Raw genomic sequence first — 54,289 nt, forward strand, 5'->3', positions numbered from 1 at the left:
CCTCCAGCCAGCCCTGGCACTGGTGCTCCGAGAGCACCTCCATGACCCGCCCGGCGCGGGCCAGGTGGTCGTCGAGGGGGCTGAGCTCGGCGTCCCACTGCTTGTCGGTGGCGGCGTAGACGGACTGCAGCCGGTTGCTCGCGACCTCGTCCGGCCCGAAGAGGCGGAAGTTGGTCGGGTTGGCGCGGATGACGTCGGCGAGCCATTCGCCGAGCACCTTCGTCGCCTCCGCGACGGTGCCACCCGGCTGCTCGACGACGACCTCGTAGCGGCGGAAGTCGGGCAGGTCGAGGGTCTGCCGCAGCAGCCCGCCGTTCGCGTGCGGGGTCGCGCTCATCCGCAGCTCGCCCTCGGGGGCCAGCGAGCGGACTCGGTCGACCACGCCGCCCTCCTCGGTGAAGAGCTCCTCGGGCCGGTAGGAGCGGAGCCAGTCCTCGAGGAGCCGAGTGTGCGCCTCGGTGTCGCGGGCGTTGGGCAGCGGGACCTGGTGCGAGCGGTAGGTGCCCTCCACCTGGACGCCGTCGATCTCGGTCGGGCAGGTCCAGCCCTTCGGGGTCTTCAGCACGATCATCGGCCAGGCCGGGCGTGAGAGGTCGCCGGCTGCGGCGCGCTCCTTGATCGCCGCGATGCGGTCGAGCACCGTGTCCAGGACGTCGGCGAACCGCTCGTGCACGCGCATCGGGTCCTCGCCGTCGAAGCCGCCCTCGACGAGGAACGGCTCGTGGCCGTACCCGCGGAGGAGGCTGTCGAGCTCCTCCTGCGGGATGCGGGCGAGGACGGTCGGGTTCGCGATCTTCCAGCCGTTGAGGTGCAGGATCGGCAGGACGACGCCGTCGGTGAGCGGGTTCACGAACTTGTTGGAGTGCCAGCTGGTGGCGAGCGGGCCGGTCTCGGCCTCGCCGTCGCCGACGACCGCCGCGACCAGGAGGTCCGGGTTGTCGAAGGCCGCTCCGTACGCGTGGCTCAGCGCGTACCCGAGCTCTCCGCCCTCGTGGATGCTGCCCGGGGTCTCGGGGGCGGCGTGGCTGGGGATGCCCCCGGGGAAGCTGAACTGGCGGAAGAGGCGGCGCAGCCCCTCCTCCGACTCGTCGATGTGCGAGTAGATCTCGCTGTAGGTGCCGTCGAGGTAGGCGTTGGCGACCATGCCCGGTCCGCCGTGGCCGGGGCCGGTGATGTAGAGGGTCGGCTGGCGGCGCTCGCGGATCGCGCGGTTCAGGTGCGCGTAGATCAGGTTGAGGCCGGGGGTGGTGCCCCAGTGGCCGAGCAGGCGGGGCTTGATGTCCTCGCGGCTCAGCGGGGTCTTCAGGAGCGGGTTCGCGAGCAGGTAGATCTGCCCGACCGCGAGGTAGTTCGCGGCGCGCCACCAGGCGTCGACGGTGTCGAGAGTGTCCTGGGTCAGCTCGGCGTCGGCGGGTCGGGCGATCCAGCTGTGCTCGGGGACGGGCAGGAGGGACGGAGCGGGGGAGTCGGCCATGTGCCCACGCTGGCATCCGGACGCCCGGGGCGGAAGGGCCTTGCAGGCCCGGCTCCGGAGGGGGTCAGGCGCGCGGCGTCGCCCGGCGGAGGACCAGCGACCCGACCGCCGTCAGGAGCGCGGCGGGGACGAGGAGCAGAGCGGCGGCTCCGGCGGTGCCCGCGCTCTCGAGGACGTCCGCCACGACCGGCCGGCCCCCGGCGAGAGCGACGACGACGACCACCGCGAGTGCCACCGCTCCGAGGGCGAGGAGGAAGGCCGTCACTCCGCGCTCCCGCCAGCGGAGGAAGACCGCTCCCGCTGCTCCCCCGAGGGCGAAGGCGGCGAGGAGCGAGCAGAGCAGGACGACGAAGCGCTCGTGCCACGGACCGTCGAGGGGGGAGGCGAGGAAGAGAGCGCCGCCCAGCCACCAGCCCCCGGTGGCCTCCTCGATCGCCCCGAGGACCACGACGATCGCCGACCAGAGCACGGACAGTGCCGCGAAGGCGAGGGCGCTGCCGAGGACGTGGTCGCGTCGGGTCGCTCCGTAGCTCAGCGCCAGCCCGAAGGTGGCTGTCGTGGCCTGGATGGAGCCGATGAAGAGGAAGACGACGATCAGCATCCCCGGCCCCACGAGGAGGATGCCCGAGTCGCCGCCGCCCCGCTCGGCCCCGATCCCGCGGAGGACGAGCCACCAGATCACGAGGTTGCCGGCGAGGACGGCGAGCAGGACGAGCAGCGGCCAGCCGAGGACCGTCCCGGGGTGGGCGAGGTGGAGCCTCAGAACGGAGAGGATCCTCCGCGGGGAGGCAAAGCGGCGGGCGGCGGCGGTCATGGTCGGTCCTTCCGGATCGGGGGCGGTGGTGTCAGCTGCTGCGCGGGGTGGCGCGGCGGAGGATCGCCCAGCCCGCGACTCCGGCGATCGCGGTCGGGATGAGCGAGAGGGAGTAGCCGCCCGCGTATCCGACGCTGCCGAAGAAGGAGCCGACGGCGGGCCAGTTCTCGGTGAGCGTGAGGAGGGTGATCACGGCCAGCAGGAGGGCGCCGAGGATCCCGAAGAAGAGCAGCATCCCGCGCTGGCGCCAGCGCACGTAGACCGCCGCCGTCGCCGCTCCGATGAAGAAGAAGAAGAGCAGGGCGCAGAGCACCGCGACGGCCTGCTCGCCCACGGAGTCCCCGCCGAAGTAGATCGAGCGGAAGAAGCTGCCGCCGAAGCCCCAGCCGTCGGTCGCCCGCTCCACGATCCCCAGGACCACGAAGACGCCGGTGTAGAAGACCGAGAGGGCGACGAAGGTGAGGGCCGTGCCGAGGGAGAAGTCGCGGCGGGTGGCGCCGTAGCCGAGGGCGAGGCCGAAGGTGACGTTCACCGACTGGACGGCCACGACCATCATGTAGACGAAGAGGAAGAAGGACGCGCCGGAGTAGGTCATCCCCTCCTGCGCCTCGAGGCGCTCGCCGGAGTCGAGCCCGCGGAGGATCAGCCACCAGACGACCAGGTTGCCCGACAGGATGACGGCCGTGATGATCAGCGGCGTGTAGAGGATGGTGGCGGGGTTCGCGAAGTGCAGGCGGACGATGCTGCCGAGGCGGCCGGCGGCGGTGTCGTGGCGCGCGGGGGCGCCGGTGAGGGCGGTCATTCCGAGGCCTTCCCGGTGGTGAGCTGGACGACGAGCTGCTGGAGGGGGACGGACTCGAGTTCGAGCCCGTGGCGGGCGGCGGAGGCGCGGCCGGCGTCGTCGAGCCGGGGGAGCGTGGCCGAGGCGCGGCTGCCGAGAGCGGAGCGGGCGATGACCTCGCGGCCGGCGGTGAACGACTCGACGGCCTGCCGGGGTCCGATGACCGTCGCCGCGGCACCCCGCAGCTCCTCCGCGTCGCTGTCCACGACGAGGCGGCCCTGGTCGATGACGAGGACGTGCTCGAGCAGGCTGCTGACCTCGTCGATGAGGTGGGTGGAGAGGACGACCGTGCGCGGGTGCTCGGCGAAGTCCTGGAGGAGGCGGTCGTAGAACAGCTGCCGGGCGACGGCGTCCAGCCCCAGGTACGGCTCGTCGAAGAACGTGAGCGGGGCGCGGGAGGCGAGACCGACGATCACTCCGATCGCCGAGAGCTGTCCGCGGGAGAGCTTCTTGATCTTGCGGTCGACCGGGAGGCGGAAGTCCTCGACGAGCTCGCGGGCGAACGCCTCGTCCCAGCCGTCGAAGAACCAGGGAGCGCTGCGCAGGACGTGCTTCACCTTGAAGTCGTCGGGGTACTTCTGGCTCTCCTTGATGAAGCAGGTGCGGGAGAGGACGGCGGCGTTCTCCACCGGCGACTGCCCGAAGACGCGGATCTCGCCCGAGCTGGCGAACTCCTGGCCGGTGAGCAGCGACATCAGCGTCGTCTTGCCCGCGCCGTTGCGGCCGAGGAGGCCGTGGATGCGGTTCTCCTCCAGCGCGAAGCCGATGGCGTCGACGGCGCGCATGCGTCCGTAGTTCTTGGTGAGGTCGTGGACCTCGATGACCGCGCTCATCGCGATCCCCCTTCTGTGATCATGTCGGCGAGCTGCTCGGTGCTGAGGCCGAGCTTGGCGGCCTCGGCGAGCAGCGGAGCGACGAACTGGTCGCGGAACTGCGTGCGGCGCTTCTCGACCAGCCGGTCGCGCGCCCCCTCGGCGACGAACATGCCGATCCCCCTCTTCTTGTAGAGCACCCCGTCGTCGACGAGCAGGTTCACGCCCTTGCCGGCGGTGGCCGGGTTGATGCGGTGGAACGCGGCGAACTCGTTGGTCGACGGGACCTGCGACTCCTCCGGCAGTGCGCCGTCGATGATGTCGTTCTCGATCTGCTCGGCGATCTGCAGGAAGAGCGGGCGGGAGTCGTCCACGCGGGCTCCTTCGGTGCTGGGTTGGGTGGTTAGTTGGTGTTGTAACTAACCATGGAGCCTCGACGAGGCTGTGTCAAGAGGCGGGTGCCGCTCGGTCGGCGCGGGGAGGGCCGAGGCGCGCTTCGCGGGCGCTGTGATGGGGGCCGGTCGGCGCTTCGCGGGCGGCGGGGCCCGGCGGGTACACTGGCTCGGCCAGCCTCTGTAGCTCAATGGAAGAGCGACTCCGTCCTAAGGAGCAGGTTGGGGGTTCGAGTCCCTCCAGGGGCACCACGATCCGCAATCGGGATCAGTCCATCGGACGACCGCCGCTTTCGCTCCGTCTGACGCCACGGTCTGCCGCCCGCTCAGCACTCCGAGCTGTGCTGGTCGAGGCGCCGACGGTTCGAGTCCTCGATGGTCCTGCCCGGGTGGGGACTCCTCGGCGGCAGGGAGGCACGACCGAGGAGCTCCTTCGCGGGTTCGCGGCCGTCCTCGTCCTGAGTCTCTCCGTTCAGCGGAACGCGTTCGCGAAAAGCCGACTCGCGGGATTCAGCGCGCTGCTCGCGATAGCCGGTCGCATGGCGGCCGTCCGCAGGCGGTCGCTGTCGGAATTCGAGAACCCCTTCCTCGGCTGGATGTGGCGGGCCGTCCTCCGCCCGCGGTGCGTGCGCGAGCTCCTCGATCAGGCGAGGGCGGAGAGAACATCTTGGAGCGACGCCCACCGCCCGACCGCTCACGGCCTTCTGAGGGCGTCTCGCGGGCCTTCGCTCAGGCGGCGCCGCCATGATCGAGGCTGGTACTCGACGGAAGGTTCTCTGTGAGCATGTTCAAGCGCGTTCTCGGCATGGCGTCGAAGGCGCTCGATTCGAAGAGCGGCTCGGGGTCGTCCTCGAGCGGGACGACCGATTGGCGCGACATGGTGCGCTCCGCCGCCGACAAGGTGACGGGCGACTCGCGGAGCGGGCAGGCCCAGCCGCCCCAGCAGTACGGGTCGCCGCAGCGACCCTCCGCGCGACCCCAGGACGCCCGGCCCGGGCAGCAGCCGGTGGTCACGCAGGAGGACCGCGCAGCGATCGCGCGCTACGACTACCTCCTCCGCACCGCCGACCCGGAGCAGCTCGAGCAGGTGCACCGCGACGCGTTCGCGAAGCTGTCGCCGGCGCAGCGCGCCCAGGTCGAGGCGCGGCTCCGCGACGAGCTGCCCGCGAACGAGCAGCCTCGGTCCTCCGCACCGGACGACCTGGCGCGCGCGGCGACGCGCGGCGAGGCGAACGACCCGGGGTTCCTCAAGAAGATGTTCTCGAAGCCGGGGACCCGCGGCGCCCTCGCGGGTGCTGGCGTCGGAGCGGCGGCGGGCATCGGGCTCGGCGCGGCGGGCGGATTGCTCGCGGCGGTCGCGGGCGGTGCCGTGATCAGCAGCGTCGCCGGTCCGCTGCTCGCGCAGGCGTCCGGCCTCGGCGTGGACTTCGAGAACCTGGCCGGCGGGTTCGGCGATCTGGGCGACTTCGGCGACATCACGGGCGGCGCGGGAGAGTTCGTCTCCGGTGCGGGTGAGCACGTGTCCGGGCTGGGGGAGCAGGTGTCGGAGTTCGGCTCCGACTTCCAGCTGCCGGGGCTCGGCGACCTCGGGAACCTCTTCGACCGCTAGACGGACGGGACCGGAGCGCGCCTGCGGAGGAGCGGCGACGCGATCGCGAGTGCCGCGCCGACGACGAGCAGCACGGCCCCCACGATCGCGACGGCGGTCGTCGACCAGTCGGGGAGGTCGACCACCGTCGTGCCGTCGAGCAGCGTCCATTCGCAGGCCGCGCCCAGCGGCCACCACGACCAGAAGCCGCGGACCAGGTCGCCTGCCTCGGGCGGGACGCCACCCAGGCTGACGCTGCACACGTAGTCGAAGCCCTGACGGTCGATGTTCGCGTACTGCAGCGGCACGAGCGCGAGGGCCGCGAGTCCGGCGACGGCGAGGACGAGGCCGGCGAGCAGGGCGAGACGCGCGGCGGTCAGGCGCTTCCTCGCCGGCGTCGAGGCGGGGGCGGGCGGCGTCTCGGTCATCGTCCGATGGTGGCACGCGTTCGTGGGGAGCAGGCGTGTGCCCGGGATCGGCGCCGAACAGCGCGGAGGCACGGGGCGGATGCGTCGGAGCCGCTCCTCGACCGCAGGCGCCACGGACGTCGGCCGACACAGCGGCGACGGGGAGCCCTCGGCGTCGTACCCTCGACTGCATGGGGTTCGTCTTCTCGCTGGTGATCATCGTCCTGACCGTGCTCGCGCTGGTCGACGTCGTACGGCAGCCGGACAACGTCATCAAGAACCTGCCCAAGATCGTGTGGATCCTGCTGATCTTCTTCCTCCCGCTCATCGGCGTCTCGCTGTGGTTCCTGCTCGGGCACGACTGGAAGCGCGGCGACGGCGGATCCTTCGTGCCGGGCGGCCGAGTGCCCCGCCGCCGGAAGCAGGCGCCGCCGACGGTGGTGGTGCGGCCCGCTCCGAAGAGCACCGAGGAGCAGCTCGCCGACCTCGAGCGCGAGGAGGCGCACTACGCGCGGCTCGCGGAGGAGCAGCGTCGCCGCCGCGAGGGGGAGCGGCCGCTCGACGCGTGAGCGGCCGCTCCGGAGGCCGCTACTTCGAGAAGGTCGACGCCGTCCACTGGATCGAGGCGATCTTCGCCTGGCCCGCGACGCTCGGGTGGAAGTAGTCGGTGGTCCCGATCAGGCCCTTGGTGACGGGGGTCGCGGTGAGCGCTCCTCCGTCCCAGTCGCAGAGCTGACCGGCGGCGCTGCACGCCGTCTGCAGCGCGGTGTTGTACTGCGTCGTCCGCGTCTTCGCGGCAGCGGCGGAGGCCGCCGCGGCGGTGCTGCTGAGCCTGCGGCCGGTGGAGCTGACGCCGCGCGTGGTCCGGCAGAGGTCGCCGCCCGCCCAGACGAGCGCGCCGACTCCGGTCTTCACGACCGACCACTCGGAGGCCACGTTCGGCATCGACGAGAGGACGATGCGGGCGGAGGGCCACGTGGTGCGGATCTTCGTGATCGCGGCGGAGGCTCCGGTGCGGAACGTGCTCGCCGGGGTCATCGTGTAGCCGTCGGAGGCGACGCGGTTGTCGGGCGAGCAGAGGTCGTTGCCGCCGATGAGCAGGGTGACGACGTCCGGCCGCACGCCGGCGGCGACCGCGGCGTCGATCCGCGAGGGGACCTGCGCGACGACGTCGCCGGTGGTGGCGAAGTTCGCGGTCGTGACGGTGGTGCCGGGGAGCGCGGTCCGCAAGCGGGAGGCGAAGGAGTTCACCGAGGAGCTGGTGCCGGTGGACCAGTTGTTGCGGGGGCAGTCCGCGAAGGAGCCGCAGGTCCCGTAGGCCTGGGTGATGGAGTCGCCGAGGCTCAGCACCGAGAGGGTGGCGGGAGTGGCGGCGGCGGCGGCCTGCGCCGGGAGCAGCGCGGCGGCGAGGGCGAGCGCGGCTCCGACGGCGAGGGCGCGGACGCGGCGGCTCGGGGTCGGCGGGCGGGAGAGGGAGAGGCTCATGGGGGACCGTTCTCGAGGGGGAGGACGGTGGGGGAACCGTCGGTGCTGACGCTAGGGGAGCGGCGCCCCGGATGACCCCGAACGGGTGACCCCAGAACGGGCCGGATGTGCGCGACGGCAGCGGATCCGGTCGTCCGGCGGGCGGAACCGTCTGGAAGGCGAGCGTCCTCTCAGCCGCCTGCCACCGGCACGATCCGCAGCCGGCTCATCGCCCAGACCAGCGCCCCCGACGCGAGGAACGCGACCGCGATCACGACGACGAACACCGACACCTGCCCGTACCCGGTCGCGGGATCCAGGAACGGATAGGGCACCCAGCCGTCCGTCGCTCCGCGGATCAGCACCACGACGAGCCAGACGATCGGGTAGACCACGACCAGCCAGAGCCTGCGCCACGGCAGCGGAGGGCGATCCGCGAGCAGCAGCCAGTCGAGCAGTCCGTAGACGGGGAACAGCACATGCATGACGGTGTTGGCCCACGGCAGCGCCACTCCGCCCGCCACATCGGTGAGGAGGGTGTTGTAGACGAGGCCGACGACGATGATGTACCCGGTGAAGGCACCCCGCACCAGTAGGAGCCCGCCGGGCGCGGGACGGCGGCGGAGCGCGAGCACGGCGGTGGCTCCGAGCACGACGGCCAGCACGATGTTGCTCTGGATGGTGAAGAAGCCGAAGAAGTTGAACGGGTTCAGCGGCGTCCGAGAGGCGGTGTCGACGGCCGTCGCGATCACGGCCACCAGAACGGCGGCGGCCACGAGGAGGCGGAGGAGCGCGACCGGCACGCGGGCCGACTCCGCCCGGGAGGAGGGAGCGGGCGGCGTCATCGCTCGAGCGTAGCGCCGGAGCGCCTACCCTGTCCCCGTGCTCACGATCGGTGTCGACCTCGCTGCGGAGCCGGTGCGCACCGCTCTCGCCGCCCTCGAGTTCTCCGGCGGCCGGGCCGTCGTCCGCTCGCTCGTACTCGGCGCCGAGGACGCGACGATCGTCGAGGCGTCACGGGACGCGGCGGTCATCGGGATCGACTGCGCGTTCGGCTGGCCGGTGGAGTTCGCGGCGTTCGTCTCCGCGCACACGCGACGGGAGGTCTCGCCGCGGACGCTCGCGGGACGCGACTGGCGCCGCCGCCTCGCGTACCGCGAGACGGACCGGGTGGCGCGCGAGGTCACCGGCCGCTGGCCGCTCAGCGTCTCGACCGACCGGCTCGGGATGACCGCGATGCGCTGCGCGGAGCTGCTCGACGCCTTCGCCGCGAGCGGGGAGGACGTCGACCGCTCCGGGCGCGGACGGCTCGTCGAGGCGTACCCGGCGGCGGCGCTGCGGCTCTGGGGAGTGGACACCACGGGGTACAAGACGCGACCGGAGGCCGTGGCGCTCGCCGCGGAGTCGTTGCGACGGGCCGCACCCTGGCTCGATGTGCCGGCGCCCGCGCTCGCGCTGATGAGCCGCTCCGACGACGCGTTCGACGCCGTCGTCGCCGCTCTCAACGCCCGCGCCCACGCCCTGGGCGCGACCCTGCCGGTGCCTCCCGAACTGCAGGAAGCGGCGGAGGCCGAGGGGTGGATCGCGGTCCCGACCGGATCGCTCGCGGAGCTCGCGGGCTGATCCGAACCGTTCCGACGGGTGTTCGCTCAGGCCGGGATCTTGGCCCCCAGCAGGCCGGCGGCGACCTCGGCGGCCCGCTCGGCCTCCTCGACGGTCGAGAAGGGTCCGGTGGGGACGAGGGAGGGCGCGGTGGTCAGTCGGGCGTCGATCTCGAGTCGGAACCGGGGCAGCTCCGCCCCGGGAACGACGACGATCCTGACTCCGTTCCGGCTCCATCGCGCGGGTTGGATAGAAGAAATCTGTGTCATGGTGCTCTCCGCTTTCGCGATCATCCGCACGGGTGGCTGACGCCTCGACCGTGCACGCTTCACGCTACGTCCGGTGCCCGTCTCTCCGAACGGGCTTGACCTCTCAGGCTCGTCGGGCGTAGCGGGTCACTGCAGTCGGTCGAGGGTGTCGCTGATCCGTCGCAGGCACTCGATGAGGACCGACACCTGCGCGGAGTCCAGGTCGGCGAGCACCTCGCCCTCAGCGGCGACGAGATTCCGCATCGCCTCGTCGACCCGCTTCGTGCCCCGGGGGGTGAGCGAGACGATCTTGCTGCGCGAGTCGGCGGCGTTCTGCTCGCGGACCACGAGCCCGCGGGCCCCGAGGCGGTCGACGCGGCTGGCGAGGTTGCCGCTGGACAACGCGAGGTGCGTGGCCAGGGCAGAGGGCGTCATCCCGCCCTCCCCGCGCTGCCGCAGCAGCGAGAGGAGCTCGAACTCCCACGGGGCGAGATCGCTGACGGCGAAGGACTGCCGCCGCACCTCCTGCACGCGCGGGCTGAGCCGGCGGAGGCGGGAGACGACGTCCAGAGGCGCGAAATCGAGGTCGGGCAGTGCCCCGGCCCACGCGTCGATCACCAGATCGACATCGTCGTCTTCGCGCATGCCCCGATTATCCCCGCACGGCGCGGGCGCCGACGACGGGTGGTCCGGGGAGGCGGGCGGGCCTAGCCTGTGCGGACGACGGGCGAGCCGGTCAGGCGCGGGCGGCCCGGACGTAGGCGACGATCGCGTTGGCGTGGCCGTGGCCCAGGCCGTGCTCGGTCTTCAGCCAGGTGACGACCTGCATGTGCGGCTCGGAGCGCAGACGCTCGTCGGCGAGGTCGAGCCAGTCCTGGACGGGACGGCCGTAGGTCTTCTCGATGCTCGGGAAGTACGAGGCCGGTCCCTTCGGCTTCGCGCCGTCGGCGGGCGGTTCGGGAGCGAGCACGCGGTCGGTCATGCGGTCACGATAGCGAGCCGCGGTCAGGTCGTGTAGGCCGAGGGGTCGAACCGGCCGAGCTCCTCGCGGAAGGCGAAGGCGAAGTCGGGCCAGAGCAGCGTGAGTCGCCGGTTGTCGTCCAGGTACCAGCTCTCGCAGCCGCCGTTGGTCCAGACGGTGTCGGCGCTGAGGGCGTCGAGGCGGGCGACGGAGGCGGCCTCGGCCTCGGCGGTGACCTCGAGCCGGTCGGCGCCGGAGACCGCGAGGTGGTCGAGCGCGGCGAGCACGTAGGCGATCTGCGTCTCGATCATGTGCACCGCGGAGTTGTGGCCGAGGCTCGCGTTGGGGCCGTTGACGACGAAGAGGCTCGGGAAGCCGTGGACCGCGGTCGACTCGTACGCGACCATGCCGTCGGCCCAGCGGTCGGCGAGGAGGACGCCGCCGCGGCCGCGGATGCGCCGGGCGAAGGGCGGCCGCGTGGAGTGGAAGCCGGTCGCGAAGACGAGCACGTCGACCCTGTGCGGGACGCCGTCGTCGCCGAGCGCGGCGCCCTCCTCGAGGCGCCGGAGCGGACCGGGGACGACGCGGACGTGCGGCTGCGCGAGAGCGGGGTAGTAGTCGTCCGAGAGGAGCACGCGCTTGCAGCCGATCTCGTAGTCCGGAGTCAGCACGGCGCGGAGCGCGGGATCGATGATCTGCGCCTCGAGGTGGCCGAGCGCCTCCGCCCGCAGCCGGTCGATGGCCTCGGGCACGGCGACGCGGCCGGCGAAGCCGAGCTCGGCGCGCCAGAACAGCTCCTCGCGGAGCCTCGCTAGGGCCCCGGGCGCGCGGGAGAGGGCTCGGCGCTCCTCCGGCGGGTACGGGCGGTTCCGGCGGGGGACGACGTACGGGGCCGAGCGCTGGAAGAGCACCACCTCGGCGGCGCGCTCGGCGAGGTGCGGCACGATCTGCACGGCGGAGGCTCCCGAGCCGACGATGCCGATGCGCTTCCCGTCGAGATCGACGTCGTCCCGCCAGCGTGCGGAGTGGAAGGCGGGACCCGCGAACGAATCCAGGCCCGGGACGGCCGGGAGGCGGGGCTCGGAGAGGCGCCCCGCGCAGACGAGGAGGACCGCGGCGGAGTAGTCGCCCCGGGAGGTGCGCACCCGCCAGCGGTGCGCCTCCTCGTCGAAGACCGCCTCGAGCACCTCGGTCCCCAGCCGGAGCCGCGGCGCCAGGCCCTCCTTCTCGACGACGCGCTCGAGGTAGGCCTGGATCTCGGCCCCGGGGGCGTAGAACGCCGACCAGTCGGCCTCCGGGGCGAAGGAGTAGGAGTAGAGGTGCGAGGGGATGTCGCAGGAGACCCCGGGGTAGACGTTGTCCCGCCAGGTCCCGCCGATCCGCTCGGCGCGCTCCAGCACGACGAACGAGGTCCCGCCGCGGCGCTCCAGGCGGACCGCGGCTCCGAGGCCGGCGAACCCGGCGCCGATCACGACGACGTCGACGTCCATCAGACCGTCGTCCTCGCCAGGACGCTGCCCGCCGGGTCGCGGTGCGGATCGGCGAGGAAGTGCTCGAGGACGGCGAGGAGCTCGGCGGGCCGCTCGGCGAGCACCGCGTGACCGGAGTCGAGGACGGCGTAGCGGGCGTCGTCGATCGCGCCGAGCAGGGCCTCGGCGCCCTCGACTCCTGCGACGGCATCGGCGGAGCAGCCGACCACGAGGGCGGGAACCCGGCAGTCCATAGCGGCCGCAGCGACGTCGGCCCGTGCGGAGGCGGCGAGCATCCTGGCGGCGTCGGCGCCCCACGGGGAGGAGGCGGTGGCCGAGCGGACGGCGAGGAGCCGAGCGGCCTCCTCCTGCGCGTCGGGCGGCAGCATCGGCCAGAGGCGCGCCGTGCGGAGGAGGCGCTCCGTCGGGCGCAGCCATCCGGCCACGAGGGCGAGGGCGCGCACCCGCCGATCGCCCGCGGCGAGGGCCACGGCGGCTCCGAGCGAGTGGCCGATCAGGACGGCCTCCTCGGCGCCGAGCGCGTCCAGGGAGGCGCGGACCGCGGCGGGTCCGTCGCGCCAGGGGTCGCCGAGATCGGCGAGCTCGAGCGCGGCGACGCGGTGGCGCCGCGCCAGCATCGGCAGCAGCAGCCCGGTGTCGCTCCGCGCGCCCCGGCCGACGCCGGTCAGCAGCAGGACCGCGCGCGGGCTCTCGGCGCCCGCGGTCAGGAGCCGCACGGTGGCGCTGTCCGACTCGATCCGCTCCTCCCGGACCAGATCGGCCTGGCGCCGCAGGTACTCGGAGCGGGTCATGACGCCCGGCGGGTCCCGTGGACCGGGAGGCGCATCCGCTGCGGACCCGCCGCTGCGACGGGCTCCGCCCGCAGCGCCCTCTCCGGCGCGACCACGCCGTACGTCGTGGTGCGCTGGCGCCAGCCGCGGCCGATCTCGCCGCTCAGCCGGGCGACGGTCGCGATGTCGAGCGAGCGGTAGGCCTCCGCTCCGGCCTCGGGCCGCAGGGCGCCGTCGAGCAGCAGGCCGCCGAGGTCGTCCGCCCCGCCGCGGAGGAGGACCTGCGCCGCGTGCAGTCCGAGCTTGGTCCAGGCGGTCTGCACGTGGGCGATCCGGCCGTGGAGGACGAGCCGTGCGACGGCGTGCACGGCGCGGGTCTCGCGGAGGGTCGGCCCGCCCCGGCTCGCGCGCACCACGGCGGGAGGCGCCTCCGCCGGGACGAAGGGCATCGCGATGAACTCGGTGAAGCCGCCCGTCTCGTCCTGGATCGCCGCGAGCGTGCGCAGGTGCGCGAGCTGCTGCTCGGGGGTCTCGACGTGTCCGTAGACCATGGTCGAGGTGGAGCGGAGGCCGCTGCGGTGCGCGGCCGTGATCGCCTCCCGCCACTCGGCCACGGTCGGGTCCGTCCCCTCGCTCAGGACGGCGCGGACGTCGTCGTCGAGGATGCGGGCGGCGGTCCCCGGGACGGAGTCCACGCCGGCCTCGCGCAGAGCGTCGAGCATCTCGGGCAGGGTTCGGGCCGTGCGCCGGGCGACCTCGAGGATCTCGCCGGGCCGGTAGGCGTGCAGGTGCAGCGAGGGCTGCCGCTGCTTCAGCGTGCGGACGATCAGCAGCAGATCGTCGCCCGGGTGCTCCGGTCCGATCGCGCCCTGGAGGCAGAGCTCGGTGGCGCCGAGCGCGACCGCCTCGTCGGCGAGCTCCTCCAGCCGCTCGACGGTCAGCCCGCCGGCTCCCCAGAGGGAGGTGTCGATGTTGCGGTTGACGACAACCGAGACCTCGTCGCCGGCGGCGTCGTGCCGCAGGTCGTCCGCCAGAGCGGAGAGGGCGTCGAGGTCGTCGCCGTCGGCTGCGAGCAGGGCGAGGTAGTCGGCGTCCTCGAGACCGGCGGGGTCGGTCTCCGCCCGGGCGAGCACGGCGCCGAGGGCGGGCGCGACCGGTCGGGGCAGGGCGTCGAGCGAGTCGCGGTAGGGCCGGGGGAGGACCGCTGCCGCCTCGTCGGCGAGCCAGGTCCCGCGGTCGGCGAGCGCCTCGACGTAGGGAGCGACACGCGGATCGATCCAGGTGGCCGAGTCGCGGAGGTACTGCGGGTGGGCGGTCAGCCGCTCGTGCAGCCGGTAGCCGGCCGCCGCGGTGAGCCGCGCGAGGTCGTCGATGTTCGGCCAGGGGCGCTCCGGATTCACGTGATCCGCCGTGAGCGGGCTGACACCGCCCCAGTCGTCGACCCCGGCGCGCAGCAGCAGCCCGAGCTCCTGCTCGTCGGTGAGGTTCGGCGGCGCTTGGATCGTCGCCTCGGCGCCCAGCACGAGGCGCGCGACCGCGACGTTGGCCACGTACTCCTGCAGCTCGAGGTCGACCTCGTTCTGCATGGCCGTCCGCGGCTTCGCGCGGAAGTTCTGAACGATGCACTCCTGCACGTGGCCCCACCGCTCGTGGGACTCGCGGATCGCGAAGAGGGCGTCCGCCCGCTCCGCCGCGTTCTCGCCGATGCCCAGCAGCACGCCGGTGGTGAAGGGGATGCGGCTGCGTCCCGCGTCCTCGAGCACGCGCAGGCGCAGCGCCGGGTCCTTGTCCGGGGAGCCGTAGTGCACACCGCCCTTCTCGGACCAGAGGCGCTCGGCGGTCGTCTCGAGCATCATGCCCATCGAGGGCGCGACCGGGCGGAGCCGCTGCAGCTCGGCCCACGACATCACGCCGGGGTTCAGGTGCGTGACAATGCCCGTCTCGCTCATCACCAGGACGGCCATCGCGCGCACGTACTCGAGCGTCGAGGCGTAGCCGTGCTCGGCGAGCCAGGCGCGGGCGATCGGCCACCGGTCCTCCGGGCGGTCGCCGAGCGTGAACAGGGCCTCCTTGCAGCCGAGCGCGGCACCGGCGCGGGCGACCTCGAGGATCTCCTCCGGCTCCATGAAGGTCGACTCGCGCTTGGCCGCGAGCCCGCCCGGTGTCTCCACGAAGACGCAGTAGTGGCACCGGTCGCGGCAGAGCTTGGTCAGCGGGACGAAGACCTTCCGCGAGTAGGTGACGACGCCGGGCCGTCCGCGGCGGGCGAGTCCGTCGTCGCGCAGGCGGCCGGCGGCCTCCAGCAGCAGGTCGAGGTCGTCGCCGCGCGCGCCGAGGAGCTCCTCGGCTCTCTCGCGCGTCAGCGCCTCGCCGCGGTCGAGCCGGGCGAGCAGGGTGGCCGTGGTCATGCGGGAGCGGCCCTTCCGAAGGGGGTCGTGGCGGAGGCGGGAGGTCAGAGCGCGCGCAGCCGCGGCGCGAGGTCGCGCTCGAAGGCGTCGAAGAAGCGCTGCTGGTCGTCGCCCGGGGCGTGGAAGACCAGGTGGGTGAAGCCCGCGTCGACGTAGGGCTTGATCTGCGCGACCGTCTCCTCGGGGTCGGAGCCGACGATCCAGCGCTTCGCGACCTGCTCGATCGGCAGCTCGTCGGCGGCGCGCTCCATGTCGACCGGATCGGTCAGCGAGTGCTTCTGCTCCGGCGACAGCGAGAGCGGCGCCCAGAAGCGCGTGTTCTCGAGCGCGAGCGCCGGATCGGGATCGTAGGAGAGCTTGATCTCGATCATGCGGTCGATGGTCGAGGAGTCGCGATCGGCCGCCGCGGCGCCCTCCTCGACGGCGGGGAGCAGCTTCTCGGTGTAGAGCTCCATGCCCTTGCCCGACGTGCAGATGAAGCCGTCGCCCGCCCGGCCGGCGTACTTGGCGACGACGGGGCCGCCCGCCGCGATGTAGACCGGCACGCCGCTCTCGGGCTTGTCGTAGATCGACGCCTCGTGCGTGGAGTAGTACTCGCCGTCGAAGGTGACGCGGTCGCCCGCCCACAGCGCGCGCATCAGCCGCACGGCCTCGCGCAGGCGGGCGAAGCGCTCCTTGAAGTCGGGCCAGGTCTGCTCGCCCGCGCCCTGATAGCCGGTGGCGACCTCGTTCAGCGCCTCGCCGGTGCCGACGCCGAGCATGATCCGCTCGGGGTAGAGCACGCCGAGCGTGCCGAACGCCTGGGCGATGACGGCGGGGTTGTAGCGGTAGTGCGGGGTCATCACGGAGGTGCCGAGGGTGATGGTGGCGGTGCGCTCACCGGCCGCGGCGAGCCAGGCGAGGGAGAACGGCGCGTGCCCGCCCGTGTGCCGCCACGGCTGGAAGTGGTCCGAGACGACCGCGGTCTCGAAGCCGTGCCGCTCGGCGCCGACCGCGAGCTCGACGAGCTCCCGGGCGCCGAACTGCTCCGCCGATGCCTTGTACCCGAGCGTGATCGTCATCTGCAGCCTTCGTGAGAGGTGGGACGGCTCCCGGAGCGGGAGCGGCCCCTCCATTCTGCGCCTGCCGCGGCGCCCGGCGGGACGGGTGGACGCACCCGGGGGAGGCGTGCCCCGATCCCGCGCTGGGGAGGAGCGTCAGGCCGGCGGAGCGGCGATGTTCACCATCCAGCCGACGCCGTAGCGGTCGACCAGCATCCCGAAGCGGTCGCCCCAGGGCGAGGCGACCAGCGGCTCGACGACCGTGCCGCCCTCGGCCAGGCCGTCCCAGTAGCCGCTCAGCTCGGCGTCGTCGTCGCCGAAGAGCGCGATCGTGATGCGGGCGCCGCTCTCGGCCGGGCTCGAGGAGGGGGAGTCGGAGCCCATCAGGATCATCCCGCTCGGCGTGACGAGCTGGGCGTGCATGATCCGGTCCTGGTCGGCCGGATCCGCGCTCATCCCGAAGTCGCCGAAACGGCTGGAGCTGAGCTCGCCGCCGAGGACGTCCCGGTAGAACTCCATCGCCTCCTGCGCGGAGCCGTCGAAGCCGATGTAGGGGCTCAGTGAAGTGGGCACGGCACGCCTTTCCGTCGAGGTGCGCCCAGTATCTCCGCGTCCCGACGCGAGCACCAGGGGCGTCCTGCAGAAGGTCCGCCCCCGGTCCTCAGAGCTCGTCGCGGGTGGGCGGGTTCGCGCCGGAGCGGGAGGTCGTGATGCCGGCGACGTGCGCGGCGTGGCGGCCGATCGCGTGCAGGGCGGGGCCGTCGAGCAGCATCCCGTTCGCGGCGCCGAGGCCCTGGCGGAACGCCTCGTCGAGGATCGCGCCCATCGCGGAGTCGCCGGCGCCGATCGTGTCCGCCACCACGATCCGGGCGGCGGGCACGGTCACCCGCGTGACGGCCGAGGCCAGCAGCAGTCCCTCCGCGCCGCGGGTGACGACCGCGAGCTGCGACCCGAGGGAGAGCAGCCTGCTGAGGACCTCGTCGAGCTGCATCGTCGGGTAGAGCCACTCCGCGTCCTCGTCGCTGAGCTTCACGACCTCGCACGCGGCGGCGATCCGCTCGAAGCGCGCGAGCGCCTCGGCGTGCGCGCCGACCAGAGCCGGACGGATGTTCGCGTCGACGCTCGCCGTCACTCCGGCGGGCAGAGCCTCGAGGAGCCCGAGCACGGCGGATCCGCCCGGCTCGAGGAAGATCGCGATGGAGCCGGTGTGGACGTGGGAGGCGCCCTCCGGGTCCGCCGCCGGCGGGTTCCAGGAGAGGTCGAAGACGTAGCGGGCCGACCCGTCCGCGGCGAGGACCGCCCGAGCGGTGCTGGTGCGCTCCGAGTCGCCGTGCCGGACCTCCACTCCGGAGGCCTCGAGGTGGGCGCTGATGCGGCGGCCGCGCTCGTCGTCGGCGATGTCGGTGACGAGGGTCGCGGGTCGCCCGAGTCGGGCGAGCGTGAGGGCGACGTTGGCCGGGGAGCCGCCGACGTGCTCCGTGGCGCTGCCGTCGCGCTCGACGATGTCGATCAGCGCCTCGCCGATGACCAGGGTGCGGGAAGCCGGGCTGACGCGCTCGTCGGTGGAGGACATGCCGACATCATGCCGGGTGACGGGGTCTCCCCGCGACGCGCGGGGCCGACCGGCGGAAGCGGCTCGCGTCCCGCCCGCGGTCTCAGCCCCGGTCGCGCAGGTCCGCCAGCACCGCGTCCACGGTCGTGATCTCGATCAGCGGCGCGTACAGGGACATGGCGTCGAGCGCGCGCTGGTGGTCGGCCTCGGAGGCGCCCGCGCAGGCGTCCGCGGCGACCCTGACCCGCACTCCGGCGTCCGCGGCCGCCAGCGCCGTCGAGAGCACGCAGCAGTCGGTCGAGACGCCGGTGAGCACGAGCTCGCGGGAGTCGTCGAGCTCGGCCTCGAGCTCGGGCCCCCACTTGCCGAAGGTCGTGGCGGTGATCGTGCGATGGCCCTCGAACCCGGCCACGAGCTCGTAGAGCCGGTCGCTCTCGGGGACGAGCGCGAACGGCCATTCGCGGTAGTAGGGGATCCACGCGCCGGCGGGCCGCTCCGGGGCGACGAAGCGGGTGGTCACGACCCGCTCGCCGAACGCCGGGAGGAGCCGGCGGGTCCCCTCGGCCGCGCGCTCGAATCCGCCGGATCCCCACGGCGACTCGGCGTCGGCGAAGACGTGCTGCAGGTCGATCGCGACGAGCAGGCTCACGCCGAGGCCTCCTGGCGGCGGACGGCCCCGCGCGAGAGCGCGAGCGTCCCTGCGAAGCCGATCACGAGCGCCACGAGGACGCCGAGATTGGCGCCGGCCCAGTCGCCTCCTCGGCCGCCGAGCGGGCCGAGGAGGTAGCCCTCCCACTCGAACCCGGGGGAGTAGTTGACCACCAGGCCCCAGCCGACGACCGCGCCGATCAGCACGAGGGCCACGGGGACCGCCGAGACGCTGCCGTAGCGGCCGCGGGAGTCGTACAGAGCCTCCTGGTCGTAGTCGCGCCGACGGAGGAGGAGGTCCGCGAGGAAGACGCCGAGCCAGGCCGCGATCGGCACGCCGAGGGTGATCAGGAAGCCCTGGAACGGGCCGAGGAAGTCGCCCGCGACGAACACGACGTAGACCGCTCCGAGGACCATCAGCACGCCGTCGATCCCGGCGGCCACCGGCCGCGAGACCTTGAGCCCCGTGCTGAGCAGCGCCAGGCCCGAGGAGTAGATGTCCATCACGGCCCCGCCGATCAGGCCGAGCAGCGCGACGACGATGAAGGGGAGCAGGAACCAGGTCGGCAGGATCCCGGCGAGCGCTCCGATCGGGTCCGCGGCGATCGCGTCCGAGAGCTCCTGCGAGGAGCCGGCCAGCAGCAGGCCGACGACCACCAGCACGACGGGCGCGACCGCTCCGCCGATCGTCGTCCACGCGATCACTCCGCTCGTGCGGGCACCGCGGGGGAGGTAGCGGGAGTAGTCGGCCGCGGCGTTCACCCAGCCCAGCCCGAAGCCGGTCATCATGAACACGAGCCCGCCGATGACCGCGGCGGCCGAGCCCGCGGGCAGGGCGCCGACGGCGGCGAGGTCGATCCGGTCGAGGACGAGCACGACGTAGACCACGGTCAGCACGGCGGTCGCGACGGTGATCGCGAGCTGGAGCCGCATGATCAGGCGGAAGCCCGCGATCCCGGCGATCACGATGAGCGCGGCGACCACGATCAGCGCGACCACCTTGGTGAGCACGCCCCCGTCCCAGCCGAACTCCTCGAACACCGTCGCCGTCGCGAGCACCGCGAGGGAGGCCAGCACCGTCTCCCAGCCCACCGTGAGCAGCCAGGAGATCACCGAGACGAGGCGGTTGCCGTCGACCCCGAAGGCCGCCCGGCTGAGCACCATCGTCGGGGCGGAGCCGCGCTTGCCGGCGACGGCGACCAGACCGCAGAAGAGGAACGAGACGACGATCCCGATCACGCTGACGAGCGTCGCCTGCCCGAAGGAGAGGCCGAAGCCGAGGAGGAAGGAGCCGTAGCTCAGCCCGAGCACGGACACGTTCGCGGCGAACCACGGCCAGAACAGGTCGCGAGGGCGGCCGTGCCGCTCCGACTCCTGGATCGTGTCGAGGCCGTTGAGCTCGATGCCGCTTGCGGGGCGGGTGCTCGGACGATCGGGGGAGGTCATCGCGTCCTCGTTCTCACGGGTGCCGGCCCTGCGCCGGAGCTGTGACGAACCTACAGCGCCCCGCGCTCGAACAGCAGCCGGAGCGATTCGAGGTCGTCCGCGACCCGCGCGCAGTCCTCGTCCCAGTCGTCGAGGCTCATCCCGGGGCGCCGCCGCACGGTGAAGGCCACCTCGGCGCCGTTCCCGTTCACGAGCACCCGGAGCGGATTGTCCACCACCGTCCCGTCGGGGAGCGTGACCTCGTGGTCCGCGACGCCGAACGGGTTCTGCGGGGCGAAGCGCACCTCGACCCGGCCCATCGGCGAGTCGGCGAACCAGCGTCCGTCGACCTGCTCGAGCGCGGAGGAGGCGAGGCCCGCGGCCCACCGCGGGAGGTTCGCCGGGTCGGAGACGAAGGCGTACACCTCCGCGGCCGGAGCCTCGATCACGACGCCCACGGGGCGCGATTCGTACAGGGTCATCCGCTCGTCCTTCCTCTGCAGCCGGTCAGTGCTCGTCGCCGAAGCTGGCGACCAGCAGCGCGGCGAGCGCCGTCCGCTCCAGCATGCCCTCGATGCCGATCGCCTCGCTGCGCGCGTGCGCCCCCTCGCCCGGGGCGCCGAGCCCGTCGAGGACCGGCAGGCCCAGCGCGGCGACGAGGTTGCCGTCGCTCGCCCCGCCGACCGCGATCTCGCGGAGGGGGACGTCGATCCGCTTCGCGACCCGCTCGGCCCTGCGGTAGAGCGCGGCGACGGAGGCGGTCCGCTCGAAGACGGGCCGCTCCCAGGAGCCGCGCACCTCCAGCCGGATGCGCGGGTCGGCGGCGGCGAGCGCGTCGAGCTCGGCCTCGACGCGCGCGGCCTCGGCGGATCCGCGGATCCGCGCCTCCAGCTCCAGGCGCACGCGGGCCGTCGTCACGTTGACCCGCGAGCCGCCGGAGACCACTCCGATGTTGACCGAGGTGCCCTCCTCCTCCCGCGCGATCGCCAGCACCCGCGGGATCAGCGAGCCGAGCTCGTGGATCGCGCTCGCCCCCTTCTCCGGCTCGACCCCGGCGTGCGCCTCGACCCCGACCACGTCGATCACGAAGCGCCCGATGCCCTTGCGCGCCGTCTTGACCGCGTCGCCGATCGCGCCCTCGAACACCAGGACCGCGTCGGCGCCCGCGCACTGCCGCTCCAGGAACGGGCGGGAGGCGGCGCTGCCGATCTCCTCGTCCCCGCTCATCACCAGGCGGACGGCCGGATGCGGGACGCCGGCGTGGCGGAGCGCGGCCACCAGCCACACCATCTGCACCAGCCCGGCCTTCATGTCGTAGCTGCCCGGTCCGCTCAGGCGGTCGCCGTCGACGGCGAAGGGCCAGGAGCGGGTCGTGCCCAGGGGCCACACCGTGTCGTAGTGGCCGAGCAGCGCCACGAACGGACGCGTGCCGCGGTGCGGTCTCGCGCCGCCGCTCGCCGGGACGGTCCAGCTGGTCGCGGTCGGCGCGTCCTGCGCACGCTGGTGCTGCACGTCGGCGTCGTGCCCGAGCCGCTCTCCCACCCAGTGCACCAGGAAGGCGTGCAGCTCGCCGAGCGCCTCGAGGGAGTCGCTGGGGCTCTCGATCATCACGAGGTGCCGGACGTCGTCGAGCATCCGCGAGCGGTTGTCGCGGAGGAAGGAGCGCACGCGGGCGGCGTCGTCGGCATCGGGGAAGGTCATCGACTCCGGAGTACCAGAGTGCGGCCGCTCGCGCGAACCGGCTGAACCGTTCGGGCCCCCGTTACGTTGGTGCAGGAAGAGGTGGAGATGTCCGAGGATCAGGCCCAGATGCTGCGTGCGCTGCACGACGAGCACGCCAGCGCGCTCTGGCGGTTCGTGCTGCGCCTGACCGGCGACCGCCAGATGGCGGAGGACGTCGTGCAGGAGGCGCTGCTGCGCGCCTGGAAGCACCCCGAGATCCTCGCCCAGGGCGAGGCCGCCGCCCGCTCCTGGCTCTACACCGTGGCCCGGAACCTCGTCATCGACGACCGCCGCAGCGCCCGCTACGCCCGGGAGCTGGGCACGGACGAGGTCCCCGAGCGCCCGACCGCCGACCGCACCGACCAGGTGCTCGACGCCTGGCTGCTCTCGGACGCGCTCAGCGGACTGAGCCACGACCACCGCGCGGTCATCGTGCACGCCTACTACGGCGGCCGCACGGTCACCGAGATCGCCGCGCTGCTGGGGATCGCCCCGGGCACCGTCAAGTCGCGGATGCACTACGGGATGCGGGCCCTCAAGCTCGCACTGCAGGAGCGGGGGGTGACGGAGCTGTGAGCCGCGACCCCTCCTCCGACGACCGGCATGACGACCCCTTCCGCGACTGGGACGCCGCGTACCTCCTCGGATCCCTGACCGCTGCCGACCGCCGCGAGTACGAGCTGCACCTGCGCGCCTGCCCCGGCTGCCGCGAGTCCCTCGCCGAGTTCGTCCCGCTGCCGGGCCTGCTGGCCCACCTGCCCCAGGACGAGGCGATGCGCCTGGTCGAGGAGCCGGAGGCGGCCGGCGATCCGGCTCCGGCGGCACTGCTGACCCGCCTCGCCGCGGCCACCGACTCCGTCCGCCGCCGCACCCGGCTGCGCATCGCGGGCCTGGTGCTCGCCGCCGCGGGCGTCTCGGCCGCCGCCGCCGTCGCCCTGCCGCTCGCGATCGGTCCGTCCCTCGCCCCTGTCGAGACCGTCGGCTCGACCGTCTCGCTCGCCGCGGCTCCGGGCGTCCCCGTCGAGGCCTCCGTGCGATTCGTGCCGCAGCAGTGGGGCACGCGGATCGACATGGACTGCAGCTGGGCCGACACGGCCGAGCAGTACGCGGGCTCGGCCGGATACGTCCTCTACGTCACGGACACCTCGGGCGGCACCGAGGCCGTCGGATCGTGGACGAGCGCGCCGGGGACGACGATGGAGCCCAGCCTCGCCACCGGGCTCCCGCTCTCCGAGATCGCCTCGGTCGAGGTGCGGCTGCAGGGATCGGACACCGTCGTGCTCACCGGCCGCCCCTGAGCGGGCCGCCGGATTCCCAGGTGCGCGCTCCGCGGACTGAGTAGCTTCTCAGTCATGACGATCGCGACCCTCGCCCTCGCCCCCGCCTCCGTGGCGACCGCCTCCTCCTCCGACAGCATCGACGAGCTCTCCGGACTCGTCGGCGTCGCCGCGCGGGTGATCGCCGCGCTCGGAGAGGCGGGCGTCGGCCTGCTGACGCTGATCGAGACGGTGTTCCCGCCGATCCCGAGCGAGCTCGTGCTGCCGCTGGCCGGCTTCCTCGCCCAGCAGGGCCGGATGAACCTGGTGCTGGTCGTGATCACGGCGACCCTCGGCGCCTACCTCGGCGGCCTGATCCTCTACGCGCTCGGCCACCGCATCGGCACGGAGCGCTCGATCCGCCTGCTCTCCAAGCTCCCGCTGGTCGACCGCGAGGACTTCGAGAAGGCGGTCGGCTGGTTCCGCCGGCACGGCACCTGGGCGGTCCTCTTCGGTCGCCTCATCCCGGGCGTGCGCAGCCTCATCTCGCTCCCCGCGGGGGCCGAGCGGATGAACCTGCTGCTGTTCTCGGGACTGACGATCCTCGGCTCCGGCGTCTGGAACGGCCTGCTGATCGGCCTCGGCGCAGCCCTGGGTACGCAGTACGAGCTCGTCGACCAGTATGCGGGCGTGCTCGACGCGATCATCTACAGCGCGTTCGGCGTGCTGCTGCTCGCGCTCGTGGTGCGCCGCGTGCGGCGGCACCGTGCCGCGGCGCGCACCGGATCGCGCCACTGACCTGCGTCCACGGGCGGGCGGGCGCAAGGCCCCGCGCCACCCCGCCCCGGTGCCCTAACGTTCGAGGGGTCCGCACTCCCCGACGCGAAGGAACGCCATGTCCGAGACCGCCGCGCCCACGATGTCCCGCACCTCCGTCGAGCGCTGGTGGATCATCGCCGTCTCGCTGATCGCGATCGTGCTCGGCGTCATCGCCGTCCTGATCCCCGGTCCGACGCTGCTGACCGTCGCCATCGTCTTCGGCATCCACCTGATCGCCGCGGGCGTCTTCCGCCTTCTGCTGGCCTTCACCGCCTCGCGGCTCGATGCCCGGGTGCGCTGGCTCGCGGGCCTGCTCGGCGCCCTGATCCTGGTCGCAGGCATCCTGTGCCTGTCGAACCCGTTCGAGTCGCTGAGCGTCCTGGGCCTCGTGATCGGCGCGGGCTGGATCCTCGACGGCGTCTCGAGCATCACCAGCGGCCGCACCGTCGCCGGCCCCGCGTGGCTGCCGATCGCGGCAGGGATCGCCTCGGTCATCGCGGGCGTCCTGACGATCATCATGCCCGTGCTGGCGCTGGCCTCCTTCGTCACGGTCGCGGCCATCCTGCTGATCGTCGTGGGCGTCTCGGGCCTGCTCCTGCTCCCGGGCCGCACGAAGCGCCCCGAGGGCGCCGAGGCGTAGACCGCGCGGATGGCCGATCCCGATCTCGTCCCCGAGCTGCTCGTCGCCGACCTCGACCGGAGCCTGGGGTTCTGGTGCGGTCCCTGCGGGTTCCGGATCCACTACGCCCGGCCCGAGGAGGGCTTCGCGTACCCGGTCCTCGGCTCCGCGCACGTGATGCTCGAAGAGGCGGGGCGGGGCCGCAACTGGATCGCGGCACCGCTGGAGCGCCCGTTCGGCCGGGGGATGAACCTGCAGCTGCACGTCGACGACGCCGACCGGACGGCAGCGGCGCTCGCCGAGGCCGGGACGCCGCTGTTCTCGCCGCTCGAGACCCGCTGGTACCGGGTCGGAGCGGAGGAGGCGGGCGTCCGTCAGCTGGTGGTGGCCGATCCCGACGGGTACCTGCTGCGGTTCCAGTCGTCGCTCGGACGCCGACCGGCCCGAGCGGACGTCCCCGTCGCTCCCTGACCGGCCGACCGCGCCACCATCCGCTCGGCTCAGGACGTCATGCCAGCGAGTGACGACCGTGACACTGCGCGGCTGGTTGCCTCGGAGACATGACGCAGCACCCCGCCACCGCGACCCTCCCGCAGGTCCCGCCCGCCGCCCTCACCGAGCCCGCTATTGAGCAGGCCGCCTCGGCGGAGCACGAGCCCCTCGTCCGTCCGGCGGACCTGGTGTCGGCGCTCACGGGCGTCGCGCTCTGCTTCTTCTCCCTCTTCGTCTACGCCATCGCGCACTGGCAGTACTTCGGCGCGGACGTCGACGAGGTGAGCGTCCTCGGCTGGCTCGCGCCGCTGATCGCCGGCGTCGCCTGCCTGCTGTCGGCCGTCGTGTCCGTCGGGGTCCGCGCCTCCGGGCGCCGCGCCGAGCGGACCGCGGCATGATCCCCGTCCTCGCCGGGCCCGGCCTCGAGGCCGCGGAGCAGCTCCTCGTCCGCGCCGGATGCCTCCGCCCCGAGCACTCGTGGGCGGCCGGTGCCGCCACGGAGGCCGCGCCGCGGATCGACTTCGCCGTCCTCGCCGAGCAGGCGTGCCTCCTCGACCTCTCGGAGGAGGCGGTCGCGCGCATCGCCGTGTCGCTCGCCACCGGCCGCCCCGTCGATCTGCGGAGCGCCTTCGGGCATCTCACGCGCGACCACGCCCGGCTCGTCATGACCGCGGTCGCCGCGGCCGCCGGGCACGACCGCGTGAGCAGCCGGATCCGCGTGGTCGGTGACGAGCGCCGGGTCGAGACGGCGCCGCCCCTGGCCGTCTGGCCCTCCTGAGCCCCGCCCGCCCCGATCGGGCGGGCGCGCTCGCCGATCCGACCCGGCGCTCCGCGTGCCTCCGATGCTCCGGCCCGGTGAGCCGTTCGGAGGTGCCGTGCCGCCGACCCGCGTCGCTACGGCCTTTCGGAGGTGCCCGGTTTAGGGTGTCCGTGTGCAACGAGTCGACGATTTCCCAGGAGCCGGACCGGTGGCGACCTCACCCGAATCCGGTGACCAGGGGGAGGCGTCCGCGCATCGGCTCTCCCCGACGGCGACCTCTCCCGTGCAGGTGACGAGCGGCGAGGCCGGCTACCAGGGCGGCAACGTGGCCGATCCGGTGTGGCAGTCGTGGCGCGACGAGCTCGCCAAGGTCGGCGGTCCGTCGCCCCTGCTCCACTTCGTGGACTCGCCCCGGACGCGCATCGAGCTCTCGACCACGCACCCCGGCGGGCTGCCCCCGTTCATCTCGGGCAAGACGACGCTCCTCTCCTCGCTCATCCGCGACGAGCTCGCCCTGCGCACCGCGAAGAACGCCGCGGGCGCGATCACCGACAAGGGGATCGAGCTGCGCTCGGTCCGCGGCATCGAGGGCGTCCACCTCGCCATCGGCCTCGCCCAGTGGCGCGCCGGCGACACGGAGTTCACCGCTCCCGTGCTCCTGCGCCCGCTCGCCATCCGCCGCTACGGCCGCGACTTCGAGCTCAAGCTCAAGGGCCAGCCCTACTTCAACCCGCAGCTCGCGCGCGCCCTCAAGCAGCAGTTCGGCATCACGATCGACCCCGAGCAGTTCGTCGAGCTGGCCGTGCAGAACGGCGTCTTCAAGCCGCAGCCGGTCATCGACCAGCTGCGCGGCCTGACCTCGCACCTGCCGTGGTTCGCCGTGCACCCGCGCCTCGTGGTCTCGAGCTTCGCCGACGTGGCGGGCGACATGCTCCGCGACGCCCGGATGCTCGAGCACCCGGTCCTCGACGCCGTCGCCGGGAACCCGGCCGCCAAGCGGGCGCTGCAGCAGTCGCAGAAGGTGGCGTCGATCATCCCGCAGGACGAGCGTCCTCCGGCGACCGACAACCTCCTCCTCGACGCGGACGCCGAGCAGGAGCAGGTGATCGCGAACATCGCGGCCGGCAACTCGCTCGTCGTGAAGACCCTCCCCGGCACGGGCGGCACCCAGACCATCGTCAACGCGATCGGCGCCCTGGCCGCCCAGCACAAGCGCGTGCTGGTCGTCAGCGCTCGCCGGTCGAGCCTCGACAGCATCCACCAGCGCCTGCTCTCGGCGGGCCTGGGCGGCATCGCGGTCGGGCCCCGCACGCTCCGCCGCGACCTCATCCAGTCGATCGGCCGCAACGAGAAGGCCGCGCGCCCCTCCGTCAGCGAGATCGACGACGCCCTGCTCCGGCTGCGGAAGGTGCTGCTCGACTACCGCGGCGCGCTCTCCCGGCGCGACGAGAGCTTCGGCGTCTCGGCGCTGCAGGCGCTCGAGGAGCTCGCCCGCCTCTCGCAGCTGCGGACGCCCCCGTCGACCGCCGCCCGCCTCGACCGCCGCTCCGTCACCGCTCTCGCGCACAGCCGCCCCGAGGCGACCCGGATGCTGATCGAGTCGGCGCGCCTGGGCGAATTCCGCTACGGCCCGGGCGACTCGCCCTGGTACGGGGCCCAGTTCGACTCCACCGCCGACGCCGAGATCGCCCACGAGCTGGCCAAGCGCCTGCACCTGCGCGACCTGCCGCGCCTGCTCGACCGCGCCCAGGACGTCATCGGCCAGACGCGGATGCGCCCGTTCGAGTCGGTCGCCGAGCTCGGCATCTACCTGCGTCTGCTGCAGGACGTCCGCGAGACGCTGGACAAGTTCCAGCCGGCCGTCTTCGACCGCTCGATCCAGGACCTCATCGTCGCCACCTCGCCGCGCCGCGAGGCCGCCGAGATGTCGTCCACCAACCGCCGGCGCCTGAAGAAGCTCGCCCGCGAGTACCTGCGTCCCGGCGCGCACGTCACCGACTTGAACGCGGCGCTCCGCCGGGTGCAGCAGCAGCGGACGCTGTGGCAGCGCTACGCGGTCGCCGGCACGATCCCCGAGGTCCCGGTCGGCGTCGCCGACGTGCAGGTTGCCTACCAGCAGGTGACCGACCAGCTGAGCCGTCTCGACGAGCCGCTCGGCCGCCGCGGGACGAACCTGCAGCTCGCCTCGCTCCCTCTCGCGGAGCTGGCCTCGATGGTGTCCGGCCTCGCCGAGGACAGCGAGGTGCTCGCCAACCTCCAGGAGCGGACGACCCTCCTCGCCACCCTCCGCGACTGGGGCCTGGACCCGCTGCTCACCGATCTCTCGCGCCGCCACGTGCCGGCCGAGCTGGTCGCGGGCGAGCTGGACCTGGCCTGGTGGCGCTCGGCGCTCGAGATCATGCTGACCGACGAGCGTGCGCTGCTCGGCGGCAACACGAGCGTGCTCGACCGGCTCGAGGCCGACTTCAAGCTCGTCGACGAGGCGCACGCCGCCTCGAGCGCCGAGCTGCTGGCCTGGAAGCTCTCCGAGACCTGGAAGATCGGGCTCGTCGACTGGCCGCAGGAGCGCGACGCGCTGCGCGCGCTGCTGCGGACCGAGGCGGCGACGACCCCTCAGGAGCTGCAGAAGGCCGCTCCGCACCTCTCGCGCGTGCTCGCTCCGGCCTGGCTCGCCTCGCCGTACGAGGTGCACCGCATCGGCACCGAGACGACCTTCGACGCGGTGTTCCTCGTCGACGCCGGGGCGACCACGCTGGCCGAGAACGTCGGAGCGATCCGCCGGGCCAAGCAGGTCGTCGCGTTCGGCGACCCGGTCACGCAGACCCCCACTCCCTTCGGCCTGCGCGTCGACGAGACGCCGGAGTTCGGCTCCACCGCCTCGCGGACCGACGTCGAGGCGCTGCACGCCCAGTCGGCGCTCGCCCGACTCGGCGAGCTGCTCAACACCGTCACGCTCACCCGCAGCTACCGCGCGGGCGGCGAGGACCTGGCCGAGCTGGTCAACCGCCGCTTCTACGGCGGCCGCATCGACTCGCTGCCCTGGGCCGGCTCGTTCCTCGGACACGACTCGCTCCGCTTCCACTACATCGCGAGCGGGCACGGCATGCCCGAGAACGACTCCGGAGCCGTCGAGTCCGTCGACGCCGAGGTCGCGAAGGTGGTCGAGCTGGTGCTCGAGCACGCGGTTATCCGTCCGCGCGAGTCGCTGATGGTCATCACCGCGAGTCCTCGCCACGCCGTGCGGGTGCAGCAGGCGGTGCTGACGGCCTTCGCCAAGCGCACCGATCTGAGCGACTTCATCCTCGGCGACCGTCCCGAGCCCTTCGCCGTCGTGACGCTGGAGCAGTCGGTCGCGCAGAGCCGCGACCGCGTCATCTTCTCGATCGGCTACGGCCGGACGCCCCACGGCCGCCTGCTGTCGAACTTCGGCGCTCTCGCGGAGCCGGGCGGAGAGCGCCTGCTGGCGGTCGGGATGACCCGTGCCCGCCGCTCGATGGACATCGTCTCGTGCTTCCGCCCGGGCGACATCGACGAGTCGCGCATGCGCTACGGCATGGTCGCGCTCGCGCAGGTGCTGCAGGAGGCGGAGGACCGCGTCCAGCCGAGCGACCGCGACGACTACTCGGAGCCGATGCTGGTGGATCTCGCCGCGCGCCTCGAGCGCCGCGGACTCCGGGTCAACATCGGGCACAAGGGCAAGCTGGCCCTCGTCGCCGCGCACGGGACCCGTGCCGTGGTGGTCGAGACCGACCGCGACGTGAGCACGCAGAGCCTGCGCGTGTCGCTGCGCCTGCGTCCGGAGCTGCTGCGCCGGCTGGGCTGGCACTACCTGCGGGTGCACAACTTCGAGCTGTTCGCCGACCCCGAGGCCGTGGCCGCGCGGGTGGCCGGGCTGATCGGTGCGACCGCGGGGGAGGAGCAGACCGCTGCTCCCGCCGCCGGCGAGGCTCCTGCTGCTCCTGCCGCTCCTGCCGCCGCCGCCGCTCCGGCGTCGGGGGAGACGCAGCCCGTCGAGCCGCTGCCGCGCGACTGATCGTGGCGCCGGATCCCGACGCCCCCGCGGGTGCCGACCGCCCGTTGCGGCGCACCCGCGGCGGTCGGCGGGCGACGCTCCCCGCGAAGCCCGGCACCGATCCGTCCCCGCACGACGCTCCGATCGCCGACCCCTCCGCGCCGCCCGCGCGCCCCGACACCGGCCCGAACGACGCGCGCCTGCGCCAGGACGTCCCCCCGCACTACTGAGGTCAGCCGGACCGGTCGGTGATCCGCGAGTCGGCGCTCGACCCGTCGACGACCTCGGACCTCACCCCGCCGCGCCCCGCCTCGACGAGCGAACGCGTCACGCCGCTGTCCGGCGACCGCTCACGTCGGACCCGGCGACGGTGACCGGCTGCTTCCCGTCCGGTGCCTGCGGACGATCGCGTCCGTCCGGTGCCTAGCTGATCGACCGCTTTCCGCCTCATGCCCAGCGATGTCCGATGAAGGCGTGGACACAGGAACGATCAGTCCCCGCCGGAGACGCTGAAGGCCCCGATAGGCGACCTGCCGAGGGTGCAGGTGTCGTCCGAAACGCGTGCCAGCGTTTCGAACGCACTGTTCGCACACCGCTCCACGGAACGCTCTCCATCGGGAAGCCGACCGCGGTCTTCTTCCGCCTCCGGCGGAAGAAGACAGGACAACTCAGTCGACGTGCTTGCCGGAGTTCGCGGTGGTTGCGGTGCCGTTGTTGGCGAGCAGGTCGCGGATGTCGGCGAGGAGCTCGAGCTCGGTGGGGGCCTTGTCCTCCGCGGCGGGGGCGTCGGCGGCCTTCTTGGCGAAGGCAGCGTTCTTGAGGTGGTTGATCGGCAGGACGAACGCGAAGTAGAGGACGAAGGCGACGATCACGAACTGGATCAGGGCCGAGACGACCGAGCCGTAGGCGATGACGGTCGGGTCCTCGCCGTTCTCTCCCGGTCGGATGGGCCAGACCAGGGCCTCGAGGGAGGAGGCGTCGAAGATCACGCCGATGAGCGGGTTGAAGATCCCCGTCACGATCGCGTTGACGATGGTCGTGAAGGCGGCGCCGATGACCACGGCGACAGCCAGGTCGATGACGTTGCCGCGGAGGATGAACTCCTTGAAGCCGTTGATCATGATCGTTCCGTTTCTGCCGTGAGCGGTGGGTGGCGGGTCAGCTCCCGGAGGAGGAGCCCGAGGAGGAGGACCCGGAGGAGCCCGAGGACGACGAGGAGGAGGACGATCCGGAGCCCGAGGACCCCGAGCCGGACGAGGAGCCGCCCGAGCCCGATGAACCCGAGGATCCGGAGGAGGAGCCGCCCGATCCCGAGGAGCCCGACGACGAGTCGGATGAGCCGGAGCCGGATGCGCCCGAGCCGGACGAGCCGGCACCCGAGGAGGAGGAGCCGCCCTCGCTCGACTTCCCGCCCGAGCGGGAGTCGGTGCGGTAGAAGCCCGAGCCGTTGAAGGTCACGCCGACCGCGCTGAACACCTTGCGCAGCGCCCCCTGGCAGCTCGGGCACTCGGTGAGCGTGTCGTCGGTGAACTTCTGCTGGATGTCGAAGGCGTTGCCGCACTGCGTGCAGCGGTAGGAGTAGGTGGGCACAGGGGGCTCCTCGGAGGCGGGTGGGGGAGAAGGAGGACGGGGTCAGTGGCGCAGGTCGACGATGCCGGAGGGAGTGACGACTCCGTCGACGGCCTGGTCGTGGACCTCGCTGGGCACCCGGTCGACGAGCTCGCTGTCGAAGACGACGGCGTAGACCGGCGGGCACTTCTCCATCGAGCCGAGGGTCTTGTCGAAGTAGCCGCGCCCCCAGCCCATCCGCATCCCCTGCCGGTCGACGGTGGCGGCCGGGACGACGATGAGGTCGACGTCGTTGATCGCGATGGGGCCGAGCAGCTGCCCGACGGGCTCGGGCATGCCGAACAGGCCCTGGGTCTCGGTGTGGCCGTCGCCGACCGCCCAGTCGAGCAGGCCGTCCTGGCGCGAGACGGGGAAGAGGACGCGGATGCCGTGGCTCTCGGCCCAGCCCAGGAACGGCCGGGTGCTCGGCTCCTCCGGAGCGGAGAGGTAGCACGCGAGGGAGCGGGCCCCCACGCGGGTGGCGAGCTCGATCAGGTGGGCGGTGATCTGCTCCGCGGCCTGGTCGCGAGCGGTCGAGGTCTGCGTGCGGCGGCGCTCGCGCAGCTCGGCGCGCAGCGCCCGCTTCTCGTGCGTGATGTCGGCTGGCATGCGCTCAGTCTAGAACCGGGCCCCGCGCCGGCCTCCGCGCGGACGACCCTGAGGGACGCTCGTCCCGGACCGCCCCGGAACGGGGTCCGGCGCCTTCCGTCGCCGCTCCTGGCGCGAAACTCCCGCGACTTCCCCCGCCGCTAGGATGGCGCCCCATGGGCACTCGAATCCGCAAAGCAGTCATCCCCGCCGCAGGTCTCGGCACCCGCTTCCTGCCGGCGACGAAGGCCATCCCCAAGGAGATGCTGCCGGTCGTCGACAAGCCGGCGATCCAGTACGTGGTCGAGGAGGCGGCGGACGCCGGCCTCCAGGACGTGCTCGTGATCATCGGGCGCAACAAGAACGCGCTCGCCAACCACTTCGACTCGGTGCCCGAGCTCGAGCAGAACCTGTCCCAGAAGAAGGACGACAAGAAGCTCGAGCACGTCAAGTACGCCAGCGACCTCGCCGACGTGCACTTCGTCCGTCAGGGCGAGCCGAAGGGCCTCGGCCACGCGGTCTCCCGTGCGCAGCGCCACGTCGGCGACGAGCCCTTCGCCGTGCTCCTCGGCGACGACCTGATCGACGCCCGCGACCCGCTGCTCTCGCGCATGATCGACGTCGCCGAGCAGCGCGACACCACGGTGGTCGCCCTGCTCGAGGTCGACCCCGACCAGATCCACCTCTACGGCTGCGCGGCGGTCGAGGCGACCGACGAGGACGACGTGGTGCGGATCACCGGGCTGGTCGAGAAGCCCTCCAAGGAGGACGCCCCCTCGAACCTCGCGATCATCGGCCGCTACGTGCTGAAGCCCGACGTGTTCGGCGTGCTCGAGCACACCGCTCCGGGCAAGGGCGGCGAGATCCAGCTGACCGACGCACTGGAGCGCATGGCGCAGGACCCGGCCGAGTTCGGCGGCGTCTACGGCGTCGTGTTCCGCGGCCGCCGCTACGACACCGGCGACAAGCTCGACTACATCAAGGCCATCGTGCAGCTCGCCTCCGACCGCGACGACCTCGGCAAGGACCTCAAGCCCTGGCTGAAGGACTTCGTCGCCGGCCTCTGAGCCCCGGCGAGCGCTCCTCCGGAACGGACGGGACCCCCTGCTGCGGCACGGGATCCCGTCCGTTCGTCCGTTCCCCGAGAGCACGGAACGCCGCGGAGTCCAGTCCCCCTCCCGCAGTGCGGCGGAGCAGTAGGGTCGCATCATGCCGCTCCCGATCCCGACGCTCACCGAGGGTCGTGTCACCGTCCGCCCCATCCGCGTGCGCGACGCCCGCCCTCTCGAGCGGGAGCTGATCGCGAACCGGTCGTGGCTGCGCCAGTGGGAGGCGTCCGACCCCCGGGGAGGCGCCGCGTTCGACGTGCGCGCCAGCATCCGCTCGCTGCAGCAGAACGCGCGGGCCGGCGGGGGAGTGCCGTTCCTCATCGACTGGGACGGCGAGCTCGCCGGGCAGCTCAACATCTCGAACATCGGGTACGGCTCGCTCTCCTCCGGGTCGATCGGCTACTGGGTGTCCGAGCGCTACGCCGGGCGGGGGATCACTCCGATCGCCGTGGCACTAGCTGCCGACCACGCCTTCCTCGACCTGGGGCTGCACCGGATCGAGATCTGCATCCGCCCGGAGAACCGGCCGAGCCTGCGCGTGGTCGAGAAGCTCGGCTTCCGCTACGAGGGCCTGCGGCGGCGCTTCATCCACATCAACGGCGACTGGCGGGACCACTTCTGCTTCGCCCTCGTGGCGGAGGAGGTGCCCCGCGGCGTGCTCCGCCGCTACCTCGACGGGCAGGTCCCGTCGGAGGTCGGCGTGCCGACCGACGCGGACCTCCGCGCCTCGCGCCGCTCGGGTCTCTCCGGACCCTCCGACGGCGCCGGTGTCCCTCCGACGGGGCCCCGGCTGATCCGCGATCCGCACGGACACACCTACCCGTAATGACGGACGGGAGTGCCCGGTGCTCCTAGCGTTGTCCGCATGAGTAGCGACTGGCTGGGCGGGGGCGTCGTCTGGGCGCTCGCCGCCGTTCTGTGGGTCGCCTACCTGATCCCCACGTGGATGCGCAGGCGGTCGTACAACGCGACCGAGCGCAACGCGGTGAGGCTGCAGCAGACGCTGCGGATCCTCGCCGAGACCGCGGAAGTGCCCGAGCACGTGCGTGCGGAGGCGACGGCCCGCGAGGTGGCGCTGCAGCAGCGCCGGCTCCGGGTGACCGAGACACGACGACGAGCCGAAGAGAAGGCACAGGCGATGGAGCTGGCACAGGCGGAGAAGGCGGCGCGCGACGCGCTGCGACGGGCGACCGCGAGCGCACGGCGGAGCACGCGGTCAGGGCCCTCGGTCCTGCGCTGGCGCCAGGGCGCCGCGCTGGCCGTGCTGGTCGGCGCGGTCGCCGCGCTGGTCGGGCTCGTGATGCTGCCCTTCGGCGGCACGGGCGCGGTGCCGCTCGTCGGCCTGCTCCTCGCCGTCGCGGGGCTCGGCACGCTGATCCTGCTGGCGCCGGGTCGCCGCCGCGCCGCCGCTCCGGCCGCAACAGCGACGACGGCCGCCGCGATCGAGCGCCGGCGCGCCGAGGTCTTCGAGGCCGAGCTCGCCGAGGAGGCGGGGGACGACGCCTCCGAGGAGCTCGCCGAGGACCGTGCGAGCTGGACGCCGCAGCCGCTCCCCAAGCCGCTGTACCTCTCCCGGGGCACGGTCGCCGCCTCCGCGATGGCGTCGATCGACGCCGTGGAGCGCCTGCGCACCGCCGCGGCGGAGGCGGAGCTCGCCCAGCGCGCCGCCGCGACCGCTCCCGAGGTGGCGCCGCTGCGCGTCCCGCGTGCCGCCGCTCCCGCTCCCGAGGCTCCGCGTCCCTCCTCCCGCTTCGCCGCGATGGGCGTCGTGGACGGCGTCGACGCGATCGACCTCGACCAGGCGCTGCAGCGCCGCCGCGGGGCCTGACCCGAGTGCGAGGCGCCTGCTCGTCCGTGCTAGTGTGGACGAGTTGTTCGGGCCGGTGACGGCTCGGAAGGCACGGGTCCGTGGCGCAGTTGGTAGCGCGCTTCGTTCGCAATGAAGAGGTCAGGGGTTCGAATCCCCTCGGATCCACCACCACGGAAGGCCCGCTCGAGAGAGCGGGCCTTCTGGTTTGTGCCGGCGGCCGGATCGGGAACCTCGCCTGTTCGGCGGGTCGACCGCCTCGCGGCCTCGACGCGCTCGTCGGCGGAGGAGTGGTCCGTTCGATCGGCACTCGGTACTAGGCGTCTCCGCCGATCCTGGCTCGACCGCCGAGGACGGCGACTCCCGTCGAGACTCCGGCGACTGCGACCATCGCGACGATGCCCAGTGCCCGGAGCACGAACGCCTTGTGCTCCGAATCCTTCAGCGCTTCGTCGTCGATCGCTTCTTTGAACAGCCGAAGGACCGAGTAGCGGTCCGCCGCGCTCAGGGTGTCACGATCCAGTTCGCGGTTCAGGACGGCGCGGTACTCGGCGAAGGCCCTGTGAACCTTCTTCTGACTCTTCCAGTTGGCTCGAACGGCTGAACTCGCCTGATCTCCCACTTCACTGAACGAGTCGAGGACGAGATTCTTGAAATCCGGGAACTGCTCGACGACCTTCAGGGCGAGCTCCTCGCTCATGTTCGGCAGCTCGGATGCGAACGCGATGAACTTCTCTTTCGACAGATTCCTCCAGGAGTCGATACCGATCCTCTGCTTGAGATCGTCCTCGTTCGAGTAGTCCATGCTGATCCCTCTTCCCTCCACGGCGACGGCCGATCATCGCCTCAGAGTATCGAGGAGGAGCCGTCGGTCCACGTGCTCTCCGGGCGGGAGAGCGCGCGGGCCGGTCGTGCAGGTCCTGACGATCGGGCGCCCCAAGCTGTGGGCCGCCCGCGTCCGTGCGTCCTCCGTGTCCCCCATCCGGGCCGCGCCGGACGGGAGCCGCCCTCCTCCGGTCCGTCGGGGGATCCGCGGCGACGTACGCTCGCCCCTCGTGCTCTCGCAGCACGCGAGGCACTCGAACGATGGACGACCAGGGGACGGGACGACATGGGGACCACAGCACACAGGGCACGGCGGAGAGCAGCAGGGGTCGGCGCGGGGGCGATCGCGCTCCTGGCGGGGCTCCTGGCGGCACCGCCGGCGCAGGCGTCCGGGACGCAGACGCTGCTCGCGCTCGGCGACTCGATCACGCGCGCGGCGACGACCTGCGGGGTGAACCGCGACTGCGTCGAGAACTCCTGGGCGACGGGATCGGCGCCCGCGGTCGACTCGATCGCGAGCCGTTTGGCGGCGGCGGATCCGCGGACGGCGGTCCGCGCGGTGAACTACGCGAAGTCGGGCGCGGTCATCAGCGGAGTCGAGTCGCGGATCGACGCCGCGGTCGCGGCCGGGGAGGAGCCGGACGTGGTCACGCTGCTGATCGGCGGCAACGACCTCTGCTCGCTGAGCCTCTCGCCCGACTCCCGCGACGGCTACGCGATGACGCCCGCGGCCTCCTTCGCGGCGTCGGCGACCCGGATACTGCGCTCCATCGGCGAGGAGTGGCCGGAGGCGACGGTGCTCGTCGGCTCGGTCCCGGACATCGAGTCGGAGTGGGAGGCCGTGAAGTCGACGCCGGGCGCCGCGATCTGGGCCTGGGGCGGGGTCTGCCGGACCCAGCGCGGAGTCGACGCGACGACCGGAGCCCCGCTGACCGGCTCGGCCTACACCGCCTCGCTCGCGGCGGCGGAGGACCGGGAGGCCGCCTTCAACGAGGCACTGGAATCGGCCTGCGCGTCCGCCGCGAACGACTGCGTCTGGGACGGCGGTGCCCTCACGGCGGCTCCGATCTCGCTCGACCAGCTCTCGACGGACGTCGACTACTTCCACCCGAACGTCGCCGGCCAGGCGATGATCGCGGACGAGCTGTGGACGGCCTGGGGCCTCGGCGACGAACCGGCTCCGGCTCCGACCCCGACTCCCACGTCGGCGCCCACCGCGGCTCCTGCTCCGGCACCCACGGGCTCGCCCGCGCCGTCGCGCGACACGACGGCTCCGAAGACCGTCATCACCGCGCCGACGAGCGGATCGACGGTGCGTGGCTCTGTCACCCTGGTCGCCACCGCCAAGGACGACGTCGGCACGACGAAGCTGAGCTTCTGGAGCGGAGCCACGCGGCTGGGCGACGCGACGAGGGCGTCGGACGGCACGTGGCGCCTGACCGTCTCGGCCTCCTCCTACCCGGCCGGGCGGTACGCGATCGTCGCGCACGCCTACGACGCCGCAGGGAACCTCGGGCGGAGCTCTTCGATCACCCTCAAGCGCTGAGCGGCTGAGGGGGCCGTCCGTCACCGGCCCCCTCAGCCCCGCGCGACGAGCAGCACGTCGGGACGATCCCAGTTCTCGACGGTCTGCAGCACCCAGAAGATCCCGAAGAGGGCGAGCGCGACGGCCTCGCCGAGCAGGAGCCACTGCTCGCCGAGAAGTTCCGCTCCCCGCCCCGTGAGAAGCAGGAGCACCAGCGCCGCATCGACCGCGGCGATCAGCACCGCGAGAACGGCGTAGCAGCGGGAGTAGAAGCGCGGCGTCCCCGGCCCGCTCGCTCCCTCCTCGCGCACCGCGACGGCGTGCAGACCGGCGGTGACGGCGATGAGGAGGAAGAAGACGCCGGCGGCGGCGTAGTGGCCGAGCCGCAGGAACGACGGGAGCGTGCTCCAGGCCGCCAGAGCGATCAGGAGGGCGGCGGCGATCGCGGTGCGGACGAGCGCCCAGCGGTCGAGGACCCGGTCGAGGGCGAGCAGGATCACGGAGGCGACGAGGACGGCCGCGGCCGTGACCAGGTAGGCGGGCAGGGAGGCGGCGACCTCACCCGCGGCCGTCGCGGGAAGGCACGACGCCCCTCCCGCCGGGCACACCGCTCCCTGGAGGCGCTGCAGCTCCTCCGAGGCGAGGGGCACCGGCACGATCGCGATGACCGGCGCCGTCATGCCCGCCAGCAGCAGGAGGAAGCGCCGCACGCTCCTGCCGGCGAGGACGACCAGCGCGACGCCGACCGCGAAGAGCGCCCCGGTGAAGAGGGAGCGGACCGGGGTGTAGTACGAGGCGCTGATCGAGCGCAGCGGGCCTCCGCCGACGAGCTGGTGGACGAGGCCGGCCGTGAGGAGCGCCACGGCCGCCACCAGGGAGAGGCGGACGTAGCGGTAGGTGCGGAGGGAGGACACGGCGCCGCCCCCGCCCAGCGCGTCGCCGCGGGCCACCCGGCTACTCCGCGCGCAGGCCGGAGGAGGCGAGGGCGAAGTCGACGTCGATGCGGATCGCGACGCGGAGGGGGTTCGGGCGCGGGGTGCGGTAGCGCTGGGAGTAGAGCTCGACGGCGTGCTGCACGGCGTCCGGCTCCTCCTCGATCGTCGCCGGACCGCCCAGGCTCAGCCACCGGATGCCGTCGACCTGCCCGACCGTCGCGGTGCCGCCCCGCCGGACGTTGAGCACCTTCTGGCTCTCGCGGGAGGTGATGACGCGGACGACGCCGTCCTCGTAGGTGAAGCCCACGGCGACCACGTGCAGGCGGCCCTGGCGGCCGGGGGTGGAGAGGGTGGCCAGGTGGCGCTCGGTGACGAAGGCGAGGCCGTCGGCGCTCAGGATGCTCATCCCGCGAGCGTAGCCGGAGGCGCCGACGCGCTCCTGGGGGCGGACCGCCGGTCAGCCCTCGAGGATCAGCGCCTCGCCCTGGCCGCCTCCGCCGCAGAGCGCGGCGACGCCCAGACCGCCGCCCCGGCGCCGGAGGGCCAGCGCCAGGTGCAGGGCCAGCCGTGCTCCGGAGGCGCCCACAGGGTGGCCGAGCGCGATCGCCCCGCCGTCGGGGTTGACCGCCTCGGGCTCGACGCCGAGATCGTCCGCCGACTGGAGGACGACGGAGGCGAACGCCTCGTTGATCTCGATCAGGTCCAGGTCGGACACCGCTGCACCGCGGCGGCCGAGCGCCCGGAGGATCGCCGCCGACGGCTGTGAATGCAGGGAGTTGTCCGGTCCGGCGACCTGCCCGTGCTCGGCGACGGTCGCGAGCCAGGGCAGTCCGCGCTCGCGGGCCCAGCCGCGGGACACGACGACCAGCGCGGCGGCGCCGTCCGTGATCGGGGACGAGCTGCCCGCCGTGATCGTGCCCTCGGGCGAGAACGCGGGGGCCAGCCGGGCGAGCGTCTCGACCGTGCTGTCCTCCCGGATCCCGTCGTCGGCGGACACGACGAGGTCCGGTCCGCGCCGCTGCGGAACCGCGACCGGCACGATCTCCTCGGCGAGCACGCCGGTGGACCGTGCCGCGGCGGCCCGCTGGTGCGAGAGCGCGGCGAAGGCGTCCTGGCGCTCGCGGCGGATGCCCCGTGCGGCGTTGCCGTCGTCGGTCACCCTCCCCATCAGGCGGCGGTCGAACGGATCGAGCAGGCCGTCGTGGAGGAGTGCGTCCTCGAGCGGACGCGGACCGACACCCAGGCCCGAGCGGGATCCGAGCAGGAGGTGCGGCGCGTTGGTCATCGACTCCTGCCCTCCGGCGACGACCACCTGCGCCTCGCCGAGCCGGATCATCCGCGCCGCGTCGATCACCGCGGTGAGACCCGACAGGCAGAGCTTGTTGATCGTGACCGCCGGGACGTCCCAGCCCAGGCCCGCGAGGACCGCGGCCTGCCGGGCGGGGCCCTGACCGGCTCCGGCCTGGATCACCTGGCCGAGCACGACCGCGTCGACGTCGGCCGCGGAGGCGCCCGAGCGCTCGAGAGCCCCTCGGATGGCAGCGGCGCCGAGCTCGACGCCCGAGAGCGGCGCGAAGGCTCCGGAGAAGCGGGCGAACGGGGTGCGGGCGCCCCCCAGGATCACGGGGGTGGTGTCGTCAGTGGACACGGGGACTCCTTCTCGACGGTGAGAGCGGGGGAAGCGGTGGGGAGACGGATGCCGGGAGCCGGCCCGGCTCAGGGAACGAGAAGGATCTTCCCGCGGACGTGGCCGTCCTCGCTGAGCCGGTGCGCCTCTGCGGCCCGCTCGAGCGGGAGGCGCGGACCCGTCGCGACCGCGAAGCGCCCCTCGCTCGCCAGCCGGGCGGCCAGCGGCACCCCCTCGCGGCGGAGGCGCTGCTCCTCCTCGGTCAGCGGCACGGGACTGCCGCCGCTCCAGGCCCGGATGCCCAGCTCGGCCGCCCGAGGACCGGCGACCACCGTTCCGACGTGCTGCGGATCCTCCACCAGCGCGAGCGAGGCGGCGAGCGCCTCGTCCGTCCCGGCCGCGTCGAGCACGCGGTCGACGCCCTCGGGCGCCGCGGCACGCAGCCGCTCGAGCAGTCCGGGCCCGTAGGCGACCGGCACCGCTCCGAGCGCGCGCAGCGCCTCGTGATTCGCCGGGCTCGCCGTGGCGATCACCCGGGCTCCGCGGTCGACGGCGAACTGGATCGCCGCCCGTCCTACCGCGCCGGCGCCCGCGTGGACGACGAACGTCGATCCCTCCGCGACGCCGAGCGAGACCACCGCCTGGTAGGCGGTGGAGACCGGGATGCCGAGCGCGGCCGCCTCCTCGAAGCCGAGTCCGTCGGGGAGCGGATCGAGGGAGTCGGGGGAGACCGCGACGGCGGTCGCGTAGGTGCCGGTGGCGCCGCTGACGATGACCCGGTCGCCGACGCTCCAACCGGTCACTCCCGGACCGACGGCGGAGACCACGCCGGAGCCGTCCGACCCGAGCCTCCGCGGACCGTCGAACGGCGGGCTCGGGCGCAGGCCGGAGCGCACCTTCCACTCGATCGGGTTCACACCGGCCGCGCGGACGGCGACCACCACGATTCCGGGCCCCGCCTCGGGCTCCGGCGCCTCGACGGTCTCGAGCACCTCGGGCCCGCCGATCCGCTCGTACTGCACGATCCTCGCCATGTCGTCCTCCTCCTCGCGGGCCACCGCCCGCTCCGGTCGCCTCAGTCCAGCAGACTCTCGCGCACCTGGCGGCGCAGCACCTTGCCGATCAGCGAGGTCGGCAGCTCGTCCACCGGGACGATCCGCCTGGGCACCTTGTAGGGCGTCAGGTGCAGCCGGCAGAAGTCGCGCAACGCCTCCGGATCCACGGCCGTCCCGGCCCGCAGGACCACGGCCGCCGCGACGCTCTCGCCGCCGTCCTCGCGGGGGAGCCCGACGACGGCCGCGCGCGTCACGTCCGGGTGCGACTCCAGCACTCCCTCGACCTCGGAGGGGGAGACGTTGAAGCCGCCGGTGATGATGAGCTCCTTGGCCCGGTCGACGATCGTCACGAAGCCGTCGGCCGAGACGGTCGCGATGTCGCCCGTGCGCAGCCAGCCGCCGGGGAGGAGGGCCTCGGCCGTCTCCTCCGGCCGCTTCCAGTACCCCTGGAACACCTGCGGCCCCCGGAGCAGGAGCTCGCCGGACTCGCCCGGGCCGCGGTCGACCGACGGATCGGCGGGGTCGACGAGGCGGATCGTCGTGCTGGGGAACGGCACGCCCACCGTGCCGGGCCGGCGGGTCGGGCCGACCGGGTTGCCGAGGGCGACCGGCGAGCTCTCGGTCATTCCGTAGCCCTCGACCAGGAGTCCCCGGCTCGCGCGCTCCCAGCGGTCGACCGTCGCGACCGGCAGGCTCATCGCTCCCGAGATCGCGAAGCGGATGCCGCGCAAGTCGAGCTCGTGGCGCTCGGAGGCGCGGGCCAGCGCGTCGTACACGGGCGGCACCGCGGGGAGGAAGGTGGGCGGCGACGACTTCGCGGCCGCCTTCACGAGGCCGACGTCGAAGGTCGGGAACAGCACGACCTTCGCGCCGATGCTGATCGCGAAGGTCAGGCACAGCGTCAGCCCGTAGGCGTGGAACAGAGGGAGCACCGCGTAGAACGTCTCGTCGCCCTCGCGCAGGCCCGGCACCCAGGCGCGGCCCTGCAGGGCGTTCGCGCGGAGGTTCGCGTGCGAGAGGATCGCGCCCTTGGGCGTGCCGGTGGTGCCGCTCGTGTACTGCAGCAGGGCCGTGTCGCCGAGGACCGGGCGGGGGTGCGAGCGCGCGATGCGGCGGTTCTTCAGCAGCGACGCGAAGGGCACCAGGGAGCGGCTGCGGGGGGTCGCGGTCAGCTTCTCGCGCGACCGGCGCACCGACGGCAGGGGGAGCCGCAGCGCCAGGCGCTTGCCGAGCGGGAAGGAGCGGGTGAGGTCGACGGAGACGACGCGCTCGATGCCCAGGTCGGCGGGCATGGTCGCGACGACGTCGGCGATCTTGTCCCAGACGACCGCGAACCGGGCGCCGTGGTCCTCGAACTGCCGCCGCAGCTCGCGCGGCGTGTAGAGCGGGTTGTGCTCGACCACGATCGCTCCGAGGCGGAGAGCCGCGTAGAACGCGACGACGTGCTCGGGGCAGTTCGGGAGCACCAACGCGACGCGGTCGCCGGCGCGCACGCCCAGGCGCCGCAGGCCCTCCGCCGCGCGCGCGACCTGCTCGCCGAGCTCGGCGTAGCTGGTCTCGGCGCCGAAGAACTCGAGCGCGGTGCCGCGGCGGTACCGCGCGACCGAGTCCTCGAGCAGGTCGACGAGGGTCTGGGTGGGAGGGTCGATCTCGGCGGGCACGCCCTCCGCGTAGGAGGTCAGCCACGGCTTCGTCGCCAGGTTCGAGGATCCGGAGGTCACGGGCCGAGTATCGGGCACCCGCCTCCGCACTTCCTCCGAGGCGCGCGGAGGGGGTGCCGCACCGGGCGCGGGAGCGGCAGGCTGGCGGCATGAGCGCAGCCATCGACCTCCTCCGCGACGCCTTCGGCCGGGTGCACGAGAACGTGCACGCCGTCCTCGACGACAGCACCCCCGATCAGCTCGCGTTCCGCGCGGACGCCCGCTCGAACTCGCCCGCCTGGCTCGTCTGGCATCTCGTCCGGGTGCAGGACGACCACCTCGCCCCGCTCGCCGGCCACGAGCAGGTGTGGACGGCCGACGGCTTCCACGGCCGGTCCGGCCTGCCCTTCGAGCCCGACGAGACCGGCTACGGGCAGGAGCCGGCCGAGGTGGCGGCGCTCGCCGCGGTGCCGGCCGCGCTGCTCGCGGAATACGCCGACGCCGTGCACCGGCAGACGCTCGCCCTCCTCGACACGCTCGGCGACGAGGACCTCGAGCGCGTCGTCGACGAGCAGTGGGATCCGCCGGTGACCCTCGGGGTTCGGCTGGTCTCGGTGATCGACGACGACACGCAGCACGTCGGCCAGGCCGCGTACGCGAAGGGTCTCGCCGAGCGCTCGGCGCGCTGAGCCCGGCCTCTACGCTGGCGGGATGCGCGCGCTCCGGACCCTGCCCGCGAGCGCGGTCCTCGCCCTCGCCACCGCGCTGACCCTCGTCGGCTCCTGGATCCCCTCCTACTGGAACGACGAGGCCGCGACCCTCCGCCTGGCGCGGCTCCCGGTGGGGGAGCTCCTCGCCTTCGTGCAGGAGAAGGACGCGGTGCACCTGGTCTACGGCCTGCTGATGCACGGCTGGATCGCGATCGCCGGGGAGTCGGAGCTCGCGGTGCGGGCGCCGTCCGCTCTCGCCACGGGAGCGGCGGCGGCGGGCGTCGTCGTCCTGCTGCGATCGTTCGACCGGCCCCGGGCAGCACTCCTCGCCGCCGCGGTGCTCGTGCTGCTCCCGCGGTCCTCGTTCTCGGGGACCGAGGCGCGATCCTCCGCTCTGGCCACCGCGCTCGTGGTGGGAGCGGCGGTCCTCGTCGTGCGGGCGGCCCGCTCCGGAGGAGCCCTGCGCTGGATCGCGTTCGCGGCCGTCGCGGGTCTGGCGGACGCGGTGTTCCTCTACTCCGTGCTGGTGCTGCCGGCTCTCGTCGCGCTCGCCGCGGCCGCGGCGCCCCGGGGTGCCGTGCGGGCTCTCCCGGCGAGCGCCCTCTCTGCACTGGGCGCCGTGCCGGTGCTGCTCCTCGCCGCCGGGCAGAGCGGCCAGGTCGGCTGGCTCCGCTCGCAGCCGGTGACCGCGTTCACCGTCCTGGTCGAGCCGTTCTTCGGATCCGCGTGGTGGCTGGCCGGGATCGCCGTCGCGCTCCTCGCGGTCGCCGCGGTGCGGGGCGGCCTGCGCGGGCCGCTCCTGCCGGCCCTCGTCCTCTGGATCGTGCTGCCGACGGCGGTGCTGGTGCTCGGGACCCTCCTCGTCGAGCCGATGTTCACCCCCCGCTACCTCGCGTCGAGCACGCCCGCCCTCGCGGTCCTCCTCGGCCTCGCGCTCGACTCGTTCAGGGCCCGGACGGGCGTCGCCCTCCTCGCCCTGACCGCGGTGGCCGCCCTGCCGGTCCTGGTGCAGATGCGCACGGTCACCGGGAAGCCGGCCGGGCAGGACCTCCGCGGTCTGGCGGCCGCCGTCGAGGAGCGGGCCCGTCCGGGCGACGCCGTCCTCCTCGGCTCCTCCGGGACGGTCTCGCTCCGGCCCCGCCTGGCGCTCGCCGCCTACCCGGAGGCGTTCGCGGGCGTGGACGACGTCGCCCTCGCCGCTCCGTACGGGACGACGGGGACGTACTCCGACGTGCTCCTGGAGGGCGAGGACCTGCTCGCCGCGCTCGCCGGGGAGGACCGGGTCTGGCAGGCGCTGCCGGAGGGCGAGGCGGACACGGTGCTCGCTGAGGCGGGGTTCGTCGCGCGCGAGCGGATCCGGGTGCCGACGACGGTGCTGACGCTGTGGGAGCGCCCGGAGGGCCGCTGATCCGGAGCGCTCGGGGCGTCGCAGCCCCGGAGTGGAGAGACGCCGGAGTGCCCGGAGCCCCGCCGACGGGGAGCCGCTACCCTTGTCCCCGGCGCCGTCGCAGAGCGGTGGCGTCCGCGGAGCGAGGACCGCGCCACCGAGAGGACCCGAACGTGACGTTGCCCGAGACCACCACCACCGCCATCGCGAAGCGGAAGGGGCGCGACGTCGCCCCCGAGATCGCGCGCTCCTGGCTGCTGGTGAACGCCACCCGCACCGAGACGTTCGACGCCGCGCACGCGTCCCGCGCCGACCAGATCGTCCTCGACATCGAGGACGCGGTCGACCCCAAGGCGAAGCCCGACGCGCGGACCGACGTCGCGGAGTGGCTGACCGGCGAGAAGCGCGCCTGGGTCCGCATCAACGACCACTCCACCCCGTTCTGGTCCGACGACGTCGACGCGCTGAAGGGCCTGCCCGGCCTCGCCGGCGTCATGCTCGCCAAGACCGAGGCCGCTGAGCACGTCACCGAGACCTTCGACCGCCTCGGCGGCTCCACCCCGGTGCTCGCCCTGGTCGAGTCCGCCCTCGGCATCGAGGAGGCGGTCTCGATCGCCCGCGCCCGCGGCACCTTCCGCCTCGCGTTCGGCAGCGGCGACTACCGCCGCGACACGGGCACCAGCGCCGACGACCTCGCGATGGCCTACCCGCGCTCGCGCCTGGTCGTCGCCTCGCGCATCGGCGACCTGCCCGGCCCGATCGACGGACCGACCGTCTCGAACAGCCACCCCGTGCTGCGCGAGCAGTCCGCGCTCACGGTCTCGCTCGGCCTCACCGGGAAGCTCTGCCTCGACACCGAGCAGCTCGCCGTGATCAACGAGGTCATCAGCCCGACGCCGTCCGACGTCGCCTGGGCCCGCGACTTCCTCGACGACTTCGAGGCCCGCGGCCGCGTCATCCGCGACGGCAGCGACCTGCCCCGGCTGGGCCGCGCCAAGAAGATCGACAAGCTGGCCACGGCGTTCGGCGTCAACCCGCTGTGATCCGTCGCGGGGAGGGCGCCTCCGCGGCACACTGAGGGAGCCGCGGAGACCCTCCCGCGCAGGACGGAGACTCCGATGGGCGCGGTCAGCACCTTCCTCTGGTTCGACGACGGCGCGGGGGAGGCGGCGCGCTTCTACACGGAGCTGGTGCCGAACTCGCGGATCACCGGAAGCCAGGTGCTGCCGGAGGGCTCCCCGTCGCCCGGCGAGGTGCTGTCGGTGACGTTCGAGCTCGACGGGCAGCGGTTCCAGGCGATCAACGCCGGGCCGCGGTTCCCGTTCACCGAGGCCGTCTCGATCGTCGTGACCGTCGGCGGCCAGTCCGAGCTCGACCGGCTGTGGGACGCCCTGATCGCGGACGGCGGCGAGGAGAGCCGGTGCGGCTGGCTCCGCGACCGCTGGGGGCTGTCCTGGCAGATCGTGCCGGAGGTCCTCCCGCGTCTGCTCGGAGGCGCCGACCCCGAGGCGTCCGCGCGCGCTCTGCAGGCGATGCTCGCGATGAGCCGCCTCGACATCGCGGAGCTGGAGCGGGCCCATGCCGGCGCGTGACTCCGCCCGCCCACGCCGCTCGACCTCGCTGCGGCGCGCGTACCTCCGCGACTACCGCTACGCCTACGGCTCGCGCTTCGTGCACCTGCGGGAGGGCTGGGACGTGTCGCGGTACGCGTCCGGCGACGGCGCTCCGGTGCTGCTCATCCCCGGGATCTACGAGACGTGGCAGTTCCTCCGGCCCATCGCCGAGAGGCTGCACGCGGCGGGCCATCCGATCCACGTGCTGCCCGCGCTCGGCTACAACACGCGGCCGATCGTCGCGTCGGCCGGACTCGGCCAGGACTACCTGCGCGAGCACGATCTGCGCGGAGTCGTCGTCGTCGCGCACAGCAAGGGCGGCCTGATCGGCAAGCACATGATGGTCGTCGACGACCGCGAGGACGGGCGGATCGAGCGCATGATCGCCGTCTCGACCCCGTTCAACGGCTCGTCGCTCGCACGGATCGCCCCGGCGCGGGCGCTCCGGGAGTTCGCGCCCCACCGCCCGCTGATCCGCACCCTGCTGGCCGAGCGCGAGGCCGACGCGCGCATCACGTCGATCTACGGGATGCGCGACCAGTACATCCCCGGAGGGAGCCGCCTCGCCGGGGCGCGCGAGAACATCGCGGTCTCGGTGGTCGGCCACTTCGCGCTGCTCTCGAGCCCGAAGGTGCTCGACCTCATCGCGGCCCGGGTCTGAGGCCGGACCGGATCCGCTGGGCTCGCCGCCCGCGTGAGGCGCCTGCCGTGCGGCGCGTCCTCGACCGGAGGACGGCCGCCTCAGCGACGAGCCGAGCCGCCCGCCGCGCTCAGGACCAGGGAGTGAGCAGCACGAGCGGGATCTGCCGCTCGGTCTTCGTCTGGTACTCGGCGTAGTCCGGCCACGCGGCGACCGCGCGCTCCCACCAGGCCGCGCGCAGATCGCCCTCGAGCACGCTCGCGGCGTAGTCCTTCTTCACGGGCCCGTCCTGCAGCTCGACGTGCGGCTCCTTGAGCATGTTGCCGTACCAGACGGGGTGCTCGGGCGCGCCGCCCTTGGACGCGACGACCACGTACTCGCCCTCGTGCTCGACGCGCATCAGCGCGGTCTTCCGGAGCTTCCCGCTCTTCGAGCCGACGGTGGTCAGGACGATGATGGGGCGGCCGCGGAGGAGGTTGCCCTCGGCTCCGCCGGTCCGCTCGTAGAGCTCCGCCTGCTCGCGGGCCCACTCGGACGTGCTGGGTTCGTACTCTCCGGTCAGCGGCATGCCTCCGATCGTACGGCCGCGGCGGCCCCGGTGGCCGACCCGTGTGCAGGAGGATGGAGCGGTGTTCTCCGCAGACCCGTTCGACCGAGCCCGTATCGCCCTCCTGCGCGACGACCTGATCCGCGCCCGCTACGGCGTGGACGCCGTGCGGGGGCTCTGGGGCGACGAAGCGGCCGAGGCGCTGCACCGCGGCGACCGGGTCCCCGCCCGCCGCGCCCTCGAGCGCAGCGGCGACCACGACGCGCTGGCCACCCTCGCCCGCCTGTTCCTCCTGGCCGATCCCGTCTCGGCCGACGACGCGGACGAGGCGTTCGGCGCTCTCGCGCTGGAGGGGGCGGTGGAGCTCGGCCTGGTGCGCGTCGAGGCCGGAGCCGTCGTCACCGCGGCCCTCGACCTGCGCCCCTACGACGTGGTCGACCAGCGCGGCGCTGCCTCCTGGTGGATCGCCTCCGACCTCGGGGAGCTCGCCCTCGGCCGCGCGCTCGACGAGGACCACGTGCTCGGCGTCGGCGGCGCGAGCCTCACGCTGACCGGCCTGATGATCCAGCGACCCGTCGGCCGCGTGCTCGACCTGGGGACCGGCTGCGGGATCCAGGCGCTGCACGCCTCCCGCCACGCCGAGCAGGTGGTCGCCACCGACATCTCCGAGCGCGCGCTCGCGCTCGCCTCCTTCACCGCGGCGCTCAACGGGATCGAGAACATCGAGTTCCGCCTCGGCAGCCTCTACGAGCCGGTCGCGGGGGAGCGCTTCGACCACATCGTCACGAACCCGCCGTTCGTCATCACGCCGCGAGCCGAGGGCGTCCCCTCCTACGAGTACCGCGACGGCGGGCTGGAGGGCGACGAGATCGTGCGCCGCGTCATCCTCGGAGCAGCCGAGCACCTGGTGCCCGGCGGTGTCGCGCAGCTCCTGGGGAACTGGGAGTACCGGGAGGGCGCGGACGCCTTCGACCGGATCGCGGACTGGCTCGCCGACGCCCGCAGCCCGCTGGAGCAGGCGCTCGAGGCGGGGCCCGAGGGGCTCGACGCCTGGATGGGCGGGACCGCCTCTCCGCTGGACGTCTGGGTCGTGGAGCGCGAGCGTCAGGATCCGGCGGTCTACGCCGAGACCTGGATCCGGGACGGCGGCACGACTCGCGGCCCCGCGTTCGACGCGCTGGTCGACGCCTGGCTGACCGACTTCGAGCGGCGCGGGGTGACCGGCGTCGGCTTCGGCTACGTCACGCTCCGCCTGCCCGAGCATCCTCGCCCGCCGATCCGCCGCCTCGAGCGGATCACCACGCCGGTCGCGACCGCGGGCCTGGGCGGCCACCTCGCCGCCTGCCTCGACGCGGCCGAGGCCCTCGCGTCGATCGACGACCGCGCTCTGGCGGGTCTCGCCCTGGTCGTCGCCGGAGACGTCACGGAGGAGCGGCACTACTGGCCGGGCAACGACGATCCGACGGTGCTGCGGCTGCGCCAGGGCGGCGGCTTCGCCCGGGTCGAGGAGGTCGACACGGCGCTCGCCGCCGTGGTCGGCGCCTGCGACGGCGAGCTCTCGGTGGCGGCGATCGCGGCGGCGGTCGCCTCGCTCCTCCAGGTCGAGGAGGAGGCGGTGTCCGACTCGGTGCTGCCGCGGGTGCGCGAGCTGGTGGCGACGGGGCTGCTGCGGCTGCCCCAGGGGGAACGCGGCTAGAAGAGGGTGGCGGAGTCCTCGACGGGGGGCGCGGCGGCCGCGGCGGGCGCGGCGGCGGCCGTCGGCCATCCGGGTCCGGCGTCGACGGGCTGCCGGCGCTGGTAGGCGGTCGCGGCGCTCCGGGCACGGACATCGGCGGCCTCGTTCATCCGGTGGTTGGCGTGCCCCTTCACCCACTCGAAGGTGACCGCCCGGCCCTGCAGCTCCTCGTCGAGCGCCTTGATGATCTCGACGTTCATCACCGGCTTGCCGTCGGCCTTGCGCCAGCCCTTCCGCTTCCAGCCCGGCAGCCACTCGGTGCAGGCCTTGATGGCGTACTGGCTGTCGCAGAGGATGTGCAGCGGCTCCTCCTCCTGCGCGGTCGCGCGCAGCAGCTCGAGCACCGCGGTGAGCTCGCCGATGTTGTTCGTGCCGTGCGACCAGCCGCCCGCGGCCCAGCGCTCGTCGTCGACGTACCAGGCCCAGCCGGCGGGGCCGGGGTTGCCCAGTGCGGACCCGTCTGCGGCGGCGATGATGCTCACGTGCGTCTCTCCTCGTGCTCTCGGTGCTCGCGCCGGTGCGGCGCCCTCCGAGGGTAGTCGGCGGGCGGGGCGGTCCGCGGCGCGCGGCGCGGAGTCAGGCGGAGGAGGAGCGGCGCGCGATCGTCACGCGCGTCGAGTACGGCATCGCGACGGTCCCGCTCCCGCCCGACTCCTCGTCCACCACGGCGTCGACCGCCGCGAGGACCGCGGCGCGCTTCTCGTCGGGCATCGCGATGATGTAGCTGCGGGACGCGAACATGTCCCGCACCCCGGCTCGGTCCAGCTCGAAGGACCACTCGAAGGCCGCGAACGCCACCCGCTCGAGAGCGGAGCCGAGCGGCGGCCGGAGCGTCTCGAAGCGCTCGGCGGTGGAGGCTCCGGCGACCTCGCCGAGCCGGCGCACCCAGGGGACCGACTCGTCGCGGATGTTCCACACCAGCGCGAGCACGCCCTCCGGCACCAGGACGCGGGCGACTTCGGCTCCCGCGCGCTCGGCGTCGACCCAGTGCCACGACTGCGCGGCGGTGACGAGCTCCGCGGAGGCGTCCGCGGCGGGGATCGCCTCGGCCGTCCCCTCCTCGGGGCGGACCGCCGGCAGATTCGAGGCGAGCCGCGCGAGCATCTCCGCGTCGGGCTCGACCGCGGTCACGTCGAGGCCGCGGGACGCGAGCGACGCGGTGAACTTGCCCGTTCCCGCGCCGAGGTCCACGGCGCGCAGCCGATCGGAGGCGTCGGCTCCCGCCGCGCGGGCCCGCTCCGGGACGAAGGCGCCCGCCACCCGCGCGGGGGCGTGCCCCACGATCCAGTCGACGGCGTCGTCGGGGTAGCCGGGCCGCCCGCGGTCGTAGGCGTCGACCGCGCTGCCGAAGGAGCGTCCGAGCCCGCTCATCGCTTCTCCGCCGCTCGCGCGAGCACGTCCACCGCGTAGCCGTAGCCGGCGATGCCCGCGCCGACGATCACGGCGATCGCGACGTCCGAGAGGTAGGAGTGCTGCCGGAACGGCTCACGCCGGTGCACGTTGCTCACGTGCACCTCGACCATCGGCAGCTCGGTCGCGAGGACGGCGTCGCGGATCGCGATCGACGTGTGCGTGTACGCCCCGGCGTTGAGCACCACTCCCGAGACGGAGCCGCGAGCCGCGTGCAGCCGGTCGACGATCGCGCCCTCCGAGCTGCTCTGGAAGGTCTCGACCGTGAAGCCGTGCCGCTCGGCAGCCTCCGCCGCCAGCGCCTCGGCGTCGGCGAGGGTGTCCGAGCCGTAGAGCTCGGGCTCGCGGGTGCCGAGCAGGTTCAGGTTCGGGCCGTTGAGGACGAGGATCGGCAGCTTCACGCTCCGACCCTAGCGCCGGCCGTCCCCGCGAGCGGGAGCGGCGGCAGCGCCGCGCGCAGGAGGATCAGCTCGCGCGCATGGGCGTCCAGACGCCGGTCCTCCTCGGTCCGCGGCTCGAGAGGCGGGACCGGCTCGGCCGCCCCGTCGGCGCCCCGCACCACGAAGACGCTCCGGCACTGCGTGGTCAGCTCCAGCTCGCCGGTCCGCGGGTCCCCGGAGCGCACATGCACCGCCAGGTGCATGCTCCGGGCGCTCGTGTGGATGAGGCGCGCCTCCACCTCGACGAGATGCCCGATGCGCACCGGACGGTAGAAGTGGATCCCCCCGGAGTAGACGGCCACAGAGTCGCGGCCGGTCCAGCGCTGCGCGACCGCGTCGGCCGCCTCGTCGATCCAGCGCATCACGATCCCGCCGTGGGCGTTGCCGCCCCAGTTGACGTCTCCCGGTGCCGCGAGGAAGCGGAACACGATCCGCGGACCGGTGCCCTCCTCGGTGTACTCCTGGGCGCGCATCACGTCGTGCAGCCGTCGGCGGCCCTCGATGCGCGCGGCGGCCCCCTCGGCGAGGGACAGGTCCTCGATCGAGCGGGGCCGCCACTCCGGGACCGACCGCGGCCTCTTCTCGTCGTCGACGGCCACGAACACGAGGAGGCAGTGCGTGGCGTCCTCGTAGAGGCCGGTCCGCGGATCCGCCTGCGCGACCTGCACCAGCACGTGCATGCTCGTGCGCCCGGTGTGGATGACGCGGGCGGTCGCCTCGATCAGGTTGCCGACCGAGATGGGCCGGGTGAAGTGGACGTTGCCGACGTACGCCGTCACGCAGTAGCCGCCGCTCCAGCCCACGGCGCAGGCGTAGCCGGCCTTGTCGATCCACTCGAGGACGCGCCCGGCCTGGGCGCTGCGGCCGTCGGCGGTGGCGTCCTGCGGGGCGGCGAGGAAGCGGAGCGTGATGCGGTCGGTCATGGTGCCCGTCGTCGTGGGAGCGGAAGGGGGGAGTGGACCCGCGGGGGTGCGAGGAAAGGGGGATGATCCGCCCGCGGGCCACAGGGGTGTCCGGCCGGAGCCGGCTCGGTCAGGGGGATCAGGCCGCCAGCGGCAGCTTCTCGGCGAGGAGCCGGAGCCGCAGGGCCTGGAGCTCGGCGGTCAGCTCGGGCGGCAGCCGGTCGCCGAACCGCGTGAAGAACTCCTCCGTGAGCGCGCACTCCTCCAGCCACGCCTCGACCGGGACGGAGAACAGCTCCTCCTTCTGGGCCGCGGAGAGCCGGAGCCCGTGCGTGTTGATCGCGAGCGGCAGGTCGCCGAGGGGGCTCCGCCGCGCCTCCGCCAGCCCCTCCAGGCGGCGGACGAGCCACTGCAGCACCCGCGCGTTCTCGCCGAAGCCGGGCCAGAGGAACTCGCCGTCCGCGTCCTTCCGGAACCAGTTGACCTGGAACACGGCCGGCGCCGCATCGCCGAGCTCGGCGCCGATCGCGAGCCAGTGCGCGAAGTAGTCGGCCATGTTGTAGCCGCAGAAGGGGAGCATCGCGAACGGATCGCGGCGCAGCTCCCCGACCGTGCCCTCCGCGGCCGCGGTCTTCTCGGAGGCGACGGTCGCACCCAGGAAGACGCCGTGCTGCCACGAGGTGGCCTGCGTGACCAGCGGGACGTTGCTCGCCCGTCGGCCACCGAAGACGATCGCGTCCAGCGGCACGCCCTCGTGGGCGTCCCAGTCGGCGGAGAGCGACGGGCACTGCGCGGCCGGCGCGGTGAAGCGGGAGTTGGGGTGCGCGGCGGGCGTGCCGGACGACGGCGTCCACGGCTGCCCGCGCCAGTCGGTCAGCCGCTCCGGGACCTCGTCGGTCAGGCCCTCCCACCACACGTCGCCGTCCTCGCGGAGCGCGACGTTGGTGAAGATCGTGTTGCCCCAGAGCGTCTGCACGGCGTTCGGGTTCGAGGTCTCCCCGGTGCCGGGAGCGACGCCGAAGAAGCCCGTCTCGGGGTTCATCGCCCAGAGGCGTCCGTCCTCGCCGCGACGCATCCAGGTGATGTCGTCGCCCAGCGTCTCGACCCGCCAGCCGGGGATCGCGGGCTGCATCATCGCGAGGTTGGTCTTGCCGCACGCGCTCGGGAAGGCGGCGGCGACGTGGTAGCGCCGTCCCTCGGGCGAGACGATGCGGATCAGCAGCATGTGCTCGGCGAGCCAGCCCTCCTCGCGCCCCATCGCCGAGGCGATGCGCAGGGCGAAGCACTTCTTCGCCAGCAGGGCGTTGCCGCCGTAGCCGGAGCCGTACGAGACGATCTCGCGCGTCTCCGGGAACTGGGTGATGTACTTCACGGGGCTGCACGGCCAGGCGACGTCCTCGCGGGTGACGCCGTCCGCGTCGCGGAGGGGCAGCCCCACGGTGTGCACGCCGCGGACGAACGGGGTCTCCTCGGTGAAGGCGGCGAGCGGCTCGGAGCCCACGCGCGCCATGATCCGCAGGTTCAGCACCGCGTAGGCCGAGTCGGTGACCTGGACGCCCAGCTGCGAGAGCGGACCGCCGACGGGCCCCATCGAGAACGGGACGACGTACATCGTCCGTCCGCGCATCGCTCCGTCGAGGAGGGGAGCGAGCTCGGCCCTCATCGCGGCGGGCTCGCGCCAGTTGTTGGTCGGTCCCGCGTCGGCCTCGTCGGTCGTGCAGATGAAGGTGCGGTCCTCGACCCGGGCGACGTCGTCCGGGTCGGTGCGGGCCAGGAACGAGCCGGGCCGCCACTCCGGATTGAGCGGGAGGAGCGTGCCGGAGGCGACGAGCCGCTCGGTCAGGCGGTACCACTCCGCGGGGGAGCCGTCGCTCCACTCGATCGCGTCGGGCTGGAGGATCGCGGCGGTCTCGCGCACCCAGCGGCGGAGGGCGAGGGGCGCCGGCGGCACGACGGGCGCGGGGACGGACGTCGGCGCGGTCATGGTGCTCGGCTCGAGTCGGACGGTGTTGCTGTAGATGCTCATGCTGGCTCCGCTTTCGGTGGTCGTCGTCGACGGGGGTGGGGAGTCGCCGGCCGCAGCCGGGAAGAGGCCGGCCGGGCCGGGAGGGGCGCTCAGTGGCGCCTGAAGCCAGGATGGAGGAGGATCAGGAGGTATTCCCGGCGCTCCGGCGGTCAAGAAACCGTCTTTTTGCGCTTTCGTCACAACCGACCGCTGGAGCTCGCCGTGACCGATCCCTCGACACCCGCCCCGGGCTCCGACGTCGTGCTGCTCGGGCAGCGCCTGCGCCACTTCCGTACCCGGCGCGGTATGACCCTCGGGCAGCTCGCCGAGCGCGTCGACGTGTCGGGGAGCCAGCTCTCGCTGATCGAGACGGGCCGCCGCGAGCCGCGCCTCTCCCTCCTGCAGCGCCTCGCGGCCGCGCTCGGCGTCGAGCTGGCGGCGCTGCTCTCGGACGAGCCGCCGAGCGAGCGGGCCGCGCTGGAGATCGAGCTGGCGCGCGTGCAGAAGGGGTCGCTGTACCGCTCGCTCGGCCTGCCCGAGTTCAAGGTCAACAAGGGGCTGAGCA

The 54,289-nt window shown here is 73.4% G+C and carries 59 protein-coding genes and 2 tRNA genes (2 of these 61 running past the window's edge); 25 read left to right on the top strand and 36 right to left on the bottom strand.

What is annotated here, in order from left to right; all coding sequences use genetic code 11:
• The 5 genes from C5B92_RS02095 to C5B92_RS02115 all read right to left on the bottom strand — a co-directional run.
• On the bottom strand, positions 1-1,474 hold the 5' portion of the coding sequence (locus tag C5B92_RS02095) for a phosphoketolase (RefSeq protein WP_104255433.1). Its footprint begins 1,001 nt before the window's first position; the window shows 1,474 of its 2,475 coding nt (coding positions 1-1,474); it begins with the start codon at positions 1,472-1,474; its stop codon lies beyond the left edge, outside the window.
• Between the two features lie 64 nt (positions 1,475-1,538).
• On the bottom strand, positions 1,539-2,288 hold the full coding sequence (locus C5B92_RS02100; protein WP_104255432.1) for a hypothetical protein: 750 nt from the start codon (positions 2,286-2,288) through the stop codon (positions 1,539-1,541).
• Between the two features lie 31 nt (positions 2,289-2,319).
• Entirely contained in the window at positions 2,320-3,090 is a 771-nt protein-coding gene (locus C5B92_RS02105) for an ABC transporter permease (RefSeq protein WP_104255431.1), read from the bottom strand.
• Positions 3,087-3,962 carry an ABC transporter ATP-binding protein gene (locus C5B92_RS02110; protein ID WP_104255430.1) on the bottom strand — a complete coding sequence of 292 codons (876 nt, stop codon included), beginning with the start codon at positions 3,960-3,962 and terminating at the stop codon, positions 3,087-3,089. The genes C5B92_RS02105 and C5B92_RS02110 overlap by 4 nt, the downstream gene beginning before the upstream one ends.
• Positions 3,959-4,315 (bottom strand): GntR family transcriptional regulator, encoded by a 357-nt coding sequence (locus C5B92_RS02115; RefSeq protein WP_104224613.1) that lies wholly within the window; start codon positions 4,313-4,315, stop codon positions 3,959-3,961. Before C5B92_RS02115 ends, C5B92_RS02110 begins: the two co-directional genes overlap by 4 nt.
• Positions 4,316-4,510: 195 nt before the next feature.
• Between C5B92_RS02115 and C5B92_RS02120 the strand changes: the two genes are divergently transcribed.
• Both C5B92_RS02120 and C5B92_RS02130 read left to right on the top strand, forming a co-directional pair.
• Positions 4,511-4,585: transfer RNA gene (locus C5B92_RS02120), tRNA-Arg, on the top strand.
• A gap of 532 nt (positions 4,586-5,117) precedes the next feature.
• Positions 5,118-5,942 carry a hypothetical protein gene (locus tag C5B92_RS02130; RefSeq protein WP_258061223.1) on the top strand — a complete coding sequence of 275 codons (825 nt, stop codon included), beginning with the start codon at positions 5,118-5,120 and terminating at the stop codon, positions 5,940-5,942.
• Here the strand turns inward: C5B92_RS02130 and C5B92_RS02135 are convergent.
• A complete protein-coding gene (locus tag C5B92_RS02135; RefSeq protein ID WP_104255427.1) occupies positions 5,939-6,349 on the bottom strand; it encodes a hypothetical protein in 411 nt (136 codons plus the stop codon). The genes C5B92_RS02130 and C5B92_RS02135 overlap by 4 nt on opposite strands.
• 170 nt (positions 6,350-6,519) lie before the next feature.
• Between C5B92_RS02135 and C5B92_RS02140 the strand changes: the two genes are divergently transcribed.
• Complete coding sequence (locus tag C5B92_RS02140; RefSeq protein WP_104255426.1) at positions 6,520-6,897, top strand: PLD nuclease N-terminal domain-containing protein; 378 nt, start codon at positions 6,520-6,522, stop codon at positions 6,895-6,897.
• A gap of 19 nt (positions 6,898-6,916) precedes the next feature.
• Here the strand turns inward: C5B92_RS02140 and C5B92_RS02145 are convergent, their stop codons facing one another.
• Positions 6,917-7,813 (bottom strand): GDSL-type esterase/lipase family protein, encoded by an 897-nt coding sequence (locus tag C5B92_RS02145; RefSeq protein WP_104255425.1) that lies wholly within the window; start codon positions 7,811-7,813, stop codon positions 6,917-6,919.
• Positions 7,814-7,983: 170 nt separating this feature from the next.
• Positions 7,984-8,637: a Pr6Pr family membrane protein gene (locus C5B92_RS02150; protein WP_104246723.1), complete on the bottom strand. Its 654-nt coding sequence runs from the start codon at positions 8,635-8,637 to the stop codon at positions 7,984-7,986.
• A gap of 37 nt (positions 8,638-8,674) precedes the next feature.
• Here C5B92_RS02150 and C5B92_RS02155 point away from each other — a divergent pair, with 37 nt between their 5' ends.
• The gene (locus C5B92_RS02155) at positions 8,675-9,415 is read left to right on the top strand and encodes a DUF429 domain-containing protein (protein WP_104246722.1); all 741 of its coding nucleotides are present in this window, start codon (positions 8,675-8,677) and stop codon (positions 9,413-9,415) included.
• A 26-nt stretch (positions 9,416-9,441) separates the two neighbouring features.
• Here C5B92_RS02155 and C5B92_RS02160 read toward each other — a convergent pair whose 3' ends face one another.
• The 13 genes from C5B92_RS02160 to C5B92_RS02220 form a co-directional block, all read right to left on the bottom strand.
• Positions 9,442-9,663, bottom strand: coding sequence for a hypothetical protein (locus C5B92_RS02160; RefSeq protein WP_146076606.1), 222 nt, complete (start codon positions 9,661-9,663; stop codon positions 9,442-9,444).
• A gap of 126 nt (positions 9,664-9,789) precedes the next feature.
• Entirely contained in the window at positions 9,790-10,287 is a 498-nt protein-coding gene (locus C5B92_RS02165; RefSeq protein WP_104255424.1) for a MarR family winged helix-turn-helix transcriptional regulator, read from the bottom strand.
• A 91-nt stretch (positions 10,288-10,378) separates the two neighbouring features.
• Positions 10,379-10,624 carry a DUF4287 domain-containing protein gene (locus tag C5B92_RS02170; protein WP_104225060.1) on the bottom strand — a complete coding sequence of 82 codons (246 nt, stop codon included), beginning with the start codon at positions 10,622-10,624 and terminating at the stop codon, positions 10,379-10,381.
• A 23-nt stretch (positions 10,625-10,647) separates the two neighbouring features.
• Positions 10,648-12,093, bottom strand: a complete 1,446-nt coding sequence (locus C5B92_RS02175) for an NAD(P)/FAD-dependent oxidoreductase (RefSeq protein WP_104225061.1) — start codon at positions 12,091-12,093, stop codon at positions 10,648-10,650.
• Positions 12,093-12,884, bottom strand: a complete 792-nt coding sequence (locus C5B92_RS02180) for an alpha/beta fold hydrolase (RefSeq protein ID WP_104255423.1) — start codon at positions 12,882-12,884, stop codon at positions 12,093-12,095. Before C5B92_RS02180 ends, C5B92_RS02175 begins: the two co-directional genes overlap by 1 nt.
• Positions 12,881-15,271: a 7,8-didemethyl-8-hydroxy-5-deazariboflavin synthase CofG gene (cofG, locus tag C5B92_RS02185; protein ID WP_104350028.1), complete on the bottom strand. Its 2,391-nt coding sequence runs from the start codon at positions 15,269-15,271 to the stop codon at positions 12,881-12,883. Before cofG ends, C5B92_RS02180 begins: the two co-directional genes overlap by 4 nt.
• A gap of 44 nt (positions 15,272-15,315) precedes the next feature.
• The gene (fgd, locus tag C5B92_RS02190) at positions 15,316-16,332 is read right to left on the bottom strand and encodes a glucose-6-phosphate dehydrogenase (coenzyme-F420) (RefSeq protein WP_181028715.1); all 1,017 of its coding nucleotides are present in this window, start codon (positions 16,330-16,332) and stop codon (positions 15,316-15,318) included.
• 135 nt (positions 16,333-16,467) lie between these two features.
• Positions 16,468-16,884 (bottom strand): VOC family protein, encoded by a 417-nt coding sequence (locus tag C5B92_RS02195; RefSeq protein WP_104246718.1) that lies wholly within the window; start codon positions 16,882-16,884, stop codon positions 16,468-16,470.
• Positions 16,885-16,972: 88 nt separating this feature from the next.
• Positions 16,973-17,884, bottom strand: coding sequence for a carbohydrate kinase (locus tag C5B92_RS02200; protein ID WP_104225065.1), 912 nt, complete (start codon positions 17,882-17,884; stop codon positions 16,973-16,975).
• Between the two features lie 82 nt (positions 17,885-17,966).
• Positions 17,967-18,512, bottom strand: a complete 546-nt coding sequence (locus tag C5B92_RS02205; RefSeq protein ID WP_104255421.1) for a cysteine hydrolase family protein — start codon at positions 18,510-18,512, stop codon at positions 17,967-17,969.
• Positions 18,509-19,957 (bottom strand): cytosine permease, encoded by a 1,449-nt coding sequence (locus C5B92_RS02210; RefSeq protein WP_104255420.1) that lies wholly within the window; start codon positions 19,955-19,957, stop codon positions 18,509-18,511. Before C5B92_RS02210 ends, C5B92_RS02205 begins: the two co-directional genes overlap by 4 nt.
• Before the next feature lie 50 nt (positions 19,958-20,007).
• Positions 20,008-20,418 carry an SRPBCC family protein gene (locus C5B92_RS02215; RefSeq protein WP_104225068.1) on the bottom strand — a complete coding sequence of 137 codons (411 nt, stop codon included), beginning with the start codon at positions 20,416-20,418 and terminating at the stop codon, positions 20,008-20,010.
• A gap of 25 nt (positions 20,419-20,443) precedes the next feature.
• Entirely contained in the window at positions 20,444-21,637 is a 1,194-nt protein-coding gene (locus tag C5B92_RS02220) for a M20/M25/M40 family metallo-hydrolase (RefSeq protein WP_104238334.1), read from the bottom strand.
• An 87-nt stretch (positions 21,638-21,724) separates the two neighbouring features.
• On the opposite strand from C5B92_RS02220, the gene C5B92_RS02225 reads away from it, so the two are divergent.
• The 9 genes from C5B92_RS02225 (at position 21,725) to C5B92_RS02265 (ending at position 29,846) form a co-directional block, all read left to right on the top strand.
• Positions 21,725-22,234 (top strand): sigma-70 family RNA polymerase sigma factor, encoded by a 510-nt coding sequence (locus C5B92_RS02225; protein WP_104225070.1) that lies wholly within the window; start codon positions 21,725-21,727, stop codon positions 22,232-22,234.
• A complete protein-coding gene (locus C5B92_RS02230) occupies positions 22,231-22,956 on the top strand; it encodes an anti-sigma factor (RefSeq protein ID WP_104225071.1) in 726 nt (241 codons plus the stop codon). The genes C5B92_RS02225 and C5B92_RS02230 overlap by 4 nt, the downstream gene beginning before the upstream one ends.
• Before the next feature lie 54 nt (positions 22,957-23,010).
• Positions 23,011-23,712, top strand: a complete 702-nt coding sequence (locus C5B92_RS02235) for a DedA family protein (protein WP_104225072.1) — start codon at positions 23,011-23,013, stop codon at positions 23,710-23,712.
• A gap of 97 nt (positions 23,713-23,809) precedes the next feature.
• Positions 23,810-24,373 carry an HdeD family acid-resistance protein gene (locus C5B92_RS02240; protein ID WP_104232862.1) on the top strand — a complete coding sequence of 188 codons (564 nt, stop codon included), beginning with the start codon at positions 23,810-23,812 and terminating at the stop codon, positions 24,371-24,373.
• A 9-nt stretch (positions 24,374-24,382) separates the two neighbouring features.
• Positions 24,383-24,823, top strand: coding sequence for a VOC family protein (locus tag C5B92_RS02245; RefSeq protein ID WP_104255419.1), 441 nt, complete (start codon positions 24,383-24,385; stop codon positions 24,821-24,823).
• Positions 24,824-24,912: 89 nt separating this feature from the next.
• Positions 24,913-25,242: a hypothetical protein gene (locus C5B92_RS02250; RefSeq protein ID WP_104255418.1), complete on the top strand. Its 330-nt coding sequence runs from the start codon at positions 24,913-24,915 to the stop codon at positions 25,240-25,242.
• The gene (locus C5B92_RS02255; protein WP_104255417.1) at positions 25,239-25,622 is read left to right on the top strand and encodes a hypothetical protein; all 384 of its coding nucleotides are present in this window, start codon (positions 25,239-25,241) and stop codon (positions 25,620-25,622) included. The genes C5B92_RS02250 and C5B92_RS02255 overlap by 4 nt, the downstream gene beginning before the upstream one ends.
• Before the next feature lie 190 nt (positions 25,623-25,812).
• Complete coding sequence (locus C5B92_RS02260) at positions 25,813-29,637, top strand: DEAD/DEAH box helicase (protein ID WP_374952906.1); 3,825 nt, start codon at positions 25,813-25,815, stop codon at positions 29,635-29,637.
• Between the two features lie 2 nt (positions 29,638-29,639).
• Positions 29,640-29,846, top strand: a complete 207-nt coding sequence (locus C5B92_RS02265; RefSeq protein ID WP_104223221.1) for a hypothetical protein — start codon at positions 29,640-29,642, stop codon at positions 29,844-29,846.
• A 438-nt stretch (positions 29,847-30,284) separates the two neighbouring features.
• Here C5B92_RS02265 and mscL read toward each other — a convergent pair whose 3' ends face one another.
• From mscL to C5B92_RS02280, 3 genes are read right to left on the bottom strand one after another with little or no spacing between them, the layout of a single operon-like run.
• Positions 30,285-30,737 (bottom strand): large conductance mechanosensitive channel protein MscL, encoded by a 453-nt coding sequence (mscL, locus tag C5B92_RS02270; protein WP_181027096.1) that lies wholly within the window; start codon positions 30,735-30,737, stop codon positions 30,285-30,287.
• Positions 30,738-30,774: 37 nt separating this feature from the next.
• Positions 30,775-31,206, bottom strand: a complete 432-nt coding sequence (locus tag C5B92_RS02275) for an FmdB family zinc ribbon protein (protein WP_104223220.1) — start codon at positions 31,204-31,206, stop codon at positions 30,775-30,777.
• Between the two features lie 42 nt (positions 31,207-31,248).
• Positions 31,249-31,833 carry a 5-formyltetrahydrofolate cyclo-ligase gene (locus tag C5B92_RS02280; protein WP_104255416.1) on the bottom strand — a complete coding sequence of 195 codons (585 nt, stop codon included), beginning with the start codon at positions 31,831-31,833 and terminating at the stop codon, positions 31,249-31,251.
• A gap of 155 nt (positions 31,834-31,988) precedes the next feature.
• Here C5B92_RS02280 and galU point away from each other — a divergent pair, with 155 nt between their 5' ends.
• From galU to C5B92_RS02300, 4 genes are all read left to right on the top strand, one after another.
• Positions 31,989-32,879, top strand: coding sequence for a UTP--glucose-1-phosphate uridylyltransferase GalU (gene galU / locus C5B92_RS02285; protein WP_104223218.1), 891 nt, complete (start codon positions 31,989-31,991; stop codon positions 32,877-32,879).
• A 142-nt stretch (positions 32,880-33,021) separates the two neighbouring features.
• Entirely contained in the window at positions 33,022-33,747 is a 726-nt protein-coding gene (locus C5B92_RS02290) for a GNAT family N-acetyltransferase (RefSeq protein ID WP_104223217.1), read from the top strand.
• Between the two features lie 39 nt (positions 33,748-33,786).
• Positions 33,787-34,749 (top strand): hypothetical protein, encoded by a 963-nt coding sequence (locus C5B92_RS02295; protein WP_104255415.1) that lies wholly within the window; start codon positions 33,787-33,789, stop codon positions 34,747-34,749.
• A 74-nt stretch (positions 34,750-34,823) separates the two neighbouring features.
• Positions 34,824-34,899 (top strand) — tRNA-Ala (locus C5B92_RS02300).
• Positions 34,900-35,044: 145 nt separating this feature from the next.
• Here the strand turns inward: C5B92_RS02300 and C5B92_RS02305 are convergent.
• Positions 35,045-35,533, bottom strand: a complete 489-nt coding sequence (locus tag C5B92_RS02305; RefSeq protein WP_104274204.1) for a hypothetical protein — start codon at positions 35,531-35,533, stop codon at positions 35,045-35,047.
• Between the two features lie 306 nt (positions 35,534-35,839).
• Here C5B92_RS02305 and C5B92_RS02310 point away from each other — a divergent pair, with 306 nt between their 5' ends.
• The gene (locus C5B92_RS02310) at positions 35,840-37,099 is read left to right on the top strand and encodes a GDSL-type esterase/lipase family protein (RefSeq protein WP_104255413.1); all 1,260 of its coding nucleotides are present in this window, start codon (positions 35,840-35,842) and stop codon (positions 37,097-37,099) included.
• A gap of 32 nt (positions 37,100-37,131) precedes the next feature.
• Here the strand turns inward: C5B92_RS02310 and C5B92_RS02315 are convergent, their stop codons facing one another.
• The 5 genes from C5B92_RS02315 to C5B92_RS02335 form a co-directional block, all read right to left on the bottom strand.
• Positions 37,132-38,028 (bottom strand): hypothetical protein, encoded by an 897-nt coding sequence (locus tag C5B92_RS02315; RefSeq protein ID WP_104255412.1) that lies wholly within the window; start codon positions 38,026-38,028, stop codon positions 37,132-37,134.
• Positions 38,029-38,032: 4 nt separating this feature from the next.
• On the bottom strand, positions 38,033-38,419 hold the full coding sequence (locus tag C5B92_RS02320) for a pyridoxamine 5'-phosphate oxidase family protein (RefSeq protein WP_104223212.1): 387 nt from the start codon (positions 38,417-38,419) through the stop codon (positions 38,033-38,035).
• Positions 38,420-38,470: 51 nt separating this feature from the next.
• Positions 38,471-39,661 (bottom strand): acetyl-CoA C-acyltransferase, encoded by a 1,191-nt coding sequence (locus tag C5B92_RS02325; protein WP_104232853.1) that lies wholly within the window; start codon positions 39,659-39,661, stop codon positions 38,471-38,473.
• Positions 39,662-39,729: 68 nt separating this feature from the next.
• Positions 39,730-40,674, bottom strand: coding sequence for an NADP-dependent oxidoreductase (locus C5B92_RS02330; RefSeq protein ID WP_104255444.1), 945 nt, complete (start codon positions 40,672-40,674; stop codon positions 39,730-39,732).
• Between the two features lie 41 nt (positions 40,675-40,715).
• Complete coding sequence (locus tag C5B92_RS02335) at positions 40,716-42,416, bottom strand: long-chain-fatty-acid--CoA ligase (protein ID WP_104223210.1); 1,701 nt, start codon at positions 42,414-42,416, stop codon at positions 40,716-40,718.
• An 89-nt stretch (positions 42,417-42,505) separates the two neighbouring features.
• Between C5B92_RS02335 and C5B92_RS02340 the strand changes: the two genes are divergently transcribed.
• The 5 genes from C5B92_RS02340 to C5B92_RS02360 all read left to right on the top strand — a co-directional run bounded on the left by C5B92_RS02340 (position 42,506) and on the right by C5B92_RS02360 (position 46,706).
• A complete protein-coding gene (locus C5B92_RS02340; protein ID WP_104255411.1) occupies positions 42,506-43,024 on the top strand; it encodes a DinB family protein in 519 nt (172 codons plus the stop codon).
• 22 nt (positions 43,025-43,046) lie between these two features.
• Positions 43,047-44,453, top strand: a complete 1,407-nt coding sequence (locus C5B92_RS02345; protein WP_104255410.1) for a glycosyltransferase family 39 protein — start codon at positions 43,047-43,049, stop codon at positions 44,451-44,453.
• Between the two features lie 158 nt (positions 44,454-44,611).
• A complete protein-coding gene (locus C5B92_RS02350; protein ID WP_208543400.1) occupies positions 44,612-45,475 on the top strand; it encodes a CoA ester lyase in 864 nt (287 codons plus the stop codon).
• A gap of 75 nt (positions 45,476-45,550) precedes the next feature.
• Positions 45,551-46,024, top strand: a complete 474-nt coding sequence (locus tag C5B92_RS02355; RefSeq protein WP_104223207.1) for a VOC family protein — start codon at positions 45,551-45,553, stop codon at positions 46,022-46,024.
• Entirely contained in the window at positions 46,011-46,706 is a 696-nt protein-coding gene (locus C5B92_RS02360; protein ID WP_104223206.1) for a triacylglycerol lipase, read from the top strand. Before C5B92_RS02355 ends, C5B92_RS02360 begins: the two co-directional genes overlap by 14 nt.
• 109 nt (positions 46,707-46,815) lie before the next feature.
• Here the strand turns inward: C5B92_RS02360 and C5B92_RS02365 are convergent, their stop codons facing one another.
• Positions 46,816-47,253, bottom strand: coding sequence for a nitroreductase family deazaflavin-dependent oxidoreductase (locus C5B92_RS02365; RefSeq protein WP_104223205.1), 438 nt, complete (start codon positions 47,251-47,253; stop codon positions 46,816-46,818).
• Between the two features lie 61 nt (positions 47,254-47,314).
• Between C5B92_RS02365 and C5B92_RS02370 the strand changes: the two genes are divergently transcribed.
• On the top strand, positions 47,315-48,928 hold the full coding sequence (locus C5B92_RS02370) for a methyltransferase (protein ID WP_258061230.1): 1,614 nt from the start codon (positions 47,315-47,317) through the stop codon (positions 48,926-48,928).
• Here C5B92_RS02370 and C5B92_RS02375 read toward each other — a convergent pair.
• From C5B92_RS02375 to C5B92_RS02395, 5 genes are all read right to left on the bottom strand, one after another.
• Complete coding sequence (locus C5B92_RS02375; RefSeq protein WP_104223203.1) at positions 48,925-49,449, bottom strand: ribonuclease H; 525 nt, start codon at positions 49,447-49,449, stop codon at positions 48,925-48,927. The genes C5B92_RS02370 and C5B92_RS02375 overlap by 4 nt on opposite strands.
• 94 nt (positions 49,450-49,543) lie before the next feature.
• On the bottom strand, positions 49,544-50,338 hold the full coding sequence (locus C5B92_RS02380) for a class I SAM-dependent methyltransferase (RefSeq protein WP_104255408.1): 795 nt from the start codon (positions 50,336-50,338) through the stop codon (positions 49,544-49,546).
• Positions 50,335-50,778, bottom strand: a complete 444-nt coding sequence (aroQ, locus tag C5B92_RS02385) for a type II 3-dehydroquinate dehydratase (RefSeq protein WP_104238317.1) — start codon at positions 50,776-50,778, stop codon at positions 50,335-50,337. Before aroQ ends, C5B92_RS02380 begins: the two co-directional genes overlap by 4 nt.
• A complete protein-coding gene (locus C5B92_RS02390; protein ID WP_104255407.1) occupies positions 50,775-51,740 on the bottom strand; it encodes an acyl-CoA thioesterase in 966 nt (321 codons plus the stop codon). The genes aroQ and C5B92_RS02390 overlap by 4 nt, the downstream gene beginning before the upstream one ends.
• A gap of 118 nt (positions 51,741-51,858) precedes the next feature.
• Positions 51,859-53,703, bottom strand: coding sequence for a phosphoenolpyruvate carboxykinase (GTP) (locus tag C5B92_RS02395; RefSeq protein ID WP_104350038.1), 1,845 nt, complete (start codon positions 53,701-53,703; stop codon positions 51,859-51,861).
• Between the two features lie 243 nt (positions 53,704-53,946).
• Here C5B92_RS02395 and C5B92_RS02400 point away from each other — a divergent pair, with 243 nt between their 5' ends.
• A protein-coding gene (locus C5B92_RS02400; protein ID WP_258061231.1) for a helix-turn-helix domain-containing protein crosses the window boundary here: on the top strand, positions 53,947-54,289 show its beginning. It continues 1,118 nt past the right edge of the window; the window shows 343 of its 1,461 coding nt (coding positions 1-343); it begins with the start codon at positions 53,947-53,949; the stop codon falls past the right edge of the window.

Source organism: Rathayibacter sp. AY1A4, from assembly GCF_002930955.1.
In the GTDB taxonomy this organism is placed as follows: Bacteria; Actinomycetota; Actinomycetes; order Actinomycetales; family Microbacteriaceae; genus Rathayibacter.

Bases quoted from the DNA above. Each gene is read 5' to 3' on its own strand.
- C5B92_RS02200 (WP_104225065.1), bottom strand. From the start codon at position 17,884: ATGTCCTCCACCGACGAGCGCGTCAGCCCGGCTTCCCGCACCCTGGTC.
- C5B92_RS02165 (WP_104255424.1), bottom strand. From the start codon at position 10,287: ATGCGCGAAGACGACGATGTCGATCTGGTGATCGACGCGTGGGCCGGG.
- C5B92_RS02255 (WP_104255417.1), top strand. From the start codon at position 25,239: ATGATCCCCGTCCTCGCCGGGCCCGGCCTCGAGGCCGCGGAGCAGCTC.
- C5B92_RS02215 (WP_104225068.1), bottom strand. From the start codon at position 20,418: ATGACCCTGTACGAATCGCGCCCCGTGGGCGTCGTGATCGAGGCTCCG.
- C5B92_RS02295 (WP_104255415.1), top strand. From the start codon at position 33,787: ATGAGTAGCGACTGGCTGGGCGGGGGCGTCGTCTGGGCGCTCGCCGCC.
- C5B92_RS02330 (WP_104255444.1), bottom strand. From the start codon at position 40,674: ATGGCGAGGATCGTGCAGTACGAGCGGATCGGCGGGCCCGAGGTGCTC.
- C5B92_RS02355 (WP_104223207.1), top strand. From the start codon at position 45,551: ATGGGCGCGGTCAGCACCTTCCTCTGGTTCGACGACGGCGCGGGGGAG.
- C5B92_RS02365 (WP_104223205.1), bottom strand. From the start codon at position 47,253: ATGCCGCTGACCGGAGAGTACGAACCCAGCACGTCCGAGTGGGCCCGC.
- C5B92_RS02250 (WP_104255418.1), top strand. From the start codon at position 24,913: ATGACGCAGCACCCCGCCACCGCGACCCTCCCGCAGGTCCCGCCCGCC.
- C5B92_RS02170 (WP_104225060.1), bottom strand. From the start codon at position 10,624: ATGACCGACCGCGTGCTCGCTCCCGAACCGCCCGCCGACGGCGCGAAG.
- C5B92_RS02305 (WP_104274204.1), bottom strand. From the start codon at position 35,533: ATGGACTACTCGAACGAGGACGATCTCAAGCAGAGGATCGGTATCGAC.
- C5B92_RS02180 (WP_104255423.1), bottom strand. From the start codon at position 12,884: ATGACCCGCTCCGAGTACCTGCGGCGCCAGGCCGATCTGGTCCGGGAG.
- C5B92_RS02240 (WP_104232862.1), top strand. From the start codon at position 23,810: ATGTCCGAGACCGCCGCGCCCACGATGTCCCGCACCTCCGTCGAGCGC.
- C5B92_RS02390 (WP_104255407.1), bottom strand. From the start codon at position 51,740: ATGACCGACCGCATCACGCTCCGCTTCCTCGCCGCCCCGCAGGACGCC.
- C5B92_RS02100 (WP_104255432.1), bottom strand. From the start codon at position 2,288: ATGACCGCCGCCGCCCGCCGCTTTGCCTCCCCGCGGAGGATCCTCTCC.
- galU (WP_104223218.1), top strand. From the start codon at position 31,989: ATGGGCACTCGAATCCGCAAAGCAGTCATCCCCGCCGCAGGTCTCGGC.
- fgd (WP_181028715.1), bottom strand. From the start codon at position 16,332: ATGACGATCACGCTCGGGTACAAGGCATCGGCGGAGCAGTTCGGCGCC.
- C5B92_RS02135 (WP_104255427.1), bottom strand. From the start codon at position 6,349: ATGACCGAGACGCCGCCCGCCCCCGCCTCGACGCCGGCGAGGAAGCGC.
- C5B92_RS02175 (WP_104225061.1), bottom strand. From the start codon at position 12,093: ATGGACGTCGACGTCGTCGTGATCGGCGCCGGGTTCGCCGGCCTCGGA.
- C5B92_RS02320 (WP_104223212.1), bottom strand. From the start codon at position 38,419: ATGAGCATCCTGAGCGCCGACGGCCTCGCCTTCGTCACCGAGCGCCAC.
- C5B92_RS02280 (WP_104255416.1), bottom strand. From the start codon at position 31,833: ATGCCAGCCGACATCACGCACGAGAAGCGGGCGCTGCGCGCCGAGCTG.
- C5B92_RS02310 (WP_104255413.1), top strand. From the start codon at position 35,840: ATGGGGACCACAGCACACAGGGCACGGCGGAGAGCAGCAGGGGTCGGC.
- C5B92_RS02160 (WP_146076606.1), bottom strand. From the start codon at position 9,663: ATGACACAGATTTCTTCTATCCAACCCGCGCGATGGAGCCGGAACGGA.
- C5B92_RS02110 (WP_104255430.1), bottom strand. From the start codon at position 3,962: ATGAGCGCGGTCATCGAGGTCCACGACCTCACCAAGAACTACGGACGC.
- mscL (WP_181027096.1), bottom strand. From the start codon at position 30,737: ATGATCAACGGCTTCAAGGAGTTCATCCTCCGCGGCAACGTCATCGAC.
- C5B92_RS02235 (WP_104225072.1), top strand. From the start codon at position 23,011: ATGACGATCGCGACCCTCGCCCTCGCCCCCGCCTCCGTGGCGACCGCC.
- C5B92_RS02225 (WP_104225070.1), top strand. From the start codon at position 21,725: ATGTCCGAGGATCAGGCCCAGATGCTGCGTGCGCTGCACGACGAGCAC.
- C5B92_RS02345 (WP_104255410.1), top strand. From the start codon at position 43,047: ATGCGCGCGCTCCGGACCCTGCCCGCGAGCGCGGTCCTCGCCCTCGCC.
- C5B92_RS02150 (WP_104246723.1), bottom strand. From the start codon at position 8,637: ATGACGCCGCCCGCTCCCTCCTCCCGGGCGGAGTCGGCCCGCGTGCCG.
- C5B92_RS02340 (WP_104255411.1), top strand. From the start codon at position 42,506: ATGAGCGCAGCCATCGACCTCCTCCGCGACGCCTTCGGCCGGGTGCAC.
- C5B92_RS02220 (WP_104238334.1), bottom strand. From the start codon at position 21,637: ATGACCTTCCCCGATGCCGACGACGCCGCCCGCGTGCGCTCCTTCCTC.
- C5B92_RS02290 (WP_104223217.1), top strand. From the start codon at position 33,022: ATGCCGCTCCCGATCCCGACGCTCACCGAGGGTCGTGTCACCGTCCGC.
- C5B92_RS02105 (WP_104255431.1), bottom strand. From the start codon at position 3,090: ATGACCGCCCTCACCGGCGCCCCCGCGCGCCACGACACCGCCGCCGGC.
- C5B92_RS02140 (WP_104255426.1), top strand. From the start codon at position 6,520: ATGGGGTTCGTCTTCTCGCTGGTGATCATCGTCCTGACCGTGCTCGCG.
- C5B92_RS02145 (WP_104255425.1), bottom strand. From the start codon at position 7,813: ATGAGCCTCTCCCTCTCCCGCCCGCCGACCCCGAGCCGCCGCGTCCGC.
- C5B92_RS02395 (WP_104350038.1), bottom strand. From the start codon at position 53,703: ATGACCGCGCCGACGTCCGTCCCCGCGCCCGTCGTGCCGCCGGCGCCC.
- C5B92_RS02360 (WP_104223206.1), top strand. From the start codon at position 46,011: ATGCCGGCGCGTGACTCCGCCCGCCCACGCCGCTCGACCTCGCTGCGG.
- C5B92_RS02245 (WP_104255419.1), top strand. From the start codon at position 24,383: ATGGCCGATCCCGATCTCGTCCCCGAGCTGCTCGTCGCCGACCTCGAC.
- C5B92_RS02130 (WP_258061223.1), top strand. From the start codon at position 5,118: ATGTTCAAGCGCGTTCTCGGCATGGCGTCGAAGGCGCTCGATTCGAAG.
- C5B92_RS02380 (WP_104255408.1), bottom strand. From the start codon at position 50,338: ATGAGCGGGCTCGGACGCTCCTTCGGCAGCGCGGTCGACGCCTACGAC.
- cofG (WP_104350028.1), bottom strand. From the start codon at position 15,271: ATGACCACGGCCACCCTGCTCGCCCGGCTCGACCGCGGCGAGGCGCTG.
- C5B92_RS02210 (WP_104255420.1), bottom strand. From the start codon at position 19,957: ATGACCTCCCCCGATCGTCCGAGCACCCGCCCCGCAAGCGGCATCGAG.